Source organism: Pseudomonas sp. Pse35, from assembly GCF_024519715.1.
GTDB classification, from domain to species: domain Bacteria; phylum Pseudomonadota; class Gammaproteobacteria; order Pseudomonadales; family Pseudomonadaceae; genus Aquipseudomonas; species Aquipseudomonas paracarnis.
This window is the reverse complement of record NZ_JALJRP010000003.1, coordinates 57,672-115,342: the sequence shown is the minus strand read 5'-3', so window position 1 is coordinate 115,342 and position 57,671 is coordinate 57,672. Positions and strand designations below refer to the sequence as shown.

Annotated in this window: 49 protein-coding genes and 1 other RNA gene (2 of these 50 cut by a window edge); 20 read left to right on the top strand and 30 right to left on the bottom strand. The window is 56.2% G+C overall.

Annotation, left to right across the window (positions count from 1 at the left end):
* Positions 1-1,179, top strand: the 3' portion of a protein-coding gene (gene gdhA, locus OC445_RS02810) for an NADP-specific glutamate dehydrogenase (RefSeq protein WP_198790905.1). 159 nt of this gene lie to the left of the window's left edge; the window shows 1,179 of its 1,338 coding nt (coding positions 160-1,338); the start codon falls outside the window, past its left edge; it ends in the stop codon at positions 1,177-1,179.
* On the opposite strand, the gene OC445_RS02805 is transcribed toward gdhA, so the two are convergent.
* From OC445_RS02805 to OC445_RS02780, 6 genes are all read right to left on the bottom strand, one after another.
* Complete coding sequence (locus OC445_RS02805; protein WP_060764087.1) at positions 1,176-1,673, bottom strand: GreA/GreB family elongation factor; 498 nt, start codon at positions 1,671-1,673, stop codon at positions 1,176-1,178. The two genes, gdhA and OC445_RS02805, sit on opposite strands and share 4 nt — an antisense overlap.
* A 172-nt stretch (positions 1,674-1,845) precedes the next feature.
* Positions 1,846-2,202: a hypothetical protein gene (locus OC445_RS02800; protein WP_019818009.1), complete on the bottom strand. Its 357-nt coding sequence runs from the start codon at positions 2,200-2,202 to the stop codon at positions 1,846-1,848.
* Positions 2,203-2,400: 198 nt separating this feature from the next.
* On the bottom strand, positions 2,401-3,486 hold the full coding sequence (locus OC445_RS02795; protein ID WP_019818008.1) for a type I restriction endonuclease: 1,086 nt from the start codon (positions 3,484-3,486) through the stop codon (positions 2,401-2,403).
* 211 nt (positions 3,487-3,697) lie between these two features.
* Positions 3,698-3,997 (bottom strand): chorismate mutase, encoded by a 300-nt coding sequence (locus OC445_RS02790; RefSeq protein WP_198790906.1) that lies wholly within the window; start codon positions 3,995-3,997, stop codon positions 3,698-3,700.
* Between the two features lie 178 nt (positions 3,998-4,175).
* Positions 4,176-6,029, bottom strand: coding sequence for a DUF4105 domain-containing protein (locus OC445_RS02785; RefSeq protein WP_198790907.1), 1,854 nt, complete (start codon positions 6,027-6,029; stop codon positions 4,176-4,178).
* A 92-nt stretch (positions 6,030-6,121) separates the two neighbouring features.
* Complete coding sequence (locus tag OC445_RS02780; RefSeq protein WP_003194274.1) at positions 6,122-6,610, bottom strand: DUF3015 domain-containing protein; 489 nt, start codon at positions 6,608-6,610, stop codon at positions 6,122-6,124.
* A 263-nt stretch (positions 6,611-6,873) separates the two neighbouring features.
* Here OC445_RS02780 and OC445_RS02775 point away from each other — a divergent pair, with 263 nt between their 5' ends.
* Entirely contained in the window at positions 6,874-9,312 is a 2,439-nt protein-coding gene (locus OC445_RS02775; protein ID WP_262019931.1) for a Lon protease family protein, read from the top strand.
* A 400-nt stretch (positions 9,313-9,712) separates the two neighbouring features.
* Positions 9,713-10,030, top strand: coding sequence for a hypothetical protein (locus OC445_RS02770; protein WP_003194269.1), 318 nt, complete (start codon positions 9,713-9,715; stop codon positions 10,028-10,030).
* A gap of 59 nt (positions 10,031-10,089) precedes the next feature.
* On the opposite strand, the gene OC445_RS02765 is transcribed toward OC445_RS02770, so the two are convergent.
* Positions 10,090-11,913: a hypothetical protein gene (locus OC445_RS02765; RefSeq protein ID WP_262019930.1), complete on the bottom strand. Its 1,824-nt coding sequence runs from the start codon at positions 11,911-11,913 to the stop codon at positions 10,090-10,092.
* 162 nt (positions 11,914-12,075) lie between these two features.
* Here OC445_RS02765 and OC445_RS02760 point away from each other — a divergent pair, with 162 nt between their 5' ends.
* A complete protein-coding gene (locus OC445_RS02760; protein WP_014719996.1) occupies positions 12,076-12,564 on the top strand; it encodes a TIGR00645 family protein in 489 nt (162 codons plus the stop codon).
* 15 nt (positions 12,565-12,579) lie between these two features.
* On the opposite strand, the gene OC445_RS02755 is transcribed toward OC445_RS02760, so the two are convergent.
* From OC445_RS02755 to OC445_RS02735, 5 genes are all read right to left on the bottom strand, one after another.
* Entirely contained in the window at positions 12,580-14,013 is a 1,434-nt protein-coding gene (locus OC445_RS02755; protein WP_262019929.1) for an ArnT family glycosyltransferase, read from the bottom strand.
* Positions 14,014-14,129: 116 nt separating this feature from the next.
* Positions 14,130-15,155 carry a hypothetical protein gene (locus tag OC445_RS02750; RefSeq protein WP_262019928.1) on the bottom strand — a complete coding sequence of 342 codons (1,026 nt, stop codon included), beginning with the start codon at positions 15,153-15,155 and terminating at the stop codon, positions 14,130-14,132.
* 106 nt (positions 15,156-15,261) lie between these two features.
* On the bottom strand, positions 15,262-15,516 hold the full coding sequence (locus tag OC445_RS02745) for a DUF6124 family protein (protein WP_094774590.1): 255 nt from the start codon (positions 15,514-15,516) through the stop codon (positions 15,262-15,264).
* A 367-nt stretch (positions 15,517-15,883) separates the two neighbouring features.
* Positions 15,884-16,741, bottom strand: a complete 858-nt coding sequence (locus OC445_RS02740) for an NYN domain-containing protein (RefSeq protein ID WP_198790911.1) — start codon at positions 16,739-16,741, stop codon at positions 15,884-15,886.
* A gap of 272 nt (positions 16,742-17,013) precedes the next feature.
* Positions 17,014-17,532 (bottom strand): cysteine hydrolase family protein, encoded by a 519-nt coding sequence (locus OC445_RS02735; RefSeq protein ID WP_198790912.1) that lies wholly within the window; start codon positions 17,530-17,532, stop codon positions 17,014-17,016.
* Positions 17,533-17,908: 376 nt separating this feature from the next.
* Here OC445_RS02735 and OC445_RS02730 point away from each other — a divergent pair, with 376 nt between their 5' ends.
* Positions 17,909-18,712 carry an HNH endonuclease gene (locus OC445_RS02730; protein WP_198790913.1) on the top strand — a complete coding sequence of 268 codons (804 nt, stop codon included), beginning with the start codon at positions 17,909-17,911 and terminating at the stop codon, positions 18,710-18,712.
* A 69-nt stretch (positions 18,713-18,781) separates the two neighbouring features.
* Here the strand turns inward: OC445_RS02730 and OC445_RS02725 are convergent, their stop codons facing one another.
* Both OC445_RS02725 and OC445_RS02720 read right to left on the bottom strand, forming a co-directional pair.
* On the bottom strand, positions 18,782-20,653 hold the full coding sequence (locus OC445_RS02725; protein ID WP_103451271.1) for a DUF2075 domain-containing protein: 1,872 nt from the start codon (positions 20,651-20,653) through the stop codon (positions 18,782-18,784).
* A gap of 24 nt (positions 20,654-20,677) precedes the next feature.
* Positions 20,678-21,061, bottom strand: a complete 384-nt coding sequence (locus OC445_RS02720; protein ID WP_198790914.1) for a nucleotide pyrophosphohydrolase — start codon at positions 21,059-21,061, stop codon at positions 20,678-20,680.
* A gap of 618 nt (positions 21,062-21,679) precedes the next feature.
* Between OC445_RS02720 and OC445_RS02715 the strand changes: the two genes are divergently transcribed.
* The 3 genes from OC445_RS02715 to OC445_RS02705 are packed head-to-tail and all read left to right on the top strand — an operon-like array spanning position 21,680 to position 24,575.
* Positions 21,680-22,774: a hypothetical protein gene (locus OC445_RS02715; protein WP_262019927.1), complete on the top strand. Its 1,095-nt coding sequence runs from the start codon at positions 21,680-21,682 to the stop codon at positions 22,772-22,774.
* Entirely contained in the window at positions 22,771-23,877 is a 1,107-nt protein-coding gene (locus OC445_RS02710) for a hypothetical protein (RefSeq protein WP_198790916.1), read from the top strand. Before OC445_RS02715 ends, OC445_RS02710 begins: the two co-directional genes overlap by 4 nt.
* Positions 23,877-24,575: a hypothetical protein gene (locus tag OC445_RS02705; protein ID WP_198790917.1), complete on the top strand. Its 699-nt coding sequence runs from the start codon at positions 23,877-23,879 to the stop codon at positions 24,573-24,575. The genes OC445_RS02710 and OC445_RS02705 overlap by 1 nt, the downstream gene beginning before the upstream one ends.
* A 219-nt stretch (positions 24,576-24,794) precedes the next feature.
* On the opposite strand, the gene OC445_RS27020 is transcribed toward OC445_RS02705, so the two are convergent.
* From OC445_RS27020 to OC445_RS02685, 4 genes are all read right to left on the bottom strand, one after another.
* Positions 24,795-25,097, bottom strand: a complete 303-nt coding sequence (locus OC445_RS27020) for a hypothetical protein (protein WP_309595829.1) — start codon at positions 25,095-25,097, stop codon at positions 24,795-24,797.
* A gap of 293 nt (positions 25,098-25,390) precedes the next feature.
* Positions 25,391-26,449, bottom strand: a complete 1,059-nt coding sequence (locus OC445_RS02695) for an Abi family protein (protein ID WP_162259486.1) — start codon at positions 26,447-26,449, stop codon at positions 25,391-25,393.
* Between the two features lie 139 nt (positions 26,450-26,588).
* Positions 26,589-27,707, bottom strand: coding sequence for a tyrosine-type recombinase/integrase (locus OC445_RS02690; RefSeq protein ID WP_249275660.1), 1,119 nt, complete (start codon positions 27,705-27,707; stop codon positions 26,589-26,591).
* A 541-nt stretch (positions 27,708-28,248) separates the two neighbouring features.
* On the bottom strand, positions 28,249-28,614 hold the full coding sequence (locus tag OC445_RS02685) for a hypothetical protein (protein WP_262019926.1): 366 nt from the start codon (positions 28,612-28,614) through the stop codon (positions 28,249-28,251).
* Positions 28,615-28,756: 142 nt separating this feature from the next.
* Here OC445_RS02685 and OC445_RS02680 point away from each other — a divergent pair, with 142 nt between their 5' ends.
* Entirely contained in the window at positions 28,757-29,593 is an 837-nt protein-coding gene (locus OC445_RS02680; protein ID WP_056784985.1) for a hypothetical protein, read from the top strand.
* Positions 29,594-29,760: 167 nt separating this feature from the next.
* The gene (locus tag OC445_RS02675; RefSeq protein WP_056784989.1) at positions 29,761-30,375 is read left to right on the top strand and encodes a recombinase family protein; all 615 of its coding nucleotides are present in this window, start codon (positions 29,761-29,763) and stop codon (positions 30,373-30,375) included.
* Between the two features lie 3 nt (positions 30,376-30,378).
* Here OC445_RS02675 and OC445_RS02670 read toward each other — a convergent pair whose 3' ends face one another.
* The 9 genes from OC445_RS02670 to OC445_RS02625 all read right to left on the bottom strand — a co-directional run bounded on the left by OC445_RS02670 (position 30,379) and on the right by OC445_RS02625 (position 44,820).
* Positions 30,379-31,383, bottom strand: a complete 1,005-nt coding sequence (locus OC445_RS02670; protein ID WP_056784993.1) for a hypothetical protein — start codon at positions 31,381-31,383, stop codon at positions 30,379-30,381.
* A gap of 444 nt (positions 31,384-31,827) precedes the next feature.
* Complete coding sequence (locus OC445_RS02660) at positions 31,828-32,172, bottom strand: hypothetical protein (protein WP_056784998.1); 345 nt, start codon at positions 32,170-32,172, stop codon at positions 31,828-31,830.
* A 1,125-nt stretch (positions 32,173-33,297) separates the two neighbouring features.
* Entirely contained in the window at positions 33,298-37,065 is a 3,768-nt protein-coding gene (locus tag OC445_RS02655; RefSeq protein WP_262019925.1) for a hypothetical protein, read from the bottom strand.
* 277 nt (positions 37,066-37,342) lie between these two features.
* The gene (locus tag OC445_RS02650) at positions 37,343-38,848 is read right to left on the bottom strand and encodes a YfjI family protein (RefSeq protein WP_262019924.1); all 1,506 of its coding nucleotides are present in this window, start codon (positions 38,846-38,848) and stop codon (positions 37,343-37,345) included.
* Positions 38,845-39,093, bottom strand: a complete 249-nt coding sequence (locus OC445_RS02645) for a helix-turn-helix transcriptional regulator (protein ID WP_056785009.1) — start codon at positions 39,091-39,093, stop codon at positions 38,845-38,847. The genes OC445_RS02650 and OC445_RS02645 overlap by 4 nt, the downstream gene beginning before the upstream one ends.
* A 245-nt stretch (positions 39,094-39,338) precedes the next feature.
* Positions 39,339-39,735, bottom strand: a transfer-messenger RNA (tmRNA) gene (ssrA, locus tag OC445_RS02640).
* Between the two features lie 94 nt (positions 39,736-39,829).
* Complete coding sequence (locus OC445_RS02635; protein WP_003194233.1) at positions 39,830-40,108, bottom strand: hypothetical protein; 279 nt, start codon at positions 40,106-40,108, stop codon at positions 39,830-39,832.
* A gap of 136 nt (positions 40,109-40,244) precedes the next feature.
* The gene (locus OC445_RS02630; protein WP_198790940.1) at positions 40,245-43,055 is read right to left on the bottom strand and encodes an FAD-binding and (Fe-S)-binding domain-containing protein; all 2,811 of its coding nucleotides are present in this window, start codon (positions 43,053-43,055) and stop codon (positions 40,245-40,247) included.
* A 70-nt stretch (positions 43,056-43,125) separates the two neighbouring features.
* Positions 43,126-44,820, bottom strand: a complete 1,695-nt coding sequence (locus OC445_RS02625) for a lactate permease LctP family transporter (protein ID WP_020301770.1) — start codon at positions 44,818-44,820, stop codon at positions 43,126-43,128.
* Positions 44,821-45,071: 251 nt separating this feature from the next.
* Here OC445_RS02625 and OC445_RS02620 point away from each other — a divergent pair, with 251 nt between their 5' ends.
* Positions 45,072-45,839, top strand: coding sequence for an FCD domain-containing protein (locus tag OC445_RS02620; protein WP_014719963.1), 768 nt, complete (start codon positions 45,072-45,074; stop codon positions 45,837-45,839).
* Between the two features lie 27 nt (positions 45,840-45,866).
* On the opposite strand, the gene smpB is transcribed toward OC445_RS02620, so the two are convergent.
* A complete protein-coding gene (smpB, locus tag OC445_RS02615; RefSeq protein WP_003176160.1) occupies positions 45,867-46,349 on the bottom strand; it encodes an SsrA-binding protein SmpB in 483 nt (160 codons plus the stop codon).
* Positions 46,350-46,516: 167 nt separating this feature from the next.
* Between smpB and OC445_RS02610 the strand changes: the two genes are divergently transcribed.
* Together OC445_RS02610 and OC445_RS02605 are read left to right on the top strand one after the other, a co-directional pair.
* Complete coding sequence (locus OC445_RS02610; RefSeq protein ID WP_003194226.1) at positions 46,517-46,951, top strand: type II toxin-antitoxin system RatA family toxin; 435 nt, start codon at positions 46,517-46,519, stop codon at positions 46,949-46,951.
* Positions 46,944-47,246, top strand: coding sequence for an RnfH family protein (locus tag OC445_RS02605; protein ID WP_198790941.1), 303 nt, complete (start codon positions 46,944-46,946; stop codon positions 47,244-47,246). Before OC445_RS02610 ends, OC445_RS02605 begins: the two co-directional genes overlap by 8 nt.
* Positions 47,247-47,551: 305 nt before the next feature.
* Here the strand turns inward: OC445_RS02605 and OC445_RS02600 are convergent, their stop codons facing one another.
* Entirely contained in the window at positions 47,552-48,079 is a 528-nt protein-coding gene (locus OC445_RS02600; protein ID WP_034126997.1) for an outer membrane protein assembly factor BamE, read from the bottom strand.
* Positions 48,080-48,177: 98 nt separating this feature from the next.
* Here OC445_RS02600 and fur point away from each other — a divergent pair, with 98 nt between their 5' ends.
* Positions 48,178-48,582 carry a ferric iron uptake transcriptional regulator gene (fur, locus tag OC445_RS02595; RefSeq protein WP_003194220.1) on the top strand — a complete coding sequence of 135 codons (405 nt, stop codon included), beginning with the start codon at positions 48,178-48,180 and terminating at the stop codon, positions 48,580-48,582.
* 85 nt (positions 48,583-48,667) lie between these two features.
* Here the strand turns inward: fur and recN are convergent, their stop codons facing one another.
* Positions 48,668-50,341, bottom strand: a complete 1,674-nt coding sequence (gene recN / locus OC445_RS02590; RefSeq protein ID WP_054896115.1) for a DNA repair protein RecN — start codon at positions 50,339-50,341, stop codon at positions 48,668-48,670.
* A 254-nt stretch (positions 50,342-50,595) separates the two neighbouring features.
* On the opposite strand from recN, the gene grpE reads away from it, so the two are divergent.
* The 6 genes from grpE to carB form a co-directional block, all read left to right on the top strand.
* A complete protein-coding gene (gene grpE / locus OC445_RS02585; RefSeq protein ID WP_034126999.1) occupies positions 50,596-51,156 on the top strand; it encodes a nucleotide exchange factor GrpE in 561 nt (186 codons plus the stop codon).
* 102 nt (positions 51,157-51,258) lie between these two features.
* Entirely contained in the window at positions 51,259-53,175 is a 1,917-nt protein-coding gene (gene dnaK / locus OC445_RS02580) for a molecular chaperone DnaK (RefSeq protein ID WP_014719959.1), read from the top strand.
* Positions 53,176-53,491: 316 nt separating this feature from the next.
* The gene (gene dnaJ / locus OC445_RS02575) at positions 53,492-54,616 is read left to right on the top strand and encodes a molecular chaperone DnaJ (protein WP_054896114.1); all 1,125 of its coding nucleotides are present in this window, start codon (positions 53,492-53,494) and stop codon (positions 54,614-54,616) included.
* Between the two features lie 10 nt (positions 54,617-54,626).
* Entirely contained in the window at positions 54,627-55,433 is an 807-nt protein-coding gene (gene dapB / locus OC445_RS02570) for a 4-hydroxy-tetrahydrodipicolinate reductase (RefSeq protein ID WP_054896113.1), read from the top strand.
* A 259-nt stretch (positions 55,434-55,692) separates the two neighbouring features.
* On the top strand, positions 55,693-56,829 hold the full coding sequence (gene carA / locus OC445_RS02565; protein WP_003194208.1) for a glutamine-hydrolyzing carbamoyl-phosphate synthase small subunit: 1,137 nt from the start codon (positions 55,693-55,695) through the stop codon (positions 56,827-56,829).
* A gap of 105 nt (positions 56,830-56,934) precedes the next feature.
* On the top strand, positions 56,935-57,671 hold the beginning of the coding sequence (carB, locus tag OC445_RS02560; RefSeq protein WP_054898018.1) for a carbamoyl-phosphate synthase large subunit. 2,485 nt of this gene lie beyond the right edge of the window; the window shows 737 of its 3,222 coding nt (coding positions 1-737); the start codon lies at positions 56,935-56,937; its stop codon lies off the right edge, out of view.

Below are 57,671 nucleotides of genomic sequence, written 5' to 3'. Positions count from 1 at the left end.
GAGCCGGAACGCGCGATCACGTTCCGGGTGTCGTGGGTGGATGACCATGGCAAGGTCCAGGTCAATCGCGGTTTCCGTATCCAGATGAACAGCGCCATTGGGCCCTACAAAGGTGGCTTGCGCTTCCACCCTTCGGTCAACCTGGGTGTGCTGAAATTCCTCGCCTTCGAACAGACTTTCAAGAACTCCCTGACCTCGCTGCCCATGGGCGGCGGCAAAGGCGGCTCGGACTTCGACCCCAAGGGCAAGAGCGACGCCGAAGTGATGCGCTTCTGCCAGGCATTCATGAGCGAGCTGTACCGCCATATCGGTGCGGACGTGGACGTACCGGCCGGTGATATCGGTGTGGGCGCACGGGAAATCGGCTTCCTGTTCGGCCAGTACAAACGCCTGAGTAACCAATTCACCTCAGTGCTGACCGGCAAGGGCATGACCTACGGCGGCAGCTTGATCCGTCCGGAAGCCACCGGTTTCGGCTGTGTGTATTTCGCCGAGGAAATGCTCAAACGCCAAGGTCAGCGGGTTGAAGGCAAGCGTGTGGCCGTGTCCGGCTCCGGTAACGTGGCGCAATACGCGGCGCGCAAGGTCATGGACCTGGGCGGCATGGTGATTTCCCTGTCGGACTCCGAAGGCACCCTGTACGCCGAAAGCGGCTTGACCGAAGAACAATGGTCGGCCCTGCTGGAGCTGAAAAACGTACAGCGCGGGCGTATCAGTGAACTGGCCACACGTTTCGGCCTGGAGTTCCGCAAAGGCCAGGCGCCTTGGGAACTAGCCTGCGATATCGCGCTGCCGTGCGCCACCCAGAACGAACTCGACGCCGACGCTGCGCGCACCTTGCTGCGCAACGGCTGCCTCTGCGTGGCCGAAGGCGCGAACATGCCGACCACGTTGGAGGCTGTGGATATCTTCATCGACGCGGGCATCCTGTTTGCGCCGGGCAAGGCGTCCAACGCGGGGGGCGTGGCGGTGAGCGGCCTGGAAATGTCGCAAAACGCCATGCGCCTGCTGTGGACCGCCGGGGAAGTGGACAGCAAGCTGCACAACATCATGCAGTCGATCCACCATGCCTGCGTGCATTACGGTGAAGAAAACGGCCGCATCAACTACGTCAAGGGCGCGAACATCGCGGGCTTCGTGAAAGTGGCTGACGCGATGCTGGCCCAGGGTATCGTCTAGGCCTCGGGTTCGATGCGCAGCACTTCGATCAACTGATCGCCGACGGGGCGCTGCCACAGCACCTCGTCGCCCACCTGGGCGCCCAACAAAGCACGGCCCAGGGGCGAGCCCCAGTTGATCAAGCCTGCGTTGGCATCGGCCTGGTCTTCACCGACCAACTGGATGCGCTGCTGTTCGTCCTGCTCGTTGGCGAACGTGACCCAACTGCCGATCTGCACCTTGTCGGTGGACGTGGCCGGCGCGACTACCTGGGCGCTCTGCACCCGCTGGTTGAAGTAACGCAGGTCCCGCTCAAGGTCAGCCTGACGCTGTTTATCAGCCTGTTCGCCCTTGGCGGCTTCGTCGCTGTGCTCCCCTTGCAACTGTGCCACCCTGGCCTGCAACTGCGCCAACCCTTGCGCGGTCAGGCGGTTAGGTTGCGCGCTGACCTGACGCTCCACCGGCTGATCAGCCTGGGCCGCCGCGTTATCTTCATTTACAAAAGCTCGGCTCATGGCGTTCTCCTTCCTATGAAGGTTGGGCCACGTTCGCTGCCTGATCGTTCCCACCGGCGCTGATCGTTCTCACGCTCCGCGTGGGAATGCATCCTGTGACGCTCCGCGTCACGACCTCGCGAGCGGACGCGGAGCGTCCAGGGCGGCATTCCCACGCGGAGCGTGGGAACGATCAGCGTGAGCGATAGGCTTTGGCGGCGTCACGATCTTTTTCCTGCTGCCAATCGCGCTCGCGGTCGTCCCTGCGGTTTTCCTCGTAATCGCGCAGTTCCTGGCTCTCGCGCATGGCCTTGCACTGACGAAACCCATCTTCCCAACCTTCGGCGTATGGCCGGTCTTTCAGATAGCGCGGCACATTCTTGCGAAACGCCCCGGTAATCACCCCAGCGGCCTGGCGACCGCTGCTGCAACCGTCATCAAAACCGTCGGCAAAGGCCGGTGGATACCCCTTGGCCAGCAATTCCTGATGGGTTGACTGGCAACCCGACAACCCCACCACCGCGCACAGCATGACCGCATACCGCCACATGGCGTACTCCCTGGCCGTTTTACGGCTGATAAGGGAAGTCTAGAAGGGGATTTGTTGGGGGGGTGTGAAGAAAAGGTGAGAAGGGTGTTTGGTTCACTCGCCGTTCGAAGTCGACGCTGTACCTATGGAGATGGAGCAATCTGTCTTGCCATAGGTACAGGGTCTGGGGTCGCGCTAATACGAGCCTGCTTTCAGGTGTCAGTCGTAATAACCCACTGTCTTTTTCAGTTGATCGGCGTATTCGTAAATCTCATCGATGGACGAAATCGCATGCCGCGTTTCATTTTTTTCCTCGTCGAATATCCCGAGGTATTTCTGGCTGCGATTGAAGTGAAGACGGCAAATCGGCTTACGGTTGTTATCGTCTAGCAGAACTCCAAAATAGCTCTGCGTATCCCTTTGTACGATTCGTTTTGCATCGACCACTGAGCGTACAACGGCCCGGACAATGTGATAACCCTCCAGCTCTTCCAGCGTCGTCAGAATTTTATCTTCTGCTTCATCTCGTTCTTGTGCGTCTGCCTTCGCGCTGTTTGTAACGGGTATTGATGCTAGCGAGGGTTGAATAACGCCGCTCATTGCGGACTTCAGACGATCGTTGATTTGATCATTCAGAAACTGGGCTAAAGCTTTACGGGTCAGTTCGTAAAATTGCTCGCGAACCTTTTGTGTGATTACGCCCTCGTAGACACGGGAGGCGAAAAACTTCACAAAATCATCTTCTGGTTTGCTGACTTGGGTACCGATGAGCTTTTTCAATTGGCTGACGTATTTTAATTCCCCAGCAGCATTGATGATTGAGTCGACATCGAACGCTGATTTGGTGAGCTTGATCAGTTCAGGTACCGAGTATTCATCAATATCTAGTAAATCCAGTTCCAAAAATGGTTTTTCGTCCATTTTATTGGGGGCGTCCAAGTCAGTAAAGAACCTGTAGACCTGACCGTTGGTGAGGATGGAAATTCTTGCGCTTGTGACGTGAAAGTATCGAAAGAGCTGCGAGGCGTGATTAATACTCAGGGACTCGCCAATCTTTTTGCATTCGATGAGTATTTGCACCTCACCGTCCTTCATGATCGCATAATCGATCTTCTCGCCTTTCTTCGTTCCAACATCACAAACAAATTCAGGCATCACTTCCAGTGGATCGAACACGTCGTAGCCCAGCACTGTGTTGATAAAAGGCATTACGAAGGCATTTTTTGTAGCCTCTTCCGTTTGGATGGCCGGGCCTTGCAATCGAACCTTTGCTGCCAGACTGGTGAGCTTTTCAAAAAAATCCATAGTGAGCCTCTTACCTTTTCAGATCCGTGTTTAGGTTGGTGGCAGTTTGATATCCAACCAAGACTAGACGCAAACCTCCATAAAGCTAGGTCATTAGGAATAAGTTTTCACAGGTAAAAAGCTCAAAAAATGGCTGAAATTTTCTACTTGTTTTTCAAAGAGTTAATTAGAGGCTTAGAGCTTCCATGCAGGCAAAGAAATTTGATTGATTTCAGCCTGCTGTTCCGAGCGCGGCATGCTCAGCCAATTCCTGTTGAATAAATGCAGCAATCATCGCGCGATATACCTGCTCAGTGACGTCAGGGTTGGCGCCCACTACCTCGGATAATGCCCGCACCTTTGCGATTACTTGTTCAACCCGTTGTGGGGCCTTCACATCATCGGTGTCTTTTTTGAAGTGTGCAGCTTGGGAAACGAAGTGGCCGCGTTCGGCCAGCAATGTGACGATATGTTGGTCGAGGCGGTCGATGTTTTCGCGCACTTCTTCAAGGGTGGTGCAGGCAACAGTCATGTCGATGGAGCTCCTGATTTTGGGGGGAGAGGGAGATGCGGTAGGGCTGACTATTCGCGGACCAAATGTGGGAGCGGGCTTGCTCGCGAATGCGGTGCGTCAGGCAAATAATCAATGACTGACACTGCGCATTCGCGAGCAAGCCCGCTCCCACATTTTGAACGTTGTAAGGCTTGAGTCAGTAGTGGTACCACTTCAGCTCAAGCATCACTTCATTCACTGGCGTGGACAGGTGGCTGTATTCACGCTGGGCGCTCAAGCGCAGGCCCAGGTTGCGCGACAGTTCCCACTGCTGGTTGAGGCTGATGCTGCGCCGCACTTCGCCGTTGGTGAAGAAATCACCTTTAGCTTCCAGGCTCAGGTTGCCCAACGGGTTTTTCCACAGCACGCCGGTGTTGAACCCGGCGGCCGGGGAGATGGCTTCGCTGAAGTCGTTGTTGTGCTCCACGCGCACGGTGCCGAGGGCGAAGCCGAGCATGTCGTCGGAGAGTTGCCAGGTGCCACCGGCGCCGCCGTTGACGTGGGCCACCAGGGTTTCGTCGTCGTGTTTGCCCGGTACGCGTTCCAGGCCGCCGGTGACTTGCCACGACCAGGGTTGCAGCAGCGCATTGCGCGGCGTCAGCGAGCGGATGGTGGCAAGGTCCAGTTGCTGGAGCTGCCAGTGATTGCCCTCGTACTGGCGCAGTTTCATTTGCAGGATTTCGATCTGCGCGCCCAAGGGGAAGCCTTCGGCGTTGTCGTTGAGGTCGTGATAGGCCATGCGCAGGCCATATTCACCGAAGGCTTTGTCGCCGCGGGTGCCGATGCCGGCTTGCCAGGTGCGCGACTCATGGCCATTTTCCGGCAGGCCAGGCGGGGTGATCTTCAGGTCTGGCGCCGGGTTCTGGTTGATCGCGCGCAGCAGTTCGAAGCTGCGCTGGGAGCGTGTCGTGTCGCGCTCCAGGCCATTGGCGCGGTAGCGGCCCAGGCGGTAAGCGGCGTCCACGATCAGTGCCTGGCGCTCGCGGGGCAGTGCTTTGAATGCCGGTTCCTGCAGTTGCTTTTGGTCGTCGCTGATTTTCAGCACCCACTGTTGCTCATCGCTATCGAGTGGCTTGGCGCGCTCCAGCAGTTCACGTTCACGGGAGGGGCGATAGTCGATCTTTTCCACCAGGCCTGCATCTTTTACCGCTTTGACGGTATCGGTAGGGATCGCGGTGAGTGGGAATTGCTCAGTCAAACGCAGGCCAGGGCGGGCCACTTGCAGCAGTTCGAGCAGGCGATAGGAGCAGTTTTCGTCGAAGAAGAAGTAATCGAACTGGATCTGCTTGAGCTCCCACACGTGCTCGACCATACGCTTGGTCTCGACCTCGGTGAGGTTCAGGCGGTATTCCCACAAATCGCGGTTTTCGAGGCTGCGGTATTCGGAGAGTTTCTCCTGATAGGGCACCAGGGCGAACAGGCCCGGATAACCGCCCATCAAGCCCTTCCAGGCATAGAGGATGCTGTTGTCGGAGCCTTCGATATAGGCGCCGAAGTTGATCGCATAGCTGAGCAGCGCGGTGTTGTTGCTTTGCACGTCGGCCTGGTCGATGCGCAGCAGGGTGTGGCCGAACATCGACGACGGGCTGTTGAGGTAGGCTGCCGGGAAGATCATCACCGCACTATGGGGCGCGACATCCTTGAACCACTGGGTGAACTCTTTGCACTCCAGGGCGGGCAGGTCGTTCAGTTGCAACTGGGCCTTGAGCCAGCGGGTGCGTGCGGGGTAGACGCACTGGGCGTGCTTTTCACCCAGGCTGGCCGGTGCATACAGCGCATCAACGGTGGCCTTGAGTTCGGCGTCCGGATGGTGTGCGCCATCGGGAGCGATGAAGAATTTCTTGTCGCTGACATAGCTGCGCCAGCCACTGACTTTGCCGGCTTCGTAGTGCCCCAGCGACAGCCAGAATGGATCATTGGCCAGTTGCTGCAAACGTTGATCGTCGAGGTGCGGTGCCGCATGCAGCGGGGCGCAGGCGAAGAGAGCCAGGCAAGCGAGGCGTTTGAGCATGGAGGCTACTTAAGTCGGACGGAAAAAAAGACCCAAGGTGGGCGGGTCGAAAAAATAAAACCCGCGCCTCGAAAGACGCGGGCAGGTCGAGCTTAAGCCTGGGTTGCGTATTTCGCCAGACGGGCATCGCTTTTCAGTACAGCAATGGTGTTGTTGTGCACGTCGTCAGCGGTCACGTCAGCCTTGCTGAAGATCTGCTGGAAGTGCTCGTGGGTCACGGCCGCGAAGTGATCGCGATCTTCCGGCGCAACACCCAGTACCACCGCGTAGGTGGTCAGCGCTTCGCCGTTGCCTTTGGCCATGTCTTCGGACAGCTCGTTCATCATGCCATTCATGGCAATCCAGGACTTGCCGCCGTAGGTCAGGGCGCTGTTGGTGCTGCAACCGTTGGTGCCCGAGGTCATGCCGAAGGTGGCGTTACCCGAAGTACCGTTGGTGGTGGAGGCGAGGAAGTGGGCCGGAGTACCGCGCTGGCCTTCGAACAACATGTTGCCCCAACCGCAGTTCGGGCCACCTGGTGCTTCTGCCATTGCATTGAGGGAGACGACGGTGAAGAGAGTACCAAGAAGGATCCGTTTCATAGCTTTGTTCTCTTTGTGTGCAAACCAATGGACAAGGGTTCAAGTGCTCAACGCACCCTAGGGGCCAGTTATTAGTCCAACCCGCGCAGTTTGGAGTTTAGGCACGTTCCCAGGGTTCCGTGTTTTTTTATAAACATTCAGTGGCGGGCGATTTTTTTGCAGGACGCGTGCGGTGGCTATGCTTTCCCGAAAGCGCGCCTTGCCAGAGCGCTCAACCGGGAGCCAGAATGCCCCATCTGCCCCGCCTGATGTAAGGAAGCCCGATGCCTGATCCTGTTGCTGCCAGCTTGCGTCTAGCGCCCGAAGCGCTGACTCGCCCTTTCTCCGCTGAACAGTTCAGCTTCTCGACCACCAATGATTTGGAGCCCTTTCGCGGTGTGCTTGGCCAGGAACGTGCGGTTGAAGCCTTGCAGTTCGGCGTGGCCATGCCACGCCCCGGTTACAACGTGTTTGTCATGGGCGAGCCGGGCACCGGCCGCTTTTCGTTCGTCAAACGCTACCTGAAAGCCGAAGGCAAGCGCCTGCAAACCCCGGCGGACTGGGTTTATGTGAATAATTTCGATGAGCCCCGCGAGCCCCGCGCCCTGGAATTGCCGGGGGGCGCCGCCGCGGCGTTTATCGCCGATATCAACGGCCTGGTCGACAACCTGGTCGCCACCTTCCCGGCGGTGTTCGAACACCCGACTTATCAACAGCGTAAAAGCGCCATCGACCGAGCGTTCAACCAGCGCTACGACAAAGCGCTGGACGTAATCGAGCGCCTGGCCCTGGAAAAAGACGTGGCGCTGTACCGCGACAGCTCCAATATCGCCTTTACGCCGATGCTCGACGGCAAGGCGCTGGACGAAGCCGAGTTTTCGCAACTGCCGGAAGCCGATCGCGAGCGCTTCCACACCGATATCTCCGAGCTGGAAGAACGCCTCAACGAAGAGCTGGCCAGCCTGCCGCAGTGGAAGCGCGAGTCCAACAACCAGCTGCGCCAGTTCAACGAAGAAACCATCACCCTGGCCCTGCAGCCTTTGCTGGCGCCGTTGTCGGAAAAATACGCAGAAAATGCGGGCGTCTGTGGCTACCTGCAGGCCATGCAGGTGTACCTGCTCAAAACCGTGGTGGAGCAATTGGTGGACGACGCCAAGACCGACGCCCAGGCGCGCAAGCTGCTCGAAGAGCAATACTGCCCGAGCCTGGTGGTGGGCCACTCGGTCAACGGTGGCGCGCCGGTGGTGTTTGAACCGCACCCGACCTACGACAACCTGTTCGGCCGTATCGAATACAGCACCGACCAGGGCGCGCTCTACACCACCTATCGCCAGTTGCGTCCCGGCGCGTTGCACCGCGCCAACGGCGGTTTCCTGATCCTGGAAGCCGAAAAAATGCTCAGCGAGCCCTTTGTGTGGGATGCGCTCAAGCGTTCCCTGCAATCGCGCAAGCTGAAGATGGAATCGCCTTTGGGCGAACTCGGCCGCCTGGCCACCGTGACCCTCAACCCGCAGATGATTCCCTTGCAGGTCAAGGTGATCATCATCGGCTCGCGCCAGTTGTATTACGCCTTGCAAGACGCCGACCCGGACTTCCAGGAGATGTTCCGCGTACTGGTGGACTTCGACGAAGACATCCCTATGGTCGACGAGAGCCTGGAGCAGTTCGCCCAGTTGCTCAAAACCCGTACCTCGGAAGAAGGCATGGCGCCACTGACCTCGGACGCGGTGGCGCGCCTGGCGACTTACAGCGCACGCTTGGCCGAACATCAGGGGCGCTTGTCGGCGCGTATTGGTGATTTGTTCCAGCTGGTCAGCGAGGCGGATTTCATTCGCCACCTGGCCGGCGACGAAATGACCGATGCCGGGCATATCGAGCGCGCCCTCAAGGCCAAGGCCACGCGCACCGGCCGCGTGTCGGCGCGGATTCTCGACGACATGCTCGCTGGCGTCATCTTGATCGACACCGCCGGCGCCGCTGTGGGCAAGTGCAACGGCTTGACGGTGCTGGAGGTCGGCGACTCGGCATTCGGCGTGCCGGCGCGGATTTCCGCCACGGTATACCCGGGCGGTAGCGGTATTGTCGACATCGAACGCGAAGTTAACCTCGGCCAGCCGATTCACTCCAAGGGCGTGATGATCCTCACCGGTTACCTGGGCAGCCGTTATGCTCAGGAGTTTCCGTTGGCGATCTCCGCGAGTATCGCCCTGGAGCAGTCCTACGGTTATGTGGATGGCGACAGTGCTTCCCTGGGCGAGGCGTGCACTTTGATTTCGGCCTTGTCGAAGACGCCGCTCAAGCAGTGCTTTGCCATCACCGGCTCGATCAACCAGTTTGGTGAAGTGCAGGCGGTGGGCGGGGTCAACGAGAAGATCGAAGGCTTCTTCCGCCTTTGCGAAGCCCGCGGGCTGACCGGTGAGCAGGGCGCGATCATCCCTCAGGCCAACGTCGCCACGCTGATGCTCGACGAGAGGGTGTTGCAGGCCGTGCGCGCCGGGCAATTCCATATCTATGCGGTACGCCAGGCCGACGAGGCGCTGAGCCTGCTGGTGGGCGAGGATGCCGGTGAGCCGGACGCCGAGGGGCAGTTCCCGGAAGGCACCGTGAATGCGCGGGTGGTGGAACGCTTGCGGGCGATTGCCGAGATGATCAGTGATGAGGATTTGAAGGAGGCGGAAAAAGAGCTGGCGCAGCAGGCGTTGGCGGAAGCCAAGCCGACCTGATTGCTGTCATCACTCGGTCAAGGTGGGAGCTGGCTTGCCTTAAGGCCAGTCAGTTAAGACTTTTTTGTAGGAGCGAGCTTGCTCGCGAAAAACTTTCAGGCGCCGCGTTCATTCAGCAAACACGCGTTATCGTTGCCGTTTTTCGCGAGCAAGCTCGCTCCTACATAAGGCGATGACCGCTTAAGCCAGCTCCCACACTGGTCCGTGGTGTTTTTGGGAACGGTTAGCGTGCCACAAAATTGACTCCACCCTCAGGGACCAACGCCCGTTGGTCCCTACAACCTTGGTTTGTCGCGTTTTTATTCTATTCTCAGAGTCAGGGATATCCACAGGAGTCGCAGGATAGAAACAGCCTCGCCTTGCGCTGGGGCTGAACACCGATCTACCGAGGGGCGCCGCCATGTCGCGCAACCTTTGCCTTACTCGCCAGTGCCTGGGCCTGGTCACCCGTATCGAATGCTCCATTCGCCCTCTTGCCGGGGATAACGGGATGTGGACGCTATTGTTTGCCGCCGGCATGTCGGGCGAGCAGCCTTCCACTGTCAAATCCCAGGGCCCGTTCCATGGGCCCTTCGTGGCAGAACGCATGCTGGGCACCATCGTTGATAGCCTGACCTTGCACGGCTACGAGCAAATGGACGAGCCGCAGATATGGTGCCTGCACCTGCAGGCCCATCTGCGCCAACTCAATGGCGGCCAGGAGCGACTAGCCCTCTGAGGATCGTTCCCACGCTCCGCGTGGTAACGCCGCCCCGGACGCTCCGCGTCCACCCAGGGCTATTTGCTCTCAGGCCTGTCCAGCTTCACCTCAAAACCGTACTGCACGGTGCTGAGGTCGGTGCGCTGGTAACTTTCCAGCGTGGTCGGCTGGCCGTAGAAGTAATGCACGTCAAACATCGCCGTGCCGTATTCCTCGGCGCGGTGGCTGACACCGAGAATCTCCTTGAGGTAATTGCCGCTGGCATCCTTGGCGTAGAAGCGCCAGCTGTCGGCGGGGAAGCCCTTCTGGTCGACGATCAGCGCGTTGTCCTTGAGCGACAGGCCCTTGGGCAGCTTGGCGGCGTCAATCGTGGCCTTCTCGATGGTGGCCAAAAACAACGGTACCGAGCCCACCACAAACGCCGGGGTTTCCGGGAACAGGTTGAGGTCGTAGGTGAGCGTGCCGCTTACTGCGTTCAGCTCGAACGCTTCGGTCGGCAGCTCGATAGGCTCGCCGCGCTCGCCCTTGTCGTCGGCGGTGAAGAAGGTGATAGGCGCGTCACTGTTGTTGCGCTCGGTACCGACCAGGTCGTCATTGAAGGTGAACGGGTGGTCGAACACGATTTTTGCGGCACTGGCGTCTTCGGTCGATTGGCTGATGGTGACGCTGTTTTTCAGTTGGTCCTCTGTCATCGAGGCATCTTTGAGCCAACTGGCGGCGCCGTCGTCATACACCGTGACCGGCATTGGCAGGGGCTGCACGGTGTTTTGCAGGCTGTTCCTGTCAAAGCGCATCACCGGCAGGTCCAGGTCTTTACGGGTGAGCGTGGCCTTGGAGAAATCCAGCACATTCACCTGCAGGTTATCGATCAGCCCGTTGAAATACACCTTGGCGTAATGGCTGGTCTGCTGGCGCTCGAAGGCTTTTTGCGCGTCGGTGAGCTGTTTATCGAAGGCATCGGACCACGCGGTCTGTTTTTGCATCTCGGCCAGTTGTTTTTCATAGAACGCCACTTGCGCGGCACTCTCGTTGATCGAGCCTGAGCGGGTCAGAAACTGCCCGGTGCTGTCCCGTGCCTGCACCAGCAGTGGGTTGGGTGACGCATCGCCCACTTCGGCGGCCAGGGGCTGGCTGTTGGTCAGTTCGATCTCGGCGTAGTTCTTTTCCAGCGTCAGCAGGTTGAGGGTGATATTGCCGTCGGTGCGTTTATGGCCCACGTCTTGTTTGGTCAGGTCAAACGTCAGCACCTTGCCTGGCGTAATCACTTCCACCGCGCCCTTGAGGCTGATGGGTTGTGGCTGGCTCTTGTTTTCCGTCTCGATCCCTTCAATAAACGGGTAGGTCACCGTCAGGTCGTCGGGGTTGGTCAGGTTGGAACTGCTGGGGCTCAGTTGGATGCCGGGGTCGGTTTCTGACCATTCCGGCTGGAAGGGAATGACTTTATTGTTGCTCAGGGTGACCGACTGCCATTCCAGGCCATGGGGGAAGGGGAACTGGTCAGGGGCGTTGAAGTTGAACGGGAAGACCGGCTGCAAATCCGTCAGGTAGTCGGAGTGCGAGGTTTTGCGCAGCACGAACAGGCCATTGATGTAGGTGTCCACCAGCGCTTGGGGCGTAGGGTAGTGCTTGAGCAGGGCCAGGCTGTCTTCGCCGTACTCGGCTTCGATGGGCTTGCTGGCGAGCTTGACGCGCGCACGCTCCAGCAACAGCAGCGAGCCGCCCAGGTCCGCAATGGCATCGCGCAGCTTGGGGTCCTGAATACTGTCCAGGGACTGTTCGAACTTCGTGGTTTTCTCTTCGAGGGTCGCCTGCTTCTGCTCTTCTTTGGGGGAGCAGCCGCTGGCCATCAGCAACGCCGCGCACAGGCCGAGAGTGGCCAAAGGGGATCGCACATCCATCATCTGAGTTTTCCTGTCCGACATCATCGAGCCGAGTGAATGGCCTCGACACTAGCAGAAAAATTCTCTTACAGATGCCACTTGGGTCAGTTTTCTCGCGGTGACAGGGGCCGGGTGGCGGCTGGTATACTCGGCGCCATTTTTAGCCAAGCTGTGTGAGATTCAATGGAACGCTTTATCGAAAATACAATGTACGCCTCGCGTTGGCTGCTGGCGCCGATCTACCTGGGGCTGTCCTTGGGCCTGCTGGTCCTGGCGTTGAAATTCTTCCAGGAAATCATTCACGTGATTCCCAACATCTTCACCATGTTGGAAGCCGAAGTGATCCTGCTGCTGCTGTCGTTGATCGACATGGCCCTGGTGGGCGGCTTGCTGGTGATGGTGATGATTTCCGGCTACGAGAACTTCGTCTCGCAACTGGATATCGACGAAAACAAGGAAAAGCTCAACTGGCTGGGCACCATGGACTCGTCGTCGCTGAAGATGAAAGTGGCGGCCTCCATCGTGGCGATTTCCTCCATCCACCTGCTGCGCATCTTCATGGACGCCAAGAACGTCGATCCTCAGCACCTGATGTGGTACGTGATCATCCACATGACGTTCGTGGTCTCGGCGTTTGCCATGGGCTACCTGGACAAACTCACCAAGCATTGATACCCCGCGCTGGCCTTACTGCTCCACGAAGTAATAAGGCTGGCGGTTGACCGCCATTTGCTTGATCACCGTAACCTTCTCGTTCAGCCGGTCGGTGTGGTCTGTCAATGCAACGTTGCCGGGCTTGGCGCTGAGGAAGGCGCGCAGTTCGGCTTCGGTGTTCAGGATCGGCAAGTAGGCCTGCAGGTAGAACACGCTGGCGCCGTCGATGCGCTCGTTGGGTTGGTACATCGCTACCGTCCTGCCTTCGTCTTGCAGGGTCTGGATCTGACTCATCACTGGTACGAATGAATGGCGCACATCGGCTTTGGGCGCAAACCAGAACGCTGCGCTCAGGTAGCAGGCGATGGCCAGGGCGAAAACCCCACCGATAATGAACCGATGAAAACGGTACAGCCCCGGCTTATGGTCTTTGGCCCACGCCAGCAGCACCCGCGCATATTCGGCGGCCAGTACCGCCGCAGCTGGCGTCAGCGCCATCAAATACACGGTGCGTTTGCTGGAAGCCAGGGTCAGCAGGGTGAACTGCGCCACCAGCCACACACTGAAAAACAACCGGTAGCGGTTGCGCAGCAGGCTTTTGCGGAAGTGCCACAGGCCCAGGTACACCAGGATATTCCAAGGCAAAAAGGCTTCAGGCAGTTTCGCGAGGTAATAGTAAAACGGCTCGTAATGCCCGGCTTCGACAAACGAACCGCTGAAGCGCCCGACGCTATTGGTCCATAACACCTCACCCACCGCCTGCATCCCGCCGCGCTGAAACAGAAACCCCAGCCAGATCAGCAGCGGCACCAACGCCAACAGCGTGAACAGCGCCGGCTTGAACCAATCGCCCAGCCGCAGGCGTTTATCCATCAGGCTGGTGCTGAGCAAGTACACAAAGATCACGATGCCCGGCATCGCCAGGCCCAACACGCCCTTGCTCAACGTGGCGATGACCATCCCGGCGGCAAACAACGCCCAGGCCCAGGTACTCGAACCTTCGCGCTCGGGCCGTACCGCCTGGTAAAACCCCAGCAGGGCTGCGGTGACACCGAGGCTGAGCAACGAATCCTCACCCACACCCCGCACATTCCCCCAATAACTGGCCATGGTCGCCAGGATCAACGCAGCGCTGAACGCCAGCGTCTGCGGCCGCCCGAACCGTCGCAGCATCCCGTACAACAGCATCACACTGAACAACCCGGCAAACGCCGACGCCAAGCGCACCGCCCCGGTGCTGGCGCCAAACAGGCGAATCGCCCCGGCGTCCAGCCATAGGCTCAGGGGTGGTTTTTCCAGGAAGGGTTCACGAAACAGGCGCGGCACCACCCAGTCATTGTCCAGGTGCATCGCCATGGCGATCCCGGACACCCGGGCTTCGGTAGAGCCTTGCAGCTCGTGGTTGCCGAGGGCGAAAAAGAACAACAGAGCAGCAAGCAAGAGCAGCAGGGGAGCGGGGCGCGTCATGGAGTCTGGCTACCGAGGCGTGAGACCGATCGGGCGACCGGTCATGGGTAGTCAGGGAGTATACGAGCGCGATTCTTAACCTTTGGTGAACGGCCGTAGGGTTTTTCTCCGGCGCGTCAAGGCAGTTTCAAGCTGGGCACCGCCGCTTTGCCTTGTTCGGTCAGCACCGGCTCCAACTGCTCCCAGGTGAAGGCCAAGTTGTTGTCGCAACCGTCACCATTGGCCGGTGTCGAGAGTTGCAGGCCCTGGGTGTTGAAGCTGAGGTGAAAGTTGGAGTAATCGGTGATCGCCGGGCAGCCCTCGTCGGCAGTGGTTTGCTTGGCCAGCCAAGCGCTGAAGGCGGCCGGGAGCTTCAAATGGCCGGAATAGGCGTCATGCCATTGCTGATGGCCGCCGAGCCAGGCCCATGGGTCCACACTCTCGCCGGTTTGCAGGTTCCAGGAGTGCAGGCCCCAACTGATGCCCATGGCGCCTTGGCCTGCGGCCCAGCGGTAGAACCGCACGGTGAGAAATTGCGATGACCAATAGGCAGGCTCAACCTCGATCTCACTGGTATAGACCGAGCCGTTTCGACCCAGGTATTCACGCCGCTCATAAAAATAGTCGGTTAGATCTTCGTCATTGACGGCCAGGGCGGCGAGTTGCTGATTGATCTTCTGCACCGCCGGGCTATCGCCCTCCAGCTTGAGCGTGACGCGGGGGCCTTGGGTCTTGAGCTGGTAGGTGTGGTTGTGGAAAGTCTTCTTCTCGGTCTTGATCGGCAGCGGCGCGGCTTCCATGGGCGCGTTATAGGCATCGCTGCCGCAGCCGTCCGTGCCAATGCGGCGCAGGGCCAGTGGCAGCGGCGCACCGCCATCGGTTTTGCTCCAAGCACCAGAAAGGGTATCGCCCTGAGGTTTTTGCAGGGCCCAGAAACCGGTGTTGCCTTCCTCCACCCAAGGCGCGTTGTCGTTGGCCTGGGTCAGTTGAATCGGGGTACGGATGCGCTGGTAGTAATAACTGCCATGCTCCCCGCCGGCGCCGTTGAAGCAGGCGGTGATAGCGGACTTGCCCAAGGTGCCTTGCCAAACCCCGGCCAACTCGGCGGCGGTGGCAAGTAAAGGCATGACGGAAAGGGCGATGACGGCGAAGGGCTTGAACACGGGTATCTGACTTCCGGTTGTCTGATAAAGGCCGTCAGGGTAATGGGAAGTGTGAGGGGATGCCAGGGGGCGAGATGCGCTGAGGCAGCTCGCCCGTTTGCGTGTTTTAGGGCTGTGGCGGATGGGTAGTGAATGGTTGGGTGTTCAAGACGCGTTCTACGAGTAACTCGCCCAAAACGATCAATTGCTGAGCGGCCAGCAGCTTGTGACGGTGCGCGCCTTCAAGTTCGAAAGCCAGGTCGGTGGTCATGGCGTTGAGGGAGGCGAGGGTTTCGCTGGCTTGGATTAGCAGGGTTTCGGGGTGGATGTTTTCGGCGAGGGTGAAGAGGGTGGTTGGGGGATTGGGGGTGATTTTTTTCATGGCTGAAACTCCTTGATTAGTGGAGTCGCCAGACATCGCTGCTAAACGAAAAGGGTGGCGACCGTACGCGGGTTAGCAGACCAGGAATCAAGGAACCCGGCGCACCCGAAAGTGCCCCACGCACAGCCGCCATGAAACGATCCAGCGGATGCTGCAAGCATCGCTCGAACGGATGGTGGCTTTGCAGGCCTTGATATTAACCGAGCTGCTAAACCCGGTCGCTGATTTTGCAGCGACAGGGGGAGGCTAGGCTTGTTGGGTGGGGGGCGCTAGTTCATCAATAGCGCGGCGTCTTGCGGGAAAATTCCGAAGCCCGGTCCTGTACCGCTTCTAGACGCGCGACACAATGGAAGCCGTGAAGTTGAGCTCAGTCCTTGGCTTCCAGGCATGGCTTTTTAACGTGCACCCCTGGATCAGCTTCCAGGTTACCCGCAATTGCGATTTCAGTGGCCTCATCGCGTTGGTGTCGCATATCTGGTCGTATAGCCCACCACTCCGGACTCTTAATGACATCGGCGCCGGTGATATCCCTGATCATCTTCACAATGTCGAAGGATCGAAGGCCATCTACGTGTTCGCTAAGACTGCTGGTCGTATTGGCCCACATGGGATCCAGAACGAAGTCGATCCCTTTCATCCTTGCCAGCTTTGCCGCAGGTACGAAATCAGCGTCGCCGGCCACCAAAACAATGACGTCAACCAGCCGGTCCATGGCCAGGGTCGTGATATCCATGCCCAGTTTGGTATCTACGCTTTTCTGCTCCACGTTGTAGTGAAAGTCTGCATTGGTGAGCTCGCTCCAAGCCTTTTGGCCATTTAGCAAAGCTTTGAGTGAGTGGGAGTTGAGCCGCCATTCTCCACTTTTCGCTAGCTCGCCGAGCCTGAGCGCTGTTTTCCTGCTGCACCTGAGATTGTCATGAAGGGCACGTCGTAACTGGTAGGGCGGATGCGTATTGAAGTTCAAATGCCCTGGTGTTTTGTGACCTGGTGGTATGAGCGGGAGGCGTACCTGATTGGAGGGCGGAGGACAGTCGTAGTAATAGACTCGGTAGAGTTCCCGGCGGGCGGATCGCTCGTCCTCAATGTGAAGCCTGACCAGCTTCCTGATGATCTGCGCCAAATTTTCCGCGTTCGGCAGCAGGCTGTCCCGGAAATACTTTCGCCCGAAGAACAGCACGCGTTGAAAGAAAAAACCACCATCTATGAGAACAGCTGTTCGCTTCACTCACTTTTCTCCGGGCAAAAAAAAGCTCAGGACTGCTGGGCAGGTTCTAACAATTGCCTGCGCGCTGTACTGAGCTGGTAGATAGTTTTGTTCAGTCGCCGCCTGAGCGTCAAGGACAAGATGGAAGCCATCTTAGAGTTGGGCGCTACCATTGCTGCGACATTTGAAGGTTATCTGCGACAGGCGGAGTTGACCAGTTCACCAACAGCGCGACATCTTGCAGGAAAATTCCGAAGCCGGGCCCTGTTGACCTCCCCCGTCGTCAGTCTCTGTTAAAAGCTCCAGTCCACAGCCTGAACCATCTGGCAGAACGGCCCGTTGAGCGTGGCATTGTGATGAGCCACGATAGCCTCGGCTTTCATCAAGGGCGTATCAGAACAGGTATGACCGTCGGCGATAAGCACCGCATCGAAGCCAAGATCACGTGCAGCACGGCAGGTACTGTCGACGCAGTATTGCGTTTTCATCCCAGTGACTACGACGCCGGTGGCGCCGCTGGAGCGCAGATGGTCAGCCAGGTCAGTCATTGCAAAAGCGTTAGGCCGACGCTTTTCGAACACCACTTCTCCACCCAGCAACTTCAGTTCCTGTGCAATCAGCGTAAGCGGGCTGCCCGGCTCGATTGGCGAGCCAACGGGACCGATGTGGCGCGCGAGAAAAATCGGCGCGCCTGCGCTGCGAGCCTTGTCCATCAGGGCATTCAGCGTCTCCAACAGCTCGTCGCAGCGCAAGGGTTTTTCCGGGCCGTGGATGAGTCCGACTTGGATATCGAGTATCAACAGGGCGTACATGGGTGCATCTCCTTGCGTGTGAACCAGCGACACAAGGTCATAAAAAAGGCCCTGTCCATCGCTGGCGGGCCTTTGAAGTGTTTGTTATTGCTTCACGACACCTCGCACGCTCCGCTTGATGCGGTCGTGGTGGTGGTTGTCGAGGTGAGGCAATAGGTAGTCATGGGGCGACATTAGCATTGTGGTTGATGGAACGCCAGGTACAAAAAAGACGTCTTTGGACTTCTTTTTTGTTGATGCCAGGGGAAGCCGAAAAGCTTTCTCATCTTATTAATTTATTTAAAGAATAAGAATCTTAAAAAGTTGAGCTGGAATATTTTGTAAGAAGTTTCCTCATTTTTGGTAGGCTTTTGCCATCAGTCGAGAGGAAAATGGAATGCCCGCAGTCATCGTTGAAAACGACACATCGCCGTGGCAAGACGAGACCGGTGCTGTCTATCACTTCCCCAAGCGGTACCAAGCCTGGCTTGCTGAAGGAACCGAAGTGATCTATTACAAAGGACGCATCCAGGACAAAACCTTTGCTTCTGTCCGCCTCAGCGCCGATCCGCATTATTTTGGTATGGCACGCATCGGCAAGGTCTACGCAGACCGGAAAAGTGATAAGGGTGACCTTTTCGCCTTGATCGAAAACTTCACTCCGTTTGAAGGCGCTATCCCCTCGAAAATTAACGGAGCGTACCTGGAGACGATCCCCGCTACTCGCGTGAACAACTATTGGCGTGACGGGGTTCGGTCCATTTCCCAACTGGATTACGATGCAATCCTAAGTCACGCGAAGCTCTTGTCTCCCCAGGCTGACCAGGGCACACCAAATATCGAAGGCGATCCATTGACCTTCGAATCGGCCAATGAAGGCAGCAAATCAAGTTACTTCGGAACCCGTTACGAACGCCGGAAAGATCTGAGGGTGAAGGCCATTGCTATCCACGGGCTTGACTGCAAGGCATGTGGCTTTGATTTCGAAAAGGCGTACGGCGAGCACGCGAAGGGGTTTATTCACGTTCACCATATAGTGCCGATTTCGAACTTTGGTGGTGAGAAAACCGTGAATCCGGAGACTGACCTCGTTACGTTGTGCGCCAACTGTCACGCCGTGGTCCATCGCAAGCGGGATATGACGCTGAGCGTTGATGAACTGAGAGGTATGTTGCGCGGGCGATGGGTAATCGAGCCTTAGTTTTCTACTGTGTTCAGCCTACGGTTGTGAGGCTGAACCCTGGATAGTGACATCCTACCGGCGGGCCCATTAGCCGTTACTGTACCCGGCAAGTCGGCCCTCAAAGTATTGCGCGGTCTCCTGATCAGTACAGTACAGGTAGCAGCCTTTCATCCCACGAGTCATCAATGTTCGATACGTGTTTTTGATGATCAGGTCTGTCTCTTGCTGCGCCAGAGCAGGTTGCTTCTTCATCAGAGTCTTCCAGCCACGAATCGATTTGTCGTTCTTATCTCGCTCATGCGGCGACGTCACCACCTGCCCATCACGCACGACTAGATCTGGTCCGATGATAACTCCAATATAATCAACTTCCAGCCCTTGGCAGGTGTGGATACAACCGACCTGTTCAATGGAATTCTCAGCGATGATCCACAAGCTGCCATCCTGATCCAGATTCCATTGGCGTGCGTAGTCATTGCCGATAACGATGTCAGCGGCCTTGGAGTCTTTCTTGCTGAGCCAAGGCCAGCAGTAACCCGCGACAACGCGAGCCTTGTTTCCGTGATTTTTCTGCTCGATAGCCGCATGCATCGCCTGAGGGGAGTCGAACACCTTGAACTCATACTCGCTGGTATCGAGCAGCGGGTTGGCTGTCGAGTGAATCTCCAATACATCATCCAACCACGCCAGGTAGCCATCAGAGCCACTGCAACGGAACTGGGAAGATAGTATGTATTCCTCCACAGTTGCGCCTTTGGCTTCGGCAAAGGCGCGGATAGCCTGCTTGTTACCAATGTCGTTTAAAGTCACGCGCTGGTCTTCGTCAATGAAGAAAATCGAGCATTTCGCTGATTTGATCAACTCATTGATCTGGTTTTCACCCAGGTTTCCGTAAAGCCCGCTTTTCGCATTGAGCCTGTGAGCTTCGTCAACGATGAGTGCGTCATACGTATTGGGCGCGGTATCGATGAAGGCTCCCGACCCGGAAAAAAAGTTGGAGAAATGGCTACGTTTGACGGTGCCAACCAGCTTGCTCTCGTACACCTTGCGCGGCGCAGCATTTTTTGAGACGTACTTGCTCAACAGCTTCAAGGCAGTGAGCCTCACAAGCAAGTTGATCGCTAATACTGTTTTTCCGGTACCCGGACCGCCTTCGATGATCAACACTTTCGGCGCTTCAATAGAGGCCTCACTTGCGGCAGCGAGCACCGACTCGAAGATTGATTTTTGATCATCAATCAATACGAACTCAGGCTTGCCTTTCATTAGCCCACTCAGCGCCTCTGCCAGTGCTTTGGACGGGCGAATCTTTCCGCTGGCGAGTTCGTAAAGAACCTCTTTGTTGTCGCCATGAATGATGTGTTTCTTGAGGAAACTTCGCAGCTTTGCAAGCTCTTCGGGGCCCTTCAGGAACAAGGGCGCTTTGCTTGTATAGGCTTCGTAGTGAGCAGAGTTGATGATGCCATCACTGACATAGTTATGGAGGTAAGCACAGGGGCGTACTTCGATGCTTTTGTCGTAGACGGCTTCGTTGAAGCCCTCTAGCAGCGCGGCGTACGACCAGACCTGGTAGGACGGATGAATAGTTTCGACAAGACCTCCACCCAGCGCCGTTTTGACAATTGCATCCTTGGTGGTTGCGCTGGCCTTGCTCCATTGCTTCAGTTCGATCAATACCGCATTTTTAGCCTGATTCTCATTGCGGCCTGTCAGCAAAAAGTCGATTCGCTTCGATGACTGAGGGATATGCAGTTCAATAGCCAGTCCGGTGCTGTTGGGCAGGCCGTCGTCTCGAAGCACCTTGGCCATATAAGCCAGTGAACCCTGCCAGGATCTAATCTCCGAAGCTCCTACCTTCTTGCCGGTGGCTTCTTTGAAGTGCCTGAGGATCACATCTTCAATATCGTCGTTATCGCTATCTTTGAGGAATTGTTGTTTGGTGGCAGCGTAAACGATCACGAGTGGTCCTTAGAGCCCAATGGGTCAGAGTTGGTCATACTTTTTGCTGGTGCTTTTAGCTTTGTCGACAGGGTATTTCTGCCCGTTCAGGGCGAGCTTGCTTGTTACAGCTTCGTTGAGGTCGACGCCCAGCACACTGGCCAAGCGGACCAAGTACATAAGCACGTCAGCCAGTTCGTCCTTCACGGCCTGGGCGGTTTCGGGACGATTTGCTGAACTCGTTGATTCAGCCTCGCTCATCCATTGGAAAATTTCGCAGAGTTCACCTACCTCTCCTGTGAGCGCCAGGAGAAGATTTTTGGGTGAGTGAAATTGCTGCCAGTCGCGATCATCGGCAAAGCACTGCAGCGATGCTGCAAGATTCTTCACGTCGACCAACTGTTCGAGTGTTCCATCTATCTCGCTCACAGACTCGCCTCTTGGTACCAGCGGTTAATGTGACCGAAGAGCCACGTCAGAATTTTAGAGATGGATTGTAAGAGCTTTCCTTTTGTGCGCGAGGTTTTTGTTCGACAGGTGGCTGCTTGTACCTTGGGTTCGACGTGCTGGTGGAAGCCCTGCAGCTTGCTGGCGGAAGACGCTAGCCAAATATTATGGGGCGTATGCCTAGCATCCCTCAGGGCTCGGAGGTTTAGGACACCTACCTTCTTATCTGGCTCTGAAATCACCTACAAAATTCGTAACTGATGTCGAACTCAACCAGCACAGCTAGGCCTTCGATGGAATTTTTGGGAAGTCGCCAGACTTGGGGTAGGCCGTAGTTGACGCCGGAGGCCATGGCATTTATTGGATTTCAGGCACAAAAAAAAAGACGTCCGTGGACGTCTTTAGATGATGAAGTGGTGGGCCGGGGGGATTTGAAGCCGCATCCAGCCCTTGTAAACATTGGCCCGCTAGCTTAGTGCTGCCGTTTAGTTGTCATTTTTTTCAACATCCTGCCGAATGTGTGTGAGATGTTTCTTGAGACATCGTCAGTCTTGGTCTAATGTCGCTTTGCTAGCATGACGGGTAGGCAGGAGGCCATCTATGCCGCCGATAACGTCCTCTGAGCTTGCGGTTACAATTACTAAAGGAATTTGTATGTCAGGCGGCGAGCTATCTAATATAGGAAGAATAGCTGAGAAAATCTCTAACGAAATATTCTCTTTTTTTAAGTGGAAAGTTGTAGGTCCGACGAACCTCAATTATAAATGTGAGAAAAAAGATCTTCATGCTAAATCTAAGGAAGGAGAGCACCACCACCCTACGGATGTTGTATTTAGATACTTTGATCCATATGCCAACAAACAAATTTATATGCATACGGATCTAAAAAGCTACGCCAAAGGCTCAATCACTTCGACTGAAATTAAAAAAGCATTGGTCTCATTGGCGCGCTCGATTGAATGCGCGCATGTCAGCTCTGAGTGGCGTGATCGGTATGTGTCAATAAAAAGTGAGCGCCGAGCTGTAAAAGGACTACTTTTTGTATTTAACCATGATGATCAATACGATCGTGATTTTTATGATCATTTTCAAGATCTACGCTTTGAATCTATGCATGTTAGAGAAGGGCAGCAGCTACATATCGCCGAACCCTCCTTGATAAATCACATGGCAACACTTAGACAGGATATAAATTCTCTAATAGCGGCGGATACCTTTCCCCGGCACCGCTATACGTTCTTATATCCAGAAATGGTCTTGCACAAACCCTCCGGAGATTATTGGTCGAGACCAGCGACTATGGAGCTAATAGCCGCGCCATACATGATAATTCATCATGGCGCTGTGCATGCAGGGTCTATCGACGGTGAGCGATCACAGACTCATAATGAAGGTTATATAATTTATTATCGTCGGTCTGGTGAGTCAGAATTCGAGTTTATGTATCTATTTGATGCGTTATCAAGATTTCAGCTTTTAAAAGGCGATAAAGATCTGAAGATTCGTATTCGCGTTATTTGCCGTAACTCAAGCGCCAATCTTCGCAGTAATTATATGAGCGCTATTGCTAGTTATGTTAGGGGCTGGAATGAGGATGAGCATCGGCGCGCTATATTGGAACGCATTGAGCTTGAAATCGTTACTATGGCTGTACATAATTATAAGGCAGAGCAGATAGGGTGGGATCGAGCATGAAAATTGGCAGCATTTATTATGCATCTGATAAGGCGATGTTCGACGCATTAACTCAACGTAAAGTAACCATTGCTCACTTGCGCGAGTTATTTCTTTCGAGGGGGATAATTATTTCTCCGGAAACTGACAAGGAGTCTCTGGCGCGACAGTTTAGTAGCTTTTTTCATGATTATGCGGACTATCAGAAGTTGTCAATCTTGATCGGTGCGCATAGTGTTCGAGAACGAACTACTAATATAAATATTACTACTGCTGTAACTCCAGATGATATGATGAAATCCTTGGAGTCAACTAAAGAATTTTTTGAGGCTGAGGATCACGACGTTATTGATATTTCTTCTGTGGATGGAGTAATAACGTGCACTATTCATTACCAAAAAACCGATTATGGCCAGTCTGAATTTAGACAGGTGGTTCAGAAGCAGGCAGTGGTAAAGCTGGAGCCGTTTCACAAGGGTTGGAAAGTGAGCGGCCCGATGAACGATAAGTTCAAAAACTTAAGCGCGCAGTTGCAGAGCCAAATTGAAATCATGACTGAACGTGAAGTGAAAGTCTCGGAGATCTCTCTTTCAGCATATCCTGACCCTGAGCTGCGAACTCGTTTTTTTAGAGAGTTGATTGACAGGCTGCCAAAGCTTAAACAGGTCGACGTCATTGATGTTGCTACATTTAATCCTAAGATAAAAGAGGTCGACCTGACTGACGAAGACCTTCAGGACGATGGCGAAGATGATGAGCTGCAGTCTAAAGGTGTTCGGCCTACTACCCACATAACTAAAGCTCAGCTGAGTGGTCAGGGCGTTTTAGAGTCTGAACAATTGTTAGCGCTTGAAGCTCAAGGATTTTATATTTGCAAAATTTTATGGCACGCCACCGATAGCAATCAGATCGACTCCGATGTTTATGTGGTTGAGGCGCAGTTTGGGAATAAAGCGGCTTGCTCTGATTTTTCTTATATACTTAAAGGCGTCAAGCACTATCAGTCTTCTGGAGTATATGGCGCAAGGGTTAAAGCATCTTCGGTGGAGGAAGAAAGGATTAAAAAACTAATCGTTCGCGCTGCTGAAGATACAATAAAATTTCTCACTACGGGGAAACCATAATGCGAAATATCAGGCTTCGTGCTTTCTCACTGCGCATTGGTGCTGAGGTCGGTCAAGTCGTCTCAATGCTCAATTCAGCATCGTTCAGCATTGAAGATGGTTCAGGTGTCGAGCTCCTTGATGAAGAAGCGGGTTTTTATATTTTTAGATATCACGAGCAAACAGAAATAATTGATAATATTACTGATGTCTATGGTTCTCCTCAGAGAAACTCTTATCTCCAATATATAAGTTTCAAATTTTATTTGATTGAGTTGTCGCCCGGGTTGCTTCAAGTTTTTATAGAGTCTCCGCCTAAAAGTTTAAAGCAATTCGTCTCTACTCTACGTCGAGCATTTTTGGGCGCTTTCTCGTTTGATGCTGTTAAGCTAGATGTTTATGAGTGGTATAAGCGGTTTAAAGACTTTTCTGGCGTTACGAGAGTTCGAATTTTGAAGGCGCAATCCTCCATCATAAATATTGATGATGATTCCTCCTTTAGAATTGCGGTGGAGTCGTCCTCAAACGCAATCGTTCAGATGGAAAGAGTCGTGATGGATAGGAAGCTTTCTTTGGATAAGCTTAAGCTTTCATTTTTCTATCAGCACACAGAGCGGGTTGTTGAGCTCTCTGGTGCATTCAATATTATTTTGTCTGGCTGGAGCGCCGTTGAGTCATTGACGTTCATTATGTCTGTAAGATCTTGCGAGTCGATTTAGGCGGCCGTGGTGTCATGTTGGCGAAAGTTTGTTCGGCCTTCGACCCTGATTCCCCATCGCCCGATGGCATCCATCTGCCATAAACTCTGGCAATCATTGTCTAGTCGCTATGTTCCATCTGCTTGGCTACCCACACTGGATGCTCACCGGGCGAAAGCATTATTGAGGCGTAGGTGTGGCGCGTTTGATAAGGGTACCGATAACGTACGCCTGCTTTTTTCATTGCTGGCACCCCACATCGTTTTTCGGATTGGCCCATCGCCGGCCCAGCGCTTCAGCGTGCGAAGGTATTTGAAATACTTCAGTGTCAGCCAGAAACGTGTGCGCCTTTTGCGCAGTCAGCGCGTCCATCGCAGGGCGGAGAAATTTCACGCTCCGGCGTTCGGCGATGGTCTTTGTGGCCTCATCTTTGCCTTTACTGGCCTGCGTCATTGCCCAGCTCACCATCACTTCTTCGCGTTGCCAATCAATATTGCCCCATTCCAGCGCTACGAGTTCGCTCGAGAGCGCGAACTGCATCATGTTGCGCGCCTAACCGGAGAGGGCACCCAACACAACCTGCTGTTACTCAGGAGTGAATGGATTGGTGTCATCCGCTCTCGCTGGCGTAGCCTTGTGAAAAAAGGGACGGATTTATTTTCCACAAATGTCCCATCCTGAATGATTTTTACACCTTCTGATCTGTTTTTCAGGCACAAAAAAAGACGTCCATAGACGTCTTTTCTCGTTCAATTGGTGGAGCCGGGGGGATTTGAACCCGCGGCCAGGCCAATGTTAATGCAGGCTACAGCCTTAAAGCTGGCATAAGGCTGCCATTAATACCTTCTGTGGGCTTTTACAATTACACCCTGAATCGTTCCAGGATGCGCGGAATCGAATGCTGCGATGAAACGTACTTTTTTTCTAAGGGCTCGTGGCAACGTTGCCGCACTTTCATTTTCATCGAAAAAAACAAAGCTATTTATACAGTCCATGGTAGCCACAAGTTCGTCGATAGAATGCTCGCTAAAATCGATCAATTCTCCCTCTCTTTTCAAGGAGATAAATTTGATCACGTCTGTTTGGTCGAAGATGGCTAGATCCTTTTCCTCACGGTCAGTGGCGATGTAGAAAGCAGCAGGTTGCGCGAAGATATCTTGTAAGGTTGCATTGCACTTGATTCGAGTAATAGCTCTATCAGCGATATCTGAAATGCAAGGGCCCGGAGCTGAATTTGCTTTGGGTTTGGTGCGTAGCATGTTTGCTACGGTGCTATGAGACTTTACCCAATTCCCAGTGTCCGTAGAGCGGTTGGAAGTTACTTCAATTATTTTTTGATGTATGCTGCTTATATTTGCATCGAGAATCGGCTCATGATGTGCTATTCGGTTTCGTAGTTTATTAATTTCATGTATCTGCGGCTGAAATGCTGCTCGGGTAATAACTACGTGAGGAAATAGTATCCTCATATTAGTTTGCCAAATTGCGCGGTCATACTCAGGGCGGAAAAGGTTTGACCAAAAATCAAGACTTAATTCTGATATTATATCGTCCTTGCTTGGCGTCTTTTTCTTGAAGCGGTCAATGGCTTTTTGCAGAGAGTTATTGCTCTTCGCAGTGAGTGTTGATCTGAAGGCGAATTCGTTGGGCCAACCATGGCCGTATAAACTGGTTAATATGGGGTCAATCCCATTTCGCAGGGATACCTCCATAATGTGCAGGGGAAATAGCAGTGATTTTGCCAAGCGAGCGTTGTAGAGATACAGCTGGATAGCATAATCGCGATGGTGACCGGCTCGTATTAGGTATGCGCCGAATCTGGCTGAGGAAAGGTTAGCCTCAAGCTCCTGCAGAAGCCCGGGTGTGTAAGAATAGGGCGCTTGACTCTCAGCCATGAGGGTGTATATTTCCTTGTAACTAGCAGCTGGTAAGGCCCCTCTGACGCATGTCACGCGCTCCAGCACTAGATCTAGAGCCCCGGGACTGGTGAAAACCTCTCCCGGGGTTTCGCTTTTTAGGGGGAATAGATTCATTCTACCCTGCGGCCCTCGGATACGCATTAGCCGTGTCACCTGTCCAAAACGCCAGCGCTTTGTTTCCGGCAGAGTTGTCTTCAACTGGCATCCATCGCCCGTATACACGAGCAATCATCGTCCAGTCGCTATGTCCCATCTGCTGAGCCACCCACATCGGATGCTCACCGGCGGATAGCATCATCGACGCATAGGTGTGTCGTGTCTGGTAGGGGCGACGGTACCGAACGCCTGCCTTCTTCACTGCATGAGCCCACATTGTTTTCCGGATCGGCTGATCACCTTTCCATCGCTCCTGCGTGCGAGGATTCTGGAACACCTCGTTGTCGGCCAGGAAGGTATAGGCCTTCTGCGCAACCAATGCTTCCATGGCTGGCGCCAATAGCTTGATGGGGCGCTTGCCAGATCTTGACTTAGTCACTTCGGCTTTACCTTTTGCGGCCTGAGTCATCGCCCTAGTGACGTAAGCCTCGCCACGTACCCAATCAATGTCCTCCCAGTTCAACCCGACCATTTCGCTGGTGCGCATACCTGTCCAAAAAGCGAATTGCACTAGGTTCTTCGCCTGGCCATCGAGCGCGGCCAGGATGGCGCGTTGTTCCTCTGGGCTGAAGGGGTCGACATCGTCTTCCTTCACCTGATCCTTGCGCGAGAAAGTCCACCCGGCCAGTGGGTTGGTATCGATGAGCTCGTCATCGTCCACGGCATCATTCAATGCCGAGCGCAGACAGCTCTGAATGTTGCTCAGTGTCTTGTTAGATACCTCCAGCGTGTTGAGCCAGTCTCTGACCGCCTTGCGCTTCAGATCGACTAATAGAGTAGGGCCTAGTGCAGGTACAATCCGCAGCTCTACGATCTTCCGATATCCCTCGAATGTACTGCTAGACACATGCTGCTTCTTGCTGGACAGCCATTTGGTCAGGAACCCAGCCAGCGTCTCTTGGCTAGACTCAGGCGTGAACTTGGCTGCACGTGGAGAATTCGGAAAAGTTGCTGAATAATCAAAGACACCTGTAGCGATATCATGCTCAATAGCGTGCTTGTAGCGCTCTGCGCGCCTTAAATTAGTCGCGCTAGGCTTGAGCGGGAACCGCTCGCGGCACCTAACCCCGCGGTACATGAACGTGATTTCAATGCTCGAGTCGGAGACTGCCCGGACTCCCCTCCCATCTCTACCCATGACTCATATCCCTCAACATCAATTAAAACTCGGCCATCTGGGGCCTTGATCCATATTTCTCCCAGCCGCCAAATCCCGTCGCGAAGCTTCGAGCGGATAGCGTCTTCGGAGTAGCCAGATTCACTGGCGAATTTCCTGACGGTCACGTAGCGCATGTGTCGTTATTCCTGGCTGACCAAGGTTTGTGACTGTACGCAGATCGCTGAATCTAGGCGTCGGGGCCGACGTGGCGGGAAAGCGCTGTAGTCCGACTTCTTGGAGGTGTACCGCTTGTGCATGCCCTGACTAAATTTGTTGTGGATCATTTCCGAGCCCCTTTGACTGTGTGGATACACCCTACGGGCAGCCGTCACGCGTGTGTTTCGCTTTCACGCAACAAAAGCGACGGAATTTGAAATCAGGATTTCCCAGCCAGGGAAAGTGGGGGAGCCTGCGCGGAGTGACGTGACGCGAGTCAGGTTGCAGGTTGTCCTTTAAACCCTCAGGTCTGCTGCAGCCTTTTTTGTTCGTATGCAATGCGGTTCATTACGCAAACTGGAATTGCGAACCCTTGGATATTTGTTTTGAGGGTTTCGCAACCGTCCTCCACGATTGCGCAGGGCACACCCCGACGGAAACGCATTCCCCTCCCGATGTAATTCCGCAGGATGATTTCCCAGGAATCGTCGTCGTAACAGAAGCCCGAGATCTCAGCCCAATTCGCCGTAACGCCGCTTCCGACAATGCCTGCAGCTGTCAGACAGAAAATTTCTACTTGGTTTTCCTGTGTCACAGGTACGGCGTAAATCCGGCCGTTCGGTGCTACTGGAGGGAAAGTCTGTCCCTTGCCTAAGTGGCGAAATTCCATGGTGATGCTCCGAATGCATGAGGTTGCATGACACGCTATGCCAAGGTCTGGAAATCCCAAGCCTACGGAGCTCATAGGGTTATGCCATTGGGTTTCCTGGACGCCCTCGTAAGATGCGGCAGTCAAAACAAGGAGTGACGCCATGGGTAACAAATCAACAACGATCCGAATCGGCTTGCTGGCCGCGACAGTAGCTCTTCTGGTTGGGTGTTCTGGCACCCAGGGGGCTAGGACTGTGCAGCTTCCTGAGCCGAAGGATGTACCGAGGGAAAAATGGTCGGATGCTATGCGTGTTCTGACCGCCATGGGGATTTCCGGGCAGCGTGACGTTCCTATCGAACTTGTGGGGGCAGTTGATGGGGCGACCCCAGCCGGCGGCTCTGGAGCAGTACTTGGGGATGCTGGATTAAGCGCGGTTAGCTTCGCGTCGCCACCTACGGGGCTGAGTGGTGGAGCAGCAGCGGGAGTTGGTTTGGGTTTAATGCTATTGGGCGGATCAAGCGATCCGGCGCGCGCAACTCAGATTGTCGCGTGGGTACCCGCTGACCAGGCAGGCTCGCCGGACGTGGCATCTGCTCTTGCATTGCGTAAGGTCGAAGACGCTCGTAAGAAGGTTTTTGCCAATGGCCTATCGAAGCTGCCAATGCAGACAGGTAAATATCCTGATGGTCATGCCCGCAGCTATGCATCCTTGGCAGATAGCTACGCAGAACGGCCGATTCCATACAGTGATAAGGTTTCTAAATCTCCAAGCTTTCTGAGGTCGCCACTCAGCTACGGGCCGATCTTCATCCGTGACAACCAGTTCACGCTTGATGCCTACAAGAACGACATGACGACTTCGGAAGCCATGCAGCTTGTTTCGCAACATCTGCCTGAGTGGATCTACATCTACCACCCTGGCCAGCGGCTGAGGAAAAACTCGACCCCTGCGGCAATCTTCAATCAGGGCAGGGCGCTCTACTTCGTAGGGAAATAATTCTGCTGGGCTGTATCGCCGTGGGGTTTCGAGAATCTGCGGCGATTTTTTGGGCATGCCTATCCAGATACAGGCTTATTTTGCCTTTCTCGCGCTTTTCGCTTGATAAGTAACACCCAAAGTGAAACATTATTAGTAGAACGCCCTAACTGATACAGGCACCCATCATGTTCATCCGCGCATACCTCCGAGCATCCACCGAAGAGCAGGACGCCGGCCGCGCCCGGGCATCGCTCGAGCAGTTCGCCAGCGACCATAACAAGGTCATCGCCAGCGTGTACCTGGAAAACGCCAGCGGCGCCACCGCCGACCGGCCGGAGCTGCTGCGCCTGCTCAAGGATGCCCGTAAGGGTGACGTGTTGCTGGTGGAGTCGATAGACCGCCTCTCCCGCCTCCCAGTAGAGGACTGGCAAAAGCTTAAGGCCGCTATCGACTCCAAGGGTCTGCGTATCGTTGCGCTCGACCTGCCGACCAGCCACCAGGGAATGCAGGACGCCAAAGGGGACGAGTTCACCGGGCGGATGCTGGGCGCCATCAATTCAATGCTGGTGGAGATGATGGCCGCCATCGCACGCAAGGATTACGAACAGCGCCGCGGCCGGCAGGCCCAGGGCATAGAGAAGGCCAAAGCCGCCGGCAAGTACCAGGGGCGGCCGGTGGACGCCGATCTGCACAGAAGGGTGAAGGAATTGCTGAACGCTGGGCTGGGCATCCGCGCGACAGCGCGTCACGCGGCCTGCTCCACTACAACGGTATTGCGAATCAAGTCAGCGGAGCAGTAATGACTATTTGTCAGATTTCATCCGATCAGTGACCTTTTTCAGATCAAATCCCCTGATGCGACTTTCTTCGAGCAGCTCGATGAACTGCTTGAGAAATTTCATTGAGTCAGCTTCCGACGGTTTTTTTGCCCCTTTTAAAACTACAGGCAGCATATCTTCCATCACTGAACGACCGTGCTCAGTAAACTGCTCTTCGGTCATCTCTTTTAAATGTCGGTCAGCCCTGTATCGAGCCTCCACAAAGTCCTGATTTGTCCTTGGCGGAGGGGGGGGCGGCTCGTCCCGTTCGAAGCTGAGATTGGCGATGTCAGATGTCGAGCCGTAGTTTTGACCTTGCGAGTGAGCCCACGAACACAAAAACTCGTCTATATCGCTTTCCACCTTATGGTGGCGATAAGCGTTGCAATCATTGCTGATTATGAATGCTGGTATCAATTTCCCCGCTTCTGCCTTCATCCGATAAGTCGTTTGGATCAATACGACAAAATCGATATGCGAAAATCGACTGGGATTGTTGTCGTTCCCACCTCGGAGCCAATAGTTGAATCTGTCTACAAGTTGAGACACAGGAATGCTATCGACGGTCTCATTCAAGACAAGCAGAATCCCGGGAGTCTCGGGATCAAGGCCTAAAAATTCCTTTGAGGATGCAATTTGCTTTTTCGCCTGGCGAAGCACCCCTTCCACCATGGTGGTGGCTTTGGAAAAAATCCTATTGAGGTGTGCTTGACCGTCAGGCATACCAGCAATTGCGGTGCTCAGGTCGTAGGTGCCGTAAATCAATGGGAATTCTTCTGAATCCATCACGGGCTTGGCGTGAGTGAATATTTTCTCCTTCGGATCAACCTCAAAGGTCTTGAGCTCAGTGACTGCTCTTCTATTGAAGAATAGATAGTCCGCCATTTTGACGTTCGGAGGTTGGTGTACGTGACCGTCTAACTGAGTCACATGATCTTGGGTTTCAAGAAACTTGATCATGCGCTGCTCGATCGTCAATCCTTTGTCCATGAGCTCTCTCCCGGTCAATTAGTTGCCAAGAGTCTATAGCACAGGGAAGCAGACGACGTAGAAGGAGAACATCGAAGGAGACAAATGCACCCGCTCTGCACCCATAGAGATTTGGCAAGAACGAATGAAAAGGCTGAAGGCCTTGAATTATATGGTGTCCCAGGGCAGGTTCGAACTGCAAACCTTCCCCCTTAGGAGGGGCAAAACTTCGGTGGCTACAAAAGGTCGGCCTGAAAAGGGGCTGCATCAGCGCGTTGGTGAGCTGCTCGGCGTTGGCCTGACAGCTCGCCATGCAGGGCGCAGTACCACCACAGGGCTTAAAATCCGCGATCAAATGACCAAGTAGCGACGCAGTTTTATGCGCTGTCGAGTAGCAGTGACACCCGTACGAATTCTACCCAGGCTGTATTCGCCGCCTGGGTAGCCAAGGGTGAACCGGCTCGTTTAACGGCCCAGGCGACGGCGCAGGGCTCGAATCATCCTGGCGCGCATGAAAACGGTTGCGACTGACACCGCAAGCGCTATACCGCCCGCCAGTTCGCCGAAACGGACGAACGCAACGATGTTCACCAGGGCGAGAACCATAAGGCCGTAGAACTCGGCATTGGCCTTGCCGGCAGCCAGGGCCTGATGTTCGGTGAGCATCCACTTCGGCGACAGGCAGAAGGGGCATACGGACGACTGCGGGTCATGGCCGCCCACGGGTACTCCGCTGATGTAGAACGGCGCGCTGGTGATCACCTTTGGAACCATCATCTTCTTGCAGCACTGGCACTCAACTTTGCTCATGGCGTGAACCTGCTGGACTTGGCACATGCCTGAACATTACCCGAGCGCTGGTGAATCCCAAGCCACCGCCATGCGGGCCTGCAGGTGCCTGCAAGGTCAGTCGGTGTGATGTTTTTTATCGAGATGATCCGCGATCTTGTAGCCAATCACCGCCGCCAATCCCAACGTGCCGATTACGCCAATGAGCGCGTAAACCAGTAGCTCAATCGCGTCCATGTCTTGCTCCTTCTGGGCTGAAAATTTGCACAGAATCCAGCTTCTCACCTGCAGTGCCAATCCCAAGGATTTCTTCCTCCTGAAATCCCTTTCCGCCGGCACTTGGCTGATTAAATTCCAGAGCAACCGGCGCACCGCTCATATTCGCTGCGCGACACGTGTTCAAAAAACATGCTCACACCACCTCTCTTGCTTATGGGAGTCTGAAGGTTCACCTCACATAGAGGGAATCTGCCGATTTTTGCCGAAGGGGTGTCGTGAAGGGGTGTTGCCGCTGTAACCCGCATGGCTAATGGGTTTCAGGCTATTCAGGGCGTCTTATACAGGTTAAGGGGTGTCGTAAAGGGGTGTTGTTGCCCAGGTAAGAGGTGTCGTGAAGAGGTGTTGCCGCTGTAACCCGCATGGTTGCTGGGTTGCAGGTTTTTCAGGGCGTCTTGTGCAGGTTAAGGGGTGTTGTAAAGGGTGTTGTCGCCCAGGTAAGGGGTGTCGTGAGGAAGTGTCGTCGCTACAGTCCCGGGACTACGGGGCTTTCACAGTTACAATGTGCCGTATGACAGCGGCGGATCGACGACGGATGACGACAGAGAGTCTGAAGGCAATCGTCAGGCGCGCACTGTGACAACAAATGGTCGATAAATGACGACGCTCTAGGCTGAGCGAAAGGTTGTGTGCACTGAATGTGCAGCAGATGACGACCTAGGACTGCATCCTTGAACGCCGTATGGGTCAATAGGTAGAGGCGGGCCAAGAGTGCTCACTTGACCAGCCTGCAGCCTTGGTTGCCCGAGGAGAACCGAGGTCGAGCACGTGGTGTCGTGCTATGTCCTCCCGCAAGTCATAGGCGATGAAGCAATCCGCCTCGACTGGGGCTGGATCCGTAACCAAGCCTGGCGGCGCGCATACCGCGAATCAATGACGCAGAGCGTCCTGCTTGGCCATCGTATCTGCGCGTTCAGCGTCTTTCAGCCATGCCTGAGCGATGGCCTCAAGCAGTGTGTTAGTACGTGCGAAATCCAACGAGGCATCAGCCCATTCTTGTGCTTGACGGGCCAAACTCCTCTCCTGATCACCGCCTTCCCCTATCGCTTTGCAAAACACACCTCGCATATTGAATCTTTCGATGCGAATCCCGAGTTCTACCTGAGAAGAAGCAAGCGTCTCGATGACATGTCTAACTGCTTCATGTGGCCATGCTCCATCCTTTGAGCTCAATGGTGCATGTGCCAAAACTTGGCCGATCAATTGATCAGTGATGTCCTGACGATTCTGCTCCGCTGCCAAGCGCTGGATCTCAAGACACCAGGCTAGTAGCACATCCTGGTCGACATCTTGATCAGACTGACCTGGCAAGGACTTTAAGCTTTTCAATAAGCGATAAGCATTAGTGGCCCGGCTTTTCTGCAATCCAGAAGGCTCCGCTGGTTTTTCGTCCTTGGCTCTAAACACTTGACACACCATTTCCATGAAGAAGCTGGGCTGTTCAAGCAGCATTTTATGCAAGGCTTTTGGATCGTTGCGTAGCATCGGGAGGTAGGTAAACTCAAGACTCGCAATTTGTTCCAGCGTGGTATCCGGTCGGTCTGCCAACTCACTAATGACTTTCTCAATGTCAAAGAAGTTGGTGGCCATACGATCGCCAGGCTGGGAGTTTTGCTCCTCAACGCCCTCGATTAGCAGCGCTACAACATCCTCTGTCGGAATCTCACCGAGTCTGCGGGATACGGCGCTCAAGCCGGCGACAGGACGCCCAACCTCTCGATACTTGCGGACTGCATGGAGCAGCTCATCGGTGCTTACTTCAAGCGGGTAGGGTGTTTTCAGAGACCAATAGGCTTTCGTTACCTCGTCTCCGAAGGACTCGATGTACAGCCATGTCTGCATATTCTCCGGGATACGTTCGATCATTCTCACTACACGATCAGAACCTAGGCCGACTCTCAGTACTGCCGAACGCGCCGCCTGCTTCCACTTATCTGAAAAGCGAGTGATTCCATCCGACATCACTGCTCCAGCAGCAAACTCTAGCTCCTGCACTGCGCTACTTAGCAGGCCAGTGAACAACGCGAGGCGCTCGTCGTAAGACATGTCAAGACGCAATGCGGAGTAAACCACGGAGTGCGGAATCTTGACGCGGCTCGTCATCTGCAAGATGCCCTGAACGCCCAGCGCCTCATACACCGCCTTCAGAGCCTGCAGACGGGCATCCTCCACAACCTTGGTTGGGTCAGCATCATCGTCATCAAGGCCGTCCACAGGCGGCATCCAATCGTCGAACAACCAAGTGTGGTTCTCTACTAATGCTTTAGGGGCATATCGGTCGACCAGGGCAGCCAAAAGCTCAATACGCTCATTCGGCATCGCCCAATCTGTGGTCGAATATTTCTGGTGATGCTTGACCTCCAGATTCAGGGCTTTCCAGATTTGGGTTCTGTCGTCAGTGTCGACGGCGCTTAGCACTTCACCGAGCCGTTCTACAGCAGACTCGAAAGGAGCGTCATGGAAGGTCTGCATTGAGTTAATCAAGGAAACCCAGCGCTCCGCAATCGAACCTGCTTCATCTATCGCCAGTGCGATGATCTTGGCTTCACTCTCCCAGACCAGACCATAAGTCAGGGTCTCAGCGTTATCCTGCTCGTATTCCCGAAACTTCGGTTTTTCGGTTGGAGAGCTGGTATCCCCTGAACGGGGGAGCAAGCTAGTGAGCAGCGGCCAAGCAATGCTCGGGACAGCCTTCACCGTTGACTGCAGAACGGCCAACCGACGCTTTGTTCCCACAGATGTACTTGGTACCCAAGAGAGGAAGATTGCGCGCAGACTGTTGATAGGACGGTTGCTCAATTTGCCGCCCGGGTCGATCGCGGCAAGCTTGGCAAGGCACAGCACGGCCCTCTGAAAATAAAAGGCATCCCACGCGATTACTTCCAGTGCCCACAACAAACCGCAGTGGTATGTCACTGGTGTGAGCATTCCGGGGTGCTCGTCGAAAATGTGCCGGATTGACGGCGAGTCGCCCTCAAGCTGGCGCTCGAGGGCTTCAAGAAAAGGGCCAGGAGATGCCTCAGCAAGCAGCGCAAGATTTTGGTTCAGGCTTGCCATCAGCGTATGGTTGGTCGACAGGCCGTGAATCGACCTAACCAAGCCATCTACAAAAGCTTGCGGATCACCCCCCGCTACCGTGAAGCCAGCATGCTTATGCAGTACTGCCATATGTAGCAGCGTGGTCATCAATCCGTTTCTGAGTTGTTCGCTGTGCGAGGTTTCCAGGTCGCGCTTGTTGCGCAATACGAATGGTTCGTCTGCAGTCGGAGGCTTATGCGAGGCCACAGCAGACTCGAAAACAGTGGTCAAAGCCGCTTTGAATAGGTCAAGGTGCTTGCGTCCGACCCGAGGAGCAAGGTGCAAGAACGCATCTACTGGGGCTTTTGTCGCCCACAAATTCTCAATGCGTTCGATGGGCGAATCCTGCATGACCAAGAATCTGAGCAGCTCATCCTCGGTTTCGTCATAAGGTTTCTGGCTGAGCGAGCTGAGAACTTGTTGATCATGTTCGATATCACAGACCCATGCTCCTGCAAGCATTGCTGGTATTAATGCATCAGCCTCGCCGATCCATGTTGGCAACTCAGCGGTACCGCTAGGCTTCTGTCGAGCCAGGACCGCCAGGCTCCGACCACATTTGCGGGCAGTTTCATACCCTTCGCTTTCAGACATCCCCATGCCGGTGAACGCTTTACCAAGTTGGGCGCTGGTCGGTCGGGTCAGCTCGACATGATCGCTCTTTTTGTCATCCGCCCCGGCACTTATCACTGTAGGGCCAGAAGTCTTGAGGAGTCCAACGCAGCTGCGCGCACCGTTTCTGGGAAGATAGATAAGGTTGCACGTGTTGACTAAGTGCCTAGCTGCATCCTCTGTCTCAACAACCAAGGTGCGAGCTTCGAGCGGTTTGCGCACAGTTTCGGGCGCCTTGCGAATAGCGGCGACTGCAAAGGCGATGACTTCATCGGTAGTGTCCGCAGCAAACGCCAAGCGTCCACTTCCCTGGGCCAGGTTTCGCAGCAGATCTTCAGCCTGGGATTCACGCCCTGCGAGCAGAACGTCTTCCGACAGTGCAGGATCAAAACGGTTGGAAAAGGACTGCCAGAACTCTTCCGTGCTCAGCACACCTTGTTGTGGTGCGCTCCTGAACTGGTAACGGGCCCATCGGGATGCTACAGCCGGACTTTGCCCAAGCCAATCCTCCAGCAACGGGCCATCAAGGTAGACGACACGCTTCCAATCCCCTTGGTTGTTCTTTTCATCAAGCCAGTCCTCAACCTTTACCTTGGGCGTGTCCCACGTCCTTGGCGATACGATGACCAGGGTGTGCTGAGCACGGGTTTCTGCATCCACCTCGTCTGTGCGCTTGTTATAGTCACCTTGTGCCTTAGTTTTGCCTGCGCCATTAGTCCCGAATTCCCAAATCGACTTTCCGTCGGGCACGAATGGAGAGGTTGAATCGACATCAAGGTAGCCATCAAACCCTCGGATTTGCCCCATGTCACCCTGCAGAAATCGAAGCCGCTTGACCCTCACGGTTGTGGCCCAGATCAGGTCAGCCACCAGTTCGGGCATTTTATCCTTGGCTTGGAGGGTGTCGGCCCACTGCCCTAATTCAAGCGCGCTGATCCATTTCAACATATCTCTCCTTTCACATGGTGCAGCGGTGGTGGCCGAAATAGCGCGGCTCCTTAGCAGAAGCGCACTCTACCGCACGTCAGAATAAAACTGCCAGGTATGCAGCGGATACAGGAAGACCTTGTGCCGAGCTCCCGAGCATCTAAAAAGAGTTATCTCCACTGAGCGAAGAAAACTCCTCCCAGCCAGGGTAAGGCTACCTACAAAACCTGCAGAACTAGGTTTCGTAGGTTTTGTAGGTCGCCCCGCCGGCCTTTTTAGTAAACAAGCTGGGTCGGAGCTACGTTTTTCGCCAGACATAGCGTGTCGATGGACGGCCACCTTTTTCTCCGGCCACCTCGTAGCCAACGATGAAGTCGTGTTCAGCCAGAACTGCGAGCGCATTATTTACGGCATCCTGCGAACCCAATCCCGTCCAATCCTTCTGGCGCACTTCCCGTGCGGTAAACGGCTCGGGCAATTTCTGCTGACGTTCTAGGAGCAACCGTGCCCCGAGAAGTGGGGCGTTGATTGCCGCGCCGTACAGCCGCTGGGCATGGCTCATCAGGTAGTTTGCCCATTCAATGGCGCGGTCAGTGGACTCCGGGCCCACAGCTTCCCGCCCACCTTCAATCAGCTCAAATAGCAGAGCCAAGCCCGCAATGGTTTTCGGCATTTTCAGATAATGGGATTGCAATGCCGGGTGAAGATGTTCGTTCCGGCTTTGTTGCATGTGACCGGTATACCAAACGTTAAATTTTCCCTGTGCTTCTGGGCTGAACCTGAGTGCAGTACTAGGCTCGGGGGGCAGCCGATCGAGGTGGTCAATAAGCTGTTCCACGCGCTCAGCGGCGGCTGTATCCGGCCAGCGGTCGACCAGACGCCATTCGCGCACGTCGTCGGGGTATACGGCCAGTTGCAGGCGCTGAGTCAGGCCGTCATCCAGTTCGCCGCTGACGGCAGCGTTTACAAGAGATGCGATTCGTGAGGGTTGAATACCGCCGATTAACGACAAGCAACATGACTCGATGAAAATGGTGCCTCGGCCGATACGGTCATAGGTGAATGAGCCGTTGCCATCGAAACACTCCAGATAGAAGGCTCTCGCAACTGAGCCGTCTTCGCTCTGCATCGTTGCCAGCCAGCCCCCCAGCTCGTCACGCTCAAGTACTAGGCCGTTTGGATTCTCGTTGAGCAACTCGCCGAGTTTTTCGACCGTTGAGTCGTTGACGATGTAGCGACGCTGGATTGGAGCCTGGTTCTCGCTCGAGAGTCTATTCAGTTCTGCTAAAGCGGCGTCCTCGTCACCACCACCGAGAAGTTTTTTGGCTTTGGCCTTGGCTGCGTTGCGCTTCATGTCGAGCAGCTCGCTGCTGGCCTTGTGCTCGGCTTGAGCCTGGCCATAGCGCTCACGCTCTCTGGACTCTAAGTTGCGCAATGGAAGCATTGCCTGTTTGAGGGCTGGCGTTTTCATCGCAGACGGCCGCCCGATGATGACTCCCCACTGGTTGGGAACGACCATCCAGTCATCGTGTTGTTTCGGGTGGATGGTGAATTTGCGCCCGACTACAGTGCTGACAGCCACTACAAGCGCGACTCCAACAAAATCAGGCGGGCACTGGGTGCGCTCAGCGATATCCCGCACGTATTCCTGAAGAGCAGTAGGCAGCAGTTCGTCATGCCAGGGCATGACCCTGGCCACCCCACTCGGGAGTGGTTTTGGCAAGATGCCTGGGTTCAGGTATGAGGCAAGTGCCCGCTCGGGCATCTCTGCCAAGAACGACGGTATCTGCTCGTGCGTGCTCATTGGTCCTCTCTCTCAGCGAGATCCAGAGAGGCTCCATCACGCTCGCTGATCTTTCTCTCCAACCAGGCCTCTACCTCTGCGACGACGAAGTAAACGCCAGCCTGTTTGCTCGGTCCAAATTTGATGGGGCGCGGGAAGCTGGGATCGGTTTCGCGCAGCTTTTCAAGGCCCGAGCGGCTCTTATCAAAGCAGTGCTGCAGAGAGATGTGGCTGATCAGGTACTTCTTGGGGGCATGTGTCGGCATTTGTGGGTCTCTGTGTGTAAGCCGACATAGATTTAATACCCCTGACAGACCGCTGTGGGGCGATTTCAAACCGGAAAAGCGTCGGAAAGCGCTTTGCCTGATGTGAGGTAAAGATGGCAGTCGCGGATGGGCTTCGCGGGAAGGAAGGTTGTCATAAAGCTGGCATTACCCAGCCAAAACGGCCCTGAGAGACACAAAAAAGGCACTGTAGCTATTCGCTAAGTGCCTGATTTATAAAGCTAAATTGGTGGAGCCGGGGGGATTTGAACCCCCGTCCGCCAGTACTCCGCTGTCGGTACTACATGCGTAGCCGTTTCTATTAAGTTAACCCTCAGCGACCCGAAGGGCAGGGTGCTTTGGGCGAGTTGTGTAAGTTTTAGCCGCTTCGTCCACAACGTACTGCACGGCGATTCTGTTCTATATGACAATCACTTTGGGTTTACAGACATCCCCTGGTGATTGCTGGACCCGAAGGTACCAGAAGCTCAGGGCTAAGGCTGCTTACGCAGCGAGAGCGAATTCCTGGCCGTAGTTTTCGTCATTGGCAACTATAAGAAGTTGCAACAGTGGATTTACGAGTTCTGTTACCAACTCGGCATGCACCTAAAGTTTCGCGACCGGCGTCGAATCCTAAACGGCCCCGTGCTTGTAACTCGTTGTTTCTTAGTGAGTGACAAGCCTGTGCAGTGTACGCCAAAACGTCAGCGAAGGCCAACCCGAAGGTTGGCCCTCTCGCTTACTGGCCGCCTTTCTCGCTGTTCTGCAGGTCTTGCAGGGCCTTGGAGGTGATTTCGATGCACTTCTTCTCGTCACCTGCGGCGTGGGCGGCCTTGGCCTGGGAGACGGCGGTGTCTATTTCGCCACTTTTACCGCTGGTGTCGGTGGCGAGCAGGGCTTTGCCGTTGTTGATTTTGTCCAGGTTGATCTGGCACAGGTCTTTGTCACTGGCGGCGAAAGCAGGGGAGGCGAGCATCGCAGCGGTCATGAACAAGCCAGCAAGAGCGGAACGCTTCATAGGGTGTCTCCTTGCGCAAAAGGGCTCGACGCTGCTGGCGTGCAACCGCTGCCAGCGACATCACTGATGGGCCTCGTTTGTCGAGGCCTATGCAGATGACTGCGCGGGTGCGCGAGGGTTCGGTTTTTTTGCCGGGTCAGTGGGCGCGGGCGCGGGTGACGCGGTCTACCAGGTAGACCAGGCCGTGGTAGTCGATGCCGCCATGCTGGCTCAGGCCGATCTCGCAGGTGCGGCTGGTGGAGATGCCTTCGCTGCAATATTGCACGGCGTCCTTGAGTGAGCGCAGGGAGTGGGCGTTGAGTTCCGGGGTGGTGAAGCCTTTGTCGCCGGCAAAGCCGCAGCAATGAATGCCTTCGGGGATCACCACGGTTTTTGCGCAGCGTCTCGCCAGTTCGATCAGTGCCTGGCTCTCGCCCAGATGCTGGGTGCTGCAGGTGACGTGCACGGCGATGGGCGCTTCCTGGGGTGTGAAGTCGAGGAGGTCCATCAGGTGGGTGCGGATAAAGCGCACGGGGTCGTAGAGGTCCAGGCGCGTTTCTCCCAATTCTTGCACCAGGCGCAAGGTGCAGGGGCTGGTGTCGCAGTAGATCGGGTCGAGGCCGCCGCGGCTGGCGTGGAGCAGGGCGCCGATCAGTTCCTGGCGTTTGTGTTCAGCCTGCTCGGCGTAGCCTTTGGATGCGAAGGGTTGGCCGCAGCAGAGGCTGTCCTGATTGTCGGGGAAGACCACTTGGTAGCCGGCTTTTTCCAGCAACTGGCGGGTTTTGTCGTACAGCGACATTTGCTCTTTATCACCGGCTGCAGGGCCCATGGCGCGGGAGACACAGGCGGCCAGGTAAACCACGCGCGGGCGCGTGTCCGTCACCGCGGGGCTGAAGCGGATGGCTTTTTCGGGCTGTGGCATTGCGTTGGTCCACTGCGGTATTTGCCCTTTGGACAGCTTGGTCAGTGTGCTCGAGAGCTTGGCCAGCCGTGGAGCCCCCAGCAGCATGCGCGCACCGTTGGCGACGTGCAGGGTGAAGCGCGCACCTTGCAGCGCGGTGGCGAAATGGCTGGCGAGCCAATCGGCGGTTTTCGTACGGTTGGCCTCGCGGCTGCGCAGTTTTTTTACCAGGTCGCCGGTATTGATGCCTACAGGGCAGCGTTGCGCGCATAACCCGGTGGCGGCGCAGGTGTCGATGCCCTGGTAGTGGTAGGCCGCTTCCAGTTCGGTGGTGTCCACGCCTGCGCGTTTTTTCGCCTGGATGTCGCGCCAGATCACGATGCGCTGGCGCGGGCTCAGGGTCAGGCCTTTTGAAGGGCACACCGGTTCGCAGAACCCGCACTCGATGCACTTATCCACAAGCTCATCGGCGGCGGGCAACGGCTTGAGGTGCTTGAGGTGGATCTGCGGGTCTTCGCTGAGCACCACATCCGGGTTGAGGATGCCGTTAGGGTCGAGCAGGCGCTTGAGCTGCCACATCAGTTGATACGCGTCGCTGCCCCATTCCAGTTCGACGAAAGGGGCCATATTGCGGCCGGTGCCGTGTTCAGCCTTCAGCGAGCCACCGAACTCCACGGCCACCAGTTGCGCGACGTCGTCCATGAATGCTTGATAGCGTGCGACTTCTTCGCTGCTGTTGAAGCCTTGAGTGAACACAAAGTGCAGATTGCCTTCCAGGGCATGTCCGAAAAGGATGGCTTCGTCGTAGTGATGTTTGTCGAACAGTGCGATCAAGCGGTTCACGCCAATCGCCAGTTGTTCTACCGGGAAGGTCACGTCTTCGATGATCACGGTGGTGCCGGTTTGGCGCACGGCACCTACGGCCGGGAAGGTGTCTTTGCGGATCGCCCACAGGCGGGCGTTTTCCAATGGGTCTTCGGTGAAGTCGACTTGTTGCTCCACGGGAAACGCCGCCAGGGACGCCATGATGCGCGTCAGTTGTTCGTGCAGCAGCGATGGCGAAGCGGCGCGGGATTCGATCAGCAGTGCGCAGGCGTTTTCCGATAGGTGCTGTACGAAAGCAGGCATGCCCGGTTTGTCCTGCACCGAGCGCATGCTGCGTCGGTCCAGCAGTTCAACGGCGGAGACTGGCTGGGTTTTCAGCACGGTGACGGCGTTGCAGCAGGTTTCGACATCCGGGAAGACGATCAGCGCCGAGGCTTTGTTGGGGTGATCGATCACGGTGTCGTAGGTGACCGCACTGATAAACCCCAGGGTGCCTTCGGAGCCGACCAGCAGGTGGCTGAGGATATCCAGCGGGTCATCGAAATCCACCAAGGCATTGAGTGACAGGCCGGTGGTGTTTTTCAGTCGGTATTTGTGGCGGATCTTTGCCGCCAGCTCAGTATTTGCCCGTGTTTCGCGACCCAACAGGGCCAGGCGTTCAAGCAGTGCGCTATGTGACTGGCGGAAGGCTTGCACGCTGGCGGCATCTTCGGTGTCCAGGCGGCTGCCATCGGCCAGCACCAGGCGGATGCCCGCCAGGGTGTGGTAGGTGTTTTGCGCCGTGCCGCAGCACATGCCACTGGCGTTGTTGGCGACGATACCGCCGATCTTGCAAGCATTGATGGACGCTGGGTCCGGCCCGATCTTGCGCCCGAACGGTGCGAGCCAGGCGTTGGCCTGGGCGCCGATCACACCCGGTTGCAGGCGGATCTGGGTGCCTTGCCCGCGAATTTCGCGGTGATTCCAGTTATCACCCAGCACGATCAGCACCGAGTCGCTGATGGCCTGGCCCGAGAGGCTGGTGCCTGCGGCACGGAAGGTCACCGGTACGCGGTCGCGCTGGGCCAGTTGCAGCAGTGTTACCACTTCGTCTTCTGACTCCACACGGATCACCAGCTGTGGGATCAGTCGGTAGAAGCTGGCGTCGGTGCCGAAGGCGAGGGTGGAAAGTGGATCGTCGAAGCGGCGATCTTGCGGGATCAGTTGTGCGACGTCGCTCAGGAAAGCAGCAGGCAGGCTCATCGGTCCTCCAGAAATAGCAGACGCCGGAAGGATGCCCCGGCGTCGATTCTTACCCTATTACGTGCAGGTCTCAGTGCACCAGCATACCGGTGAACCAGTACGCCTGCGCCAAGGTGATCAGCCCGACGATGGTGGCAAAAAACAGGCTGTGCTTGAGGGTAAAGCGGAACAGGTCGGATTCCTTGCCCACCAGGCCGGTGGCGGCGCAGGCCACGGCGATTGATTGCGGCGAGATCATTTTGCCGGTCACGCCACCGCTGGTGTTCGCGGCTACCAGCAGGGTGTCGTTGACGCCGATCTGGTGCGCGGTAGTGGCTTGCAGTGAGCTGAACAGGGCGTTGGATGAGGTATCGGAGCCTGTCAGGAAAACTCCCAGCCAGCCAAGGAATGGAGAGAAGAATGGGAAGGCAGCACCGGTGCCGGCCAGAACCAGGGCCATGGTCGAGGACATGCCGGAGTAGTTGGTGACGAAGGCGAATGCCAGCACCATGCCGATGGACAGGATCGGCCAGCGCAGCTCAAAGAAGGTCTCTTTTAAAGTGGTAAGACCAGTTTTGACGTCGATTTTCAACACCAGCATGGAGACCAGTGCCGAGAAGAAGATTGCAGTACCGGTGGCCGAAATCGGGTCCAGCTTGAAAACGGCCGGGATCGCGGTGGGGTTGGTCACGATGGGCGCGACTTTAACCACCAGTTGATCCAGGTGCGGGATCGCGAAATTGAACACCCAGCCGTACATCGAACCGCCCGCGGCGAACAGGGCTTTGAAGGGTTTGAGGGTCCAGATAGTCACCAGTACGGTGAGGATCAGGAACGGCGACCACGCCTTGAAAATTTGCCCCAGGCTGTAGGGCGAAACCACGGTGTTGCGCGGCAAGCCGAAGCCGCCGGCGCTGGAAGTGACCGCTACGCTGGAGGTGGCGCCGGCAATTTGTGCGCCTGCGGTGCGCTTGGGTTGCCAGACTTTCAGGAACAGCGTCAGGGCAATCAGGCTGGCGAGTGCCGAGGTAATGTCCGGCAGTTCCGGGCCAATGAAGTTCGAGGTGAAATATTGGGTGACGGCAAAGCTCAAGCCCGCCACCAAGGCTGCCGGCCAGGTTTCGCGAACGCCGCGCAGGCCGTCCATCATGAACACCAGCCAGAACGGCACGAAGAGCGACAGCAGCGGCAGTTGGCGGCCGGTCATGGCGCCAATCTTGAACGCGTCAATACCGGTGACCTGGCCGGCGACGATGATCGGAATGCCCAATGCGCCGAAGGCCACAGGCGCGGTATTGGCGATCAGGCACAGGCCTGCGGCGTACAGCGGGTTGAAACCCAGGCCTACCAGCAGCGCGGCGGTGATCGCCACGGGCGCGCCGAAACCGGCCGCACCTTCGAGGAAGGCGCCAAAGCAAAAACCGATCAACAACACCTGCAAGCGCTGGTCGTCGGTGATCGACAGAACGGAGCTGCGGATGATTTCGAACTGGCCGCTCTTGACCGTCAATTTGTACAGGAATACTGCAGCGACGATGATCCAGGCGATGGGCCACAGGCCGTAGGCAAAACCATAACCGGCCGCAGCCAGCGCCATGTCTACCGGCATCTGGAAGGCGAAAATGGCGACCAGGATCGACAGGGCCAGGGTGATGCTGCCGGCCACGTGGCCTTTGAGGCGGAACACGGCCAGCGCCAGGAAGAAGAATACGATGGGAATGACGGCGGCCAGTGCGGATAGGCCGAGGCTGCCGAGTGGGCTGTAAAGCTGTTGCCAGGTTTGCATATGGGGTGGCCCCTGATTGTTGTTGTTTGGTGAGCTTGGGTAATTGGTAATACCAATTTACAATCGCTGTGGGCTAGATTAAGAGCCTGGGCAGGGGTGTGTCAATTTGCCGCCTGCGAAACTTTGGTCGTAGGTCGGGAGGCGGAGTGTTCTGATCGGCGAAATTGAAGGCGTTCTGATAGGTGCTGCCGGCACGTCGATAGGCCAGAATAGGGGCCCCGGCGAGTGGTCGGGATGGTGGAGAGTGAGTTATGGGGTTTGATCAGGTGCGTCAGCGCCGTTTGTCTGACGATATTGTCGAGCAGCTTGAGGGGATGATTCTCGAGGGCACGCTGAAGTCGGGCGAGCGCTTGCCGGCCGAGCGCGCGTTGGCTGAGCGCTTTGGTGTGTCGCGCCCTTCGTTGCGTGAGGCGATTCAGAAGCTGGCGGCCAAGGGGTTGCTGGTCAGTCGCCAGGGCGGTGGCAACTATGTGGTGGACTCCCTGGGTTCGACCTTCAGCGATCCGCTGCTGCACTTGTTGGAAAGCAATCCCGAAGCGCAGCGCGATCTGCTGGAGTTTCGCCAGACCCTTGAGGCTTCGTGTGCTTATTACGCGGCGTTACGCGCCACGGAGGTTGACCGTGAACGGCTGACCGCAGCGTTTGAAGCGTTGCAGGATTGCTATGCGCGCGCCGACGAGGTGAGCCGAGTGGAGGAGGGGGCTGCGGATGCAAGGTTTCACTTGGCGATTGCCGAGGCCAGTCATAACGCCGTGTTGCTGCACACCATTCGCGGGCTGTTCGACCTGCTCAAGCGTAACGTGGTGACGAATATTGGTGGCATGTACCAGCAGCGTACCGAGACCCGCGACATGCTGATCAATCAGCATCGGGACTTGTACCTGGCCATCATCGAGGGTCGGGCCGAGCAGGCGCGTGAAGTCTCGACACGGCATCTGCTGTATGTGCAGGAGGTGTTGGAGGAGGTGCGTCAGGAGGTTCAGCGTGTGGCTCGGGCGGAGCGACGCAAAGGGATGTAGCCCGCCTGGGCTACACCGTCACAAGGATTACTCTTCCTTGCCTTTGTTGCGCACGGCGCGATGCAGCTCGCGATTGGAATCGCGCTCGCGTTCGGTGTCGCGCTTGTCGTATTCCTTCTTGCCCTTGCCCAATGCGATCTCGCATTTGACCAGGTGCTTGCTCCAGTACCAGGACAAGCAGATGCACGCGTAGCCTTTTTGCTGCACGGCTGCGGCGAGCTTTTCGAGTTCGCGGGCATTGAGCAACAACTTGCGCGTACGCACCGGGTCGGCAATCACGTGGGTGCTCGCGGTGGTCAGCGGGGTGATATGACTGCCAAGCAGCCATGCCTCGCCATCCTTGAGCAGCACATAACTGTCGACCAGCTGCAGTTTGCTGGCACGCAGACTTTTTACTTCCCAGCCGGCCAGGACCAGACCAGCCTCGAACCGATGTTCGATGAAGTAATCGTGTCGCGCTTTTTTATTTTGCGCGATGGTCCCTGTGGGGTGTTTCTTTTGTTTAGCCATAGGGGCGGCATTATAGGGAGTTGCGAGCGTGTCGGCTACGGTCAACCTGTGTGCTTGAGCGAGTTGGACGAATCCCGGACAATGCGGGCAGTTCTTTGGTTTTTTTCTCTCGCGGATTGGGCTGTTCTTTCGCGATGTTTGCCTTAAGCAGTGGAAGTAACGCTCACATGACGACGCATATTCAACGTTCGGCCCTGTTGCCCTATCCGGCGCAGGCGCTCTATGACCTGGTCAACGACGTGGCGCGTTACCCGGAGTTTCTGCCTTGGTGCTCGACAGCCGAGGTTCTGGAGAGCAGTGACGAGCACATGGTTGCCAGTGTGGGGGTGGCCAAGGGCGGCCTCAGCCAGCATTTTGTGACGCGCAATGTGCTGGTGCCGGGCCAATCCATCGAAATGAACCTGCAGGAAGGGCCGTTCACCCAACTGCACGGTGTGTGGGTGTTCAAGGCGCTGACGGACAAGGCTTGCAAGATCAGCCTGGATCTTTCGTTTGATTATGCCGGGCCGATTGTTCGTGCGACGTTAGGGCCTTTGTTCAATCAGGCAGCCAATACCCTGGTGGACGCGTTCTGTCAGCGCGCCAAGCAACTGCATGGTTGAGATTGAGGTGGTGTTCGCTGCTGAGGATCGCCAGGTGTTGCTGGGGGTAAAGGTGGCTGAAGGCACTAGTTTGCGCGAGGCGGTGCGAGCGTCGGGAATGGCGGCGCATTTTCCTGATGTTGATCTGGCTGATTGCCCGGTGGGTATATTTGGCAAGGTTGTCGCGGATGCCGGGACGCGTTTCGTACAAGCGGGCGACCGTATTGAGATCTACCGGCCTTTGCTGGCCGACCCTAAAGAGGTGCGCAGGTTGCGCGCGGCCAAGGCGGCATTGGCCAGGCAAACGAATTCTTGAGCTTGCCAAATGGCAGCCTAGCTATCTGGAGCGCCGCGATCCAACTGTGGGAGCTGGCTTGCCTGCGATGACGCCCTGATAGCCAGCGCATATCTACCTGATGCCCGCGATCCAAATGTGGAAGGGGGCGGTTCCGATAGCGGATATGTACTCGATCTGATCCAGGATCCTGGTCGACTGTCAGATCGCTTTCGCAGGCAAGCCAGCTCCCACAGGTTCAGCGTCGCACCAAGGTTATGTAGATGCCTATGTAGATGGCAGGCAACAAAAAGCCCGGCATGCCGGGCTTTTTATCGAGCGCAAAATTATTGCGGGCTGGTGTCCAGAGGCTGAGGCGTCGGGACGGGCACGGTTTCCACGTTGTCGATGTCTTTCTGGATGGTGTCCAGCAACGAACCTGGCTTGGCCGGTACCTCGGATTTCGGTTTTTCGGCTTCTTGCGCAGGTGCGGTCACGTTGGTGCCGCTGTCCTTGCCCAGCAAGGCTTCATCGCGGCTTACGCCGGGCATGAAGTCACCGGACAGGCTCACGAGCTGGTCATTGCCATTGAAGATGACACTGACGCGCTCCTGCTGGCGTTCACCGCCACCAGGCTGCAGGCTGTAGAGATAATCCCAGCGATCGGCATGGAAAGTGTCGGTCAGCAGGGGATTGCCCATGATAAACCGTACTTGCCGTCGGGTCATTCCGGGGCGTAACTGGTCTATCATGTCCTGCGTGACGACATTGCCCTGCTGGATGTCGATTTTGTAAACCCCGGGGAATGAACAACCGGCGAGTGCGAGCAGTCCCACAAAGGTGAAACTGGTTAGCAAGAGCTTGGTGTTTTGCATCGGTGGGCGACTTCCACTATCTTGGCTGGGACAACGTAAACGCCGATCATACCCGTATTAAGAGAAGCTGCGAAGCAGCATCCGCGAGAAAGCTAACCATGGTTGAAAATAGCGAACTACGCAAAGCCGGTCTCAAAGTGACTCTGCCACGAGTCAAGATTCTACAAATGCTCGATTCTGCTGAGCAGCGTCACATGAGTGCCGAAGATGTTTACAAGGCGCTGATGGAGTCTAACGAGGACGTCGGCCTGGCCACGGTCTACCGTGTACTGACCCAGTTTGAAGCCGCAGGGCTGGTGGTTCGTCATAATTTCGACGGCGGTCATGCGGTGTTTGAATTGGCTGACGGTGGTCACCATGACCACATGGTTGACCTGGATACCAACGAGGTTATCGAGTTCACCAGCCCTGAAATCGAAGCGTTGCAGCACAAGATTGCTGAGGAGCACGGTTTCGATTTGGTCGACCACAATCTCGTGTTGTACATCCGTAAGAAAAAGTAAAAATCGACGCAGTTTTGCTTTGCGAAACGATTGAAGGCGACCCTCGGGTCGCCTTCGTGCTTTCTATAGAGTGGGAAATGTCGCTTCAAGCCTTCGCGGCCACCACCATTTTTTTCGCGTGAGCCAAGGACTCCTTGGTCAAGTCGATACCGCCGAGCATCCGCGCCACTTCTTCCACCCGTTCCGACTTGTTCAGCTTGGAGACGGCGGTGTGTGTCGCGTCGCTACCGCGCACCTTATGCACAAACAGGTGCTGATGCCCTTGGGCTGCCACTTGCGGCAAGTGGGTCACCGTAAGCACCTGGCCACGATCTCCCAGGCGACGCAGCAATTGGCCAACAATTTCTGCGGTTGGCCCGCCAATGCCCACATCCACTTCATCGAATACCAATGTGGGTACCCGTGAGGTCTGGGCGGTAATCACTTGGATCGCCAGGCTGATGCGCGAGAGTTCGCCGCCGGAGGCCACTTTGGCCAGGGCCTTGAGCGGTTGCCCGGGGTTGGCACTCACCAGCAGTTCGACGTGCTCCAGCCCATGGGGCTGCAATTCTTGAGTGGCGTTGGGATGCAACTCGATGGTGAAGCGCCCGCCTGGCATGCCCAGGCGTTGGATTTCCAGCTCAACGGCGCTTGCCAGGCTAGTCGCTGCCTGCTGGCGCAGAGCGCTCAGCTCCCGGGCTTTTTCCTGATAATGACGGGCAAACGAAGCGAGCTCCTCGCCCAGTCGTTCGATGGATTCGTCGTTCGCGTTGAGTGTTTCGATTTCATCCAGCAGTTTCTGCTGCATGGTTGCGACTTCGGTCGGCTGGATTCGATGCTTGCGAGCCAGGGTATAAATAGTGTCCAGGCGCTCTTCTATTTCCTGCAGGCGAGCTGGGTCAGCGTCGAAGTGGTCCAGGAAGCGATTGAGTTCGCCCACGGCCTCTTCAACCTGGATCTGCGCGCTGGTCAGCAGGGTGGTCGCTTCGCTCAGTGAGCCGGAAGCATTGTTCACGCTGGACAGGCGGTTGAGGCTGGCGGTCAGTGCGTTGAGCACATTGCCGGAGTCGCTCTCGCTGCATTGCTCGACCACTTGGCGGCAGATGCCCAGCAAGGTTTCGGCGTTGGTCAGGTTCTTGTGTTCCTGCTCAAGTTGCTCCAGCTCTGTCTCACCCAGGCCAAGGCTTTCGAGCTCTTCCAATTGGTAGCTGAGCAACTGGTGGCGGGCGCGTTGTTCGTCGCCGGAGTTGGAGAGGCGTTCCAGTTCCTGGCGTGTCTGGCGCCAGCGTTGGGCGGCCAGTTGAACTTGCCGGGAAAGATCGGTGGCGCCGGCGTACTCATCGAGCAGGCGACGGTGGGTATCGGTTTTCAGCAGGGATTGGTGTTCGTGCTGGCTGTGGATATCGATCAGCAATTCGCCCAGGGCTTTCAGGTCGCCCAGTGGGCAAGGCGTGCCGTTGATATAGCCGCGGGAGCGCCCCTCGGCGGTGATCACCCGGCGCAGAATGCAGGGGCCTTCATTATTAAGGTCGCGCTCGGCCAGCCATGCTTCGGCTTCGGGTATGTCCGCCAGGTCGAAGGTGGCCAGGATGTCAGCCTTGTCGGAGCCAGGGCGTACCACGCCACTGTCGGCGCGGTCGCCAAGCGTCAGGCCGAGGGCGTCGAGCATGATCGACTTGCCGGCGCCGGTTTCGCCTGTGATTACGCTCATCCCGCGATCCAGTTCAAGATCCAGATGTTCAACGATGGCGTAGTTATGTACAGACAGGTGCACGAGCATGACGGCCGCTCCCAGGCTTTAGGTCTGGTTATTTATACAGTGTTTTGTTCAGGCCTGACAATCCTGACGCTTAGCTCGATTTGCTTGAGTCTCGAATTTTTTTAGCGCGATGTGGAATGAGCGAGAAGGAAATGATCCAGGTCAATCGAAAGACTTTTGGTAACGCCTGCGCCCTTGAACCTGAAAATTGTGGCCCCATATACCGGAGCAGAAGCGCGAGTTGAGTTCGCGCATGATTTTGAAAGGAGAAATCTATGGCTGACGAACAGACGCAGGATACGCAAACTCCAGACGCCAATTCGGCTGCCGGTGATGAACTGGCGACTCGTGTGCAAGTGCTCGAAGAGCAATTGGCCGCTGCGCAGGATCAATCGTTGCGTGTTGCCGCCGATCTGCAGAACGTCCGCCGCCGTGCCGAGCAGGATGTAGAGAAGGCTCACAAGTTCGCGCTGGAAAAATTCGCCGGTGACCTGCTGCCGATCATCGACAGTCTGGAGCGTGGTCTTGAGTTGTCCAACCCGGACGATGAAAACATCCGCCCAATGCGCGAAGGTATCGAGCTGACCCTGAAAATGTTCCAGGACACCCTGAAACGTTATCAGTTGGAAGCTATCGATCCGCAAGCCGGCGAGCCGTTCAATGCAGAACATCACCAAGCCATGGCCATGCAGGAAAGCCATGACCTGGAACCCAATAGCGTCATCAAGGTGTTCCAAAAGGGTTACCAGCTCAACGGTCGCCTGATGCGTCCGGCAATGGTGGTGGTGAGCAAGGCTCCTTCACCCGTTGCACCTTCTATTGATGAGCAGGCTTGAAATCCGCCGCAAGGCCCCCATTTATAAGTCAAGCGTTTAAGTGCTACCGCAGTTAGCCAAAACTGCTGCGGCAACCAAATTCAAGTTTCGGGAGAGTAAATCATGGGCAAAATTATCGGTATCGACCTGGGGACCACCAACTCCTGCGTCTCCGTGCTGGAAAACGGCGTTGCGAAAGTTATTGAAAACGCCGAAGGCGCACGTACCACTCCGTCGATCATCGCTTACGCCAACGACGGTGAAATCCTCGTCGGTCAATCGGCCAAGCGTCAGGCGGTGACCAACCCGCACAACACCCTGTACGCGGTAAAGCGTCTGATCGGTCGTAAGTTCGACGAAGAAGTCGTACAGAAAGACATCAAGATGGTGCCTTACAAAATCGCCAAGGCCGACAACGGTGACGCCTGGGTTGAAGTGAACGGCCAGAAAATGTCGCCGCCGCAAATCTCGGCTGAAATCTTGAAAAAGATGAAGAAGACCGCCGAAGACTACCTCGGTGAAGCAGTGACTGAAGCGGTGATCACCGTTCCTGCCTACTTCAACGACAGCCAGCGTCAGGCCACCAAAGACGCCGGCCGCATCGCGGGCCTGGATGTAAAACGTATCATCAACGAACCAACCGCAGCCGCGCTGGCTTACGGTATGGACAAGGCCAAGGGCGACCACACCGTGATCGTTTACGACCTGGGTGGCGGTACGTTCGACGTCTCCGTGATCGAAATCGCAGAAGTTGACGGCGAGCACCAGTTCGAAGTGTTGGCCACCAACGGTGACACCTTCCTGGGTGGTGAAGACTTTGACATTCGTCTGATCGACTACCTCGTTGACGAATTCAAGAAAGAAAGCGGCATGAACCTCAAGGGTGACCCGCTGGCCATGCAGCGCCTGAAAGAAGCCGCTGAAAAAGCCAAGATCGAGCTGTCTTCCGCTCAGTCGACTGACGTGAACCTGCCGTACATCACTGCAGACGCTACCGGTCCTAAGCACTTGAACGTGAAGATCTCGCGTTCCAAGCTCGAAGCACTGGTTGAAGACCTGGTTCAGCGCACCATCGAGCCTTGCCGCATCGCGCTGAAAGACTCCGGTATCGACGTTGGCTCGATCAACGACGTGATCCTGGTGGGCGGTCAGACCCGTATGCCACTGGTTCAGAAGCTGGTCACCGAGTTCTTCGGCAAAGAAGCCCGTAAAGACGTGAACCCGGACGAAGCCGTTGCCATGGGTGCTGCCATCCAGGGTGCCGTACTGGCCGGTGACGTGAAAGATGTGCTGCTGCTGGACGTAAGCCCGCTGACCCTGGGTATCGAAACCATGGGTGGCGTGATGACTGCGCTGATCGAGAAAAACACCACGATTCCTACCAAGAAATCCCAGGTGTTCTCGACTGCCGATGACAACCAGGGCGCCGTGACTATCCACGTGCTGCAGGGCGAGCGTAAGCAAGCCGCACAGAACAAGTCCCTGGGCAAGTTCGACCTGGCTGAGATTCCACCAGCACCACGTGGCGTGCCACAAATCGAAGTGACCTTCGACATCGACGCCAACGGCATCCTGCACGTCGGCGCGAAAGACAAGGCCACCGGCAAAGAGCAGAAGATCACCATCAAGGCCAACTCCGGCCTGTCTGATGAAGAAATTCAACAGATGATCCGTGATGCTGAAACCAATGCTGAAGCCGACAAGAAGTTCGAAGAGTTGGCAGGCGCCCGTAACCAGGGTGACGCGCTGGTTCACTCGACGCGCAAAATGATCGCTGATGCTGGCGACAAAGTGACCGACGAAGAGAAAACTGCAATCGAAGCAGCAGTGGTTGCCCTGGAAGCCGCTATTAAAGGCGACGACAAGGCTGCCATCGAAGCCAAGGTTGAGGAACTGTCGAAAGTCTCCGCGCCAGTTGCTCAGAAAATGTACGCCGAGCAAGGCCAGCCGGCTGACGGCGCTGCGCAACAAGCAGAGCCTGAAGCCAAGCACGACGATGTTGTCGATGCCGAGTTCGAAGAAGTTAAAGACAACAAGTAAGTTGTCGCCCGGTTGACCGCGCACAAGCGGTGACTGGTAGGATGTCGCCGCGCGGGAGCTTGCTCCCGCGTTGGCGTGTCTGGGGTATGCGAATTTTTACAGCATGCGACAACGCTCGGATGCTGGCGGTGTGAACGGGAATGCTCCTGCTTTCCGAATGACAGTCACCGCGTTTTTGGCCGGCTCCCTGGCTAAAAGCAGTAATGACCAGGATCGTTGAATTGACGTGAGTTGGGTCCGGGCCTGTATTGGGGCTCAACGAGTTTGGCAGGGTTCAGGAGGGCCAGGTCGAACGTCCTTAAGAGTGCAAAGACTTATGGCAAAGCGTGACTATTACGAAGTATTGGGTGTGGAGCGTGGCGCCAGCGAGGCGGACCTGAAGAAGGCCTACCGTCGCCTGGCGATGAAACACCACCCGGACCGTAATCCGGATAACAAAGAATCCGAAGAGATGTTCAAAGAGGCCAACGAGGCCTACGAATGCCTGTGTGATCCCAATAAGCGTGCGGCTTACGACCAGTATGGCCATGCTGGCGTCGACCCGAGCATGGGTGGCGGCGGTGCCGGTTTTGGTGGCCAGAACTTCTCCGATATTTTCGGCGACGTATTCAGCGACTTCTTCGGCGGCGGCCGGGGCGGCCAGCGTGGTGGCCCTCAGCGCGGCAGTGACTTGCGTTACACCCTGGAGCTGAACCTGGAAGAAGCCGTGCGCGGCACCAGTGTCAATATCCGTGTGCCGACGCTGGTCAACTGCAAGCCGTGCGACGGCTCGGGTGCGAAGAAAGGCTCCTCGCCGATCACTTGCCCGACCTGCGGCGGTATCGGGCAGGTGCGCATGCAGCAGGGCTTCTTCTCGGTGCAGCAAACCTGCCCGCGTTGCCATGGCCAGGGCAAGATCATTTCCGATCCGTGCGATTCCTGCCACGGCGAAGGCCGCGTCGAAGAGTACAAGACGCTGTCGGTGAAAGTACCGGCGGGTGTGGATACCGGTGATCGTATTCGCCTGTCGGGCGAAGGCGAGGCGGGCGCCCAGGGTGGCCCCACGGGCGACCTGTACGTGGTGATCAATGTGCGCGAGCACTCGATCTTCCAGCGTGACGGCAAGCACTTGTTCTGCGAAGTGCCGATCAGCTTTGTTGATGCGGCCCTGGGTGGCGAGCTGGAGATTCCGACGCTGGATGGTCGGGTCAAGCTCAAGATTCCCGAGGGGACTCAGACCGGCAAGCAGTTCCGCATTCGTGGCAAGGGCGTTGCGCCCGTGCGCGGTGGCGGTGCTGGCGACCTGATGTGCCGTGTGGCGGTGGAAACTCCGGTGAACCTGAATCGTCGTCAGCGTGAACTGCTGGAAGAGTTCCGCAGCTCGCTGGAAGGCGATGACTCGCACTCGCCGAAGACTACGGGCTTCTTCGACGGTGTAAAACGCTTCTTCGGCGACCTGTAAGGATCTGAATATGCGACGTATAGCCGTAATGGGCGCTGCCGGGCGCATGGGCAAGACGCTGGTCGAGGCGGTGCAGCAACGCTCGCCGGCCTCCGGGCTGACGGCGGCGATTGTTCGCCCAGGCAGTACGTTGATCGGCGCGGACGCAGGTGAGTTGGCCTCGTTGGGTCGCATCGGTGTTTCGTTGTCTGGCAACCTTGAGCAGGTGGCGGACGAATTCGACGTGCTGATCGACTTCACCTTGCCGGAAGTGATGCTGAAAAATCTGGCCTTCTGCCGTAGGGCGGGCAAGGCCATGGTGATTGGTACCACCGGTTTGAGTGCCGAGCAGAAACAGTTGCTAGTGGAGGCGGGCAAGGATATTCCGATCGTCTTCGCCGCCAACTTCAGTGTGGGCGTGAACCTGTCGCTGAAGTTGTTGGACCTGGCGGCGCGCGTGCTAGGTGACGAGGCTGATATCGAGATTATCGAGACTCATCACCGTCACAAGATCGACGCTCCGTCGGGCACTGCGTTGCGCATGGGTGAAGCTATTGCCGATGCGCTGGGCCGCGACTTGTCGAAAGTGGCGGTATACGGGCGTGAAGGCCACACCGGTGAGCGCGCACGCGACACCATCGGTTTTGCAACCGTGCGCGGTGGTGATGTGGTTGGCGATCACACCGTGCTGTTCGCCACCGAAGGCGAGCGCCTGGAGATCACGCACAAAGCCTCCAGCCGCATGACTTTCGCCAAGGGCGCGGTGCGTGCTGCGCTTTGGTTGGACGGCCGCGAGCCGGGCCTGTACGACATGCGTGACGTGCTGGACCTGCACTAAGCAGTAGCTAAAACGGGGGCTCAGGATTATCCTGTGGCCCCGTTTTTACCCGCTAGGCGACGTCCTGTCGCATTCCCCTGCCTTTAAGGCTCATTAGCGGTGGACCAAAAAAGCCTTTTTCTGTAAGCTACAGCTTTAGTGTGTCCACTAAAAGCGCGCAGAATAATTCAGTGAAGAAGCGGGGTGACGTGTCCATACGTCACTCCGCTTTTTTACAACCTGCGATCGCCCTTTCAGGCTTTATTTACGGGAGGTCTTCTTGACTAAGCCAGCCATACTCGCCCTTGCTGATGGCAGCATTTTTCGCGGCGAAGCCATTGGAGCCGACGGTCAGACCGTTGGAGAGGTGGTGTTTAACACTGCCATGACCGGCTATCAGGAAATCCTTACCGATCCTTCCTACGCCCAACAGATCGTTACCCTGACCTATCCGCACATCGGCAACACCGGCACTACGCCGGAAGATGTCGAGTCTGATCGTGTCTGGTCGGCGGGCCTGGTGATTCGTGACCTGCCACTGGTTGCGAGCAACTGGCGTAACACGATGTCGCTGTCCGATTACCTGAAAGCCAACAACGTTGTGGCGATCGCCGGTATCGATACGCGCCGCCTCACGCGCATCCTGCGTGAAAAAGGCTCGCAGAACGGCTGCATCATGGTCGGTGACAATATCTCCGAAGAGGCGGCGATTGCCGCGGCGCAAGGTTTCCCTGGCCTGAAGGGCATGGACCTGGCGAAAGTCGTCAGCGTCAAAGAGAAGTACGAGTGGCGTTCCACTGTGTGGGATCTGAAGACCGACAGCCACGCGACTATCGAGGCTGCCGATCTGCCTTACCACGTGGTCGCCTATGACTACGGCGTCAAGTACAACATCCTGCGCATGCTGGTCGAGCGCGGTTGCCGTGTGACCGTGGTGCCCGCGCAAACCCCTGCCAGCGATGTGCTCGCGATGCAGCCGGACGGTGTGTTCCTGTCCAACGGCCCGGGTGACCCTGAGCCATGCGACTACGCTATCCAGGCCATCAAGGACGTGCTGGAGACCGAGATTCCGGTGTTCGGCATCTGCCTTGGCCACCAGTTGCTGGCTTTGGCCTCCGGCGCCAAGACCCTGAAAATGGGCCACGGCCACCACGGCGCCAACCACCCGGTACAAGACCTGGACACTGGCGTTGTGATGATCACCAGCCAGAACCACGGTTTTGCGGTGGATGAAGCCTCCCTGCCGAGCAATGTGCGCGCCATTCACAAGTCGCTGTTCGACGGTTCCCTGCAAGGCATCGAGCGCACCGACAAGAGCGCGTTCAGCTTCCAGGGCCACCCTGAAGCCAGCCCGGGCCCGAACGACGTAGCGCCGCTGTTCGACCGTTTCATCAATGAGATGGCCAAGCGACGCTGACTGAGTGGCCTGCGGGCGGCCCCGGATTGCGGTGGCCCCCGCAGGCTCTTCAAAGATTGTTCAAGACGGCTTGCCGACTGACCTGCGGATTTGAGTGACAAACCCATGCCAAAACGTACAGACATAAAAAGCATCCTGATTCTCGGCGCTGGCCCGATCGTGATCGGCCAGGCCTGCGAATTCGACTACTCCGGCGCCCAGGCCTGTAAAGCCCTGCGCGAGGAGGGCTACCGCGTCATCCTGGTGAACTCCAACCCGGCCACCATCATGACCGACCCGGCCATGGCCGACGCCACCTACATCGAGCCGATCAAGTGGCAGACCGTTGCCAAGATCATCGAAAAAGAGCGTCCGGACGCGCTGCTGCCAACCATGGGTGGCCAGACCGCTCTGAACTGCGCCTTGGACCTGGAGCGCGAAGGCGTCCTGGAAAAGTTCGGCGTAGAGATGATCGGCGCCAATGCCGACACCATCGACAAGGCTGAAGACCGTTCGCGTTTCGACAAGGCCATGAAGTCCATCGGCCTGGCGTGCCCGCGTTCCGGTATCGCCCACAGCATGGAAGAGGCCAACGCGGTCCTCGAGACCCTGGGCTTCCCATGCATCATCCGTCCGTCGTTCACCATGGGCGGCACCGGCGGCGGTATCGCTTACAACCGTGAAGAGTTCGAAGAAATCTGCGCCCGTGGCCTGGATCTGTCGCCGACCAAAGAGCTGCTGATCGACGAGTCGCTGATCGGCTGGAAAGAATACGAGATGGAGGTGGTCCGCGATAAGAAGGACAACTGCATCATCGTCTGCTCCATCGAAAACTTCGACCCGATGGGCGTGCACACCGGTGA

Bases quoted from the DNA above. Each gene is read 5' to 3' on its own strand.
- OC445_RS02805 (WP_060764087.1), bottom strand. From the start codon at position 1,673: ATGAGCCGAGCTTTTGTAAATGAAGATAACGCGGCGGCCCAGGCTGAT.
- OC445_RS02800 (WP_019818009.1), bottom strand. From the start codon at position 2,202: ATGTGGCGGTATGCGGTCATGCTGTGCGCGGTGGTGGGGTTGTCGGGT.
- OC445_RS02795 (WP_019818008.1), bottom strand. From the start codon at position 3,486: ATGGATTTTTTTGAAAAGCTCACCAGTCTGGCAGCAAAGGTTCGATTG.
- OC445_RS02790 (WP_198790906.1), bottom strand. From the start codon at position 3,997: ATGACTGTTGCCTGCACCACCCTTGAAGAAGTGCGCGAAAACATCGAC.
- OC445_RS02785 (WP_198790907.1), bottom strand. From the start codon at position 6,029: ATGCTCAAACGCCTCGCTTGCCTGGCTCTCTTCGCCTGCGCCCCGCTG.
- OC445_RS02780 (WP_003194274.1), bottom strand. From the start codon at position 6,610: ATGAAACGGATCCTTCTTGGTACTCTCTTCACCGTCGTCTCCCTCAAT.
- OC445_RS02775 (WP_262019931.1), top strand. From the start codon at position 6,874: ATGCCTGATCCTGTTGCTGCCAGCTTGCGTCTAGCGCCCGAAGCGCTG.
- OC445_RS02770 (WP_003194269.1), top strand. From the start codon at position 9,713: ATGTCGCGCAACCTTTGCCTTACTCGCCAGTGCCTGGGCCTGGTCACC.
- OC445_RS02765 (WP_262019930.1), bottom strand. From the start codon at position 11,913: ATGATGGATGTGCGATCCCCTTTGGCCACTCTCGGCCTGTGCGCGGCG.
- OC445_RS02760 (WP_014719996.1), top strand. From the start codon at position 12,076: ATGGAACGCTTTATCGAAAATACAATGTACGCCTCGCGTTGGCTGCTG.
- OC445_RS02755 (WP_262019929.1), bottom strand. From the start codon at position 14,013: ATGACGCGCCCCGCTCCCCTGCTGCTCTTGCTTGCTGCTCTGTTGTTC.
- OC445_RS02745 (WP_094774590.1), bottom strand. From the start codon at position 15,516: ATGAAAAAAATCACCCCCAATCCCCCAACCACCCTCTTCACCCTCGCC.
- OC445_RS02735 (WP_198790912.1), bottom strand. From the start codon at position 17,532: ATGTACGCCCTGTTGATACTCGATATCCAAGTCGGACTCATCCACGGC.
- OC445_RS02730 (WP_198790913.1), top strand. From the start codon at position 17,909: ATGCCCGCAGTCATCGTTGAAAACGACACATCGCCGTGGCAAGACGAG.
- OC445_RS02715 (WP_262019927.1), top strand. From the start codon at position 21,680: ATGCCGCCGATAACGTCCTCTGAGCTTGCGGTTACAATTACTAAAGGA.
- OC445_RS02710 (WP_198790916.1), top strand. From the start codon at position 22,771: ATGAAAATTGGCAGCATTTATTATGCATCTGATAAGGCGATGTTCGAC.
- OC445_RS02705 (WP_198790917.1), top strand. From the start codon at position 23,877: ATGCGAAATATCAGGCTTCGTGCTTTCTCACTGCGCATTGGTGCTGAG.
- OC445_RS27020 (WP_309595829.1), bottom strand. From the start codon at position 25,097: ATGATGCAGTTCGCGCTCTCGAGCGAACTCGTAGCGCTGGAATGGGGC.
- OC445_RS02695 (WP_162259486.1), bottom strand. From the start codon at position 26,449: ATGGCTGAGAGTCAAGCGCCCTATTCTTACACACCCGGGCTTCTGCAG.
- OC445_RS02690 (WP_249275660.1), bottom strand. From the start codon at position 27,707: ATGTACCGCGGGGTTAGGTGCCGCGAGCGGTTCCCGCTCAAGCCTAGC.
- OC445_RS02685 (WP_262019926.1), bottom strand. From the start codon at position 28,614: ATGGAATTTCGCCACTTAGGCAAGGGACAGACTTTCCCTCCAGTAGCA.
- OC445_RS02680 (WP_056784985.1), top strand. From the start codon at position 28,757: ATGGGTAACAAATCAACAACGATCCGAATCGGCTTGCTGGCCGCGACA.
- OC445_RS02675 (WP_056784989.1), top strand. From the start codon at position 29,761: ATGTTCATCCGCGCATACCTCCGAGCATCCACCGAAGAGCAGGACGCC.
- OC445_RS02670 (WP_056784993.1), bottom strand. From the start codon at position 31,383: ATGGACAAAGGATTGACGATCGAGCAGCGCATGATCAAGTTTCTTGAA.
- OC445_RS02660 (WP_056784998.1), bottom strand. From the start codon at position 32,172: ATGAGCAAAGTTGAGTGCCAGTGCTGCAAGAAGATGATGGTTCCAAAG.
- OC445_RS02655 (WP_262019925.1), bottom strand. From the start codon at position 37,065: ATGTTGAAATGGATCAGCGCGCTTGAATTAGGGCAGTGGGCCGACACC.
- OC445_RS02650 (WP_262019924.1), bottom strand. From the start codon at position 38,848: ATGAGCACGCACGAGCAGATACCGTCGTTCTTGGCAGAGATGCCCGAG.
- OC445_RS02645 (WP_056785009.1), bottom strand. From the start codon at position 39,093: ATGCCGACACATGCCCCCAAGAAGTACCTGATCAGCCACATCTCTCTG.
- OC445_RS02635 (WP_003194233.1), bottom strand. From the start codon at position 40,108: ATGAAGCGTTCCGCTCTTGCTGGCTTGTTCATGACCGCTGCGATGCTC.
- OC445_RS02630 (WP_198790940.1), bottom strand. From the start codon at position 43,055: ATGAGCCTGCCTGCTGCTTTCCTGAGCGACGTCGCACAACTGATCCCG.
- OC445_RS02625 (WP_020301770.1), bottom strand. From the start codon at position 44,820: ATGCAAACCTGGCAACAGCTTTACAGCCCACTCGGCAGCCTCGGCCTA.
- OC445_RS02620 (WP_014719963.1), top strand. From the start codon at position 45,072: ATGGGGTTTGATCAGGTGCGTCAGCGCCGTTTGTCTGACGATATTGTC.
- smpB (WP_003176160.1), bottom strand. From the start codon at position 46,349: ATGGCTAAACAAAAGAAACACCCCACAGGGACCATCGCGCAAAATAAA.
- OC445_RS02610 (WP_003194226.1), top strand. From the start codon at position 46,517: ATGACGACGCATATTCAACGTTCGGCCCTGTTGCCCTATCCGGCGCAG.
- OC445_RS02605 (WP_198790941.1), top strand. From the start codon at position 46,944: ATGGTTGAGATTGAGGTGGTGTTCGCTGCTGAGGATCGCCAGGTGTTG.
- OC445_RS02600 (WP_034126997.1), bottom strand. From the start codon at position 48,079: ATGCAAAACACCAAGCTCTTGCTAACCAGTTTCACCTTTGTGGGACTG.
- fur (WP_003194220.1), top strand. From the start codon at position 48,178: ATGGTTGAAAATAGCGAACTACGCAAAGCCGGTCTCAAAGTGACTCTG.
- recN (WP_054896115.1), bottom strand. From the start codon at position 50,341: ATGCTCGTGCACCTGTCTGTACATAACTACGCCATCGTTGAACATCTG.
- grpE (WP_034126999.1), top strand. From the start codon at position 50,596: ATGGCTGACGAACAGACGCAGGATACGCAAACTCCAGACGCCAATTCG.
- dnaK (WP_014719959.1), top strand. From the start codon at position 51,259: ATGGGCAAAATTATCGGTATCGACCTGGGGACCACCAACTCCTGCGTC.
- dnaJ (WP_054896114.1), top strand. From the start codon at position 53,492: ATGGCAAAGCGTGACTATTACGAAGTATTGGGTGTGGAGCGTGGCGCC.
- dapB (WP_054896113.1), top strand. From the start codon at position 54,627: ATGCGACGTATAGCCGTAATGGGCGCTGCCGGGCGCATGGGCAAGACG.